The organism is Microbacterium sp. 69-10 (assembly GCF_001897945.1).
Classification (GTDB): Bacteria; Actinomycetota; Actinomycetes; order Actinomycetales; family Microbacteriaceae; genus Microbacterium.
This window is the reverse complement of the sequence record NZ_MKRT01000021.1, coordinates 403-44817: the sequence shown is the minus strand read 5'-3', so window position 1 is coordinate 44817 and position 44415 is coordinate 403. Positions and strand designations below refer to the sequence as shown.

The 44415-nt window shown below is 70.3% G+C and carries 41 protein-coding genes and 2 pseudogenes; 14 read left to right on the top strand and 29 right to left on the bottom strand.

Annotated elements, in window-relative coordinates; translation table 11 throughout:
- A pseudogene (locus tag BGN97_RS08685) lies at window positions 1–535 on the bottom strand (site-specific DNA-methyltransferase); the annotation flags it as partial.
- A 134-nt stretch (window positions 536–669) separates the two neighbouring features.
- Here BGN97_RS08685 and BGN97_RS08680 point away from each other — a divergent pair.
- From BGN97_RS08680 to BGN97_RS08665, 4 genes are all read left to right on the top strand, one after another.
- Window positions 670–942: a helix-turn-helix transcriptional regulator gene (locus BGN97_RS08680; RefSeq protein ID WP_292700135.1), complete on the top strand. Its 273-nt coding sequence runs from the start codon at window positions 670–672 to the stop codon at window positions 940–942.
- Between the two features lie 36 nt (window positions 943–978).
- Window positions 979–1143 carry an AbrB/MazE/SpoVT family DNA-binding domain-containing protein gene (locus BGN97_RS08675; RefSeq protein ID WP_292700132.1) on the top strand — a complete coding sequence of 55 codons (165 nt, stop codon included), beginning with the start codon at window positions 979–981 and terminating at the stop codon, window positions 1141–1143.
- A 168-nt stretch (window positions 1144–1311) separates the two neighbouring features.
- Entirely contained in the window at window positions 1312–1653 is a 342-nt protein-coding gene (locus BGN97_RS08670) for a hypothetical protein (protein WP_292700129.1), read from the top strand.
- Window positions 1654–1949: 296 nt separating this feature from the next.
- A complete protein-coding gene (locus BGN97_RS08665) occupies window positions 1950–3317 on the top strand; it encodes a dicarboxylate/amino acid:cation symporter (RefSeq protein ID WP_292700332.1) in 1368 nt (455 codons plus the stop codon).
- A 65-nt stretch (window positions 3318–3382) separates the two neighbouring features.
- Here the strand turns inward: BGN97_RS08665 and BGN97_RS08660 are convergent, their stop codons facing one another.
- Window positions 3383–5098, bottom strand: coding sequence for a cation:proton antiporter (locus BGN97_RS08660; RefSeq protein ID WP_292700126.1), 1716 nt, complete (start codon window positions 5096–5098; stop codon window positions 3383–3385).
- Between the two features lie 90 nt (window positions 5099–5188).
- Window positions 5189–5857 carry a phosphoribosyltransferase family protein gene (locus BGN97_RS08655; protein ID WP_292700123.1) on the bottom strand — a complete coding sequence of 223 codons (669 nt, stop codon included), beginning with the start codon at window positions 5855–5857 and terminating at the stop codon, window positions 5189–5191.
- A 192-nt stretch (window positions 5858–6049) separates the two neighbouring features.
- On the opposite strand from BGN97_RS08655, the gene BGN97_RS08650 reads away from it, so the two are divergent.
- Window positions 6050–7102, top strand: coding sequence for an LLM class flavin-dependent oxidoreductase (locus BGN97_RS08650; protein ID WP_292700329.1), 1053 nt, complete (start codon window positions 6050–6052; stop codon window positions 7100–7102).
- Window positions 7103–7132: 30 nt separating this feature from the next.
- Here the strand turns inward: BGN97_RS08650 and BGN97_RS08645 are convergent, their stop codons facing one another.
- From BGN97_RS08645 to pheA, 6 genes are all read right to left on the bottom strand, one after another.
- Window positions 7133–8068, bottom strand: a complete 936-nt coding sequence (locus BGN97_RS08645; RefSeq protein WP_292700120.1) for a carbohydrate ABC transporter permease — start codon at window positions 8066–8068, stop codon at window positions 7133–7135.
- Window positions 8065–9039: a sugar ABC transporter permease gene (locus BGN97_RS08640; RefSeq protein WP_292700118.1), complete on the bottom strand. Its 975-nt coding sequence runs from the start codon at window positions 9037–9039 to the stop codon at window positions 8065–8067. Before BGN97_RS08640 ends, BGN97_RS08645 begins: the two co-directional genes overlap by 4 nt.
- Before the next feature lie 66 nt (window positions 9040–9105).
- The gene (locus BGN97_RS08635) at window positions 9106–10476 is read right to left on the bottom strand and encodes an extracellular solute-binding protein (RefSeq protein ID WP_292700115.1); all 1371 of its coding nucleotides are present in this window, start codon (window positions 10474–10476) and stop codon (window positions 9106–9108) included.
- A gap of 50 nt (window positions 10477–10526) precedes the next feature.
- Window positions 10527–12197: a glycoside hydrolase family 13 protein gene (locus tag BGN97_RS08630; protein WP_292700112.1), complete on the bottom strand. Its 1671-nt coding sequence runs from the start codon at window positions 12195–12197 to the stop codon at window positions 10527–10529.
- 134 nt (window positions 12198–12331) lie between these two features.
- Window positions 12332–13339 (bottom strand): LacI family DNA-binding transcriptional regulator, encoded by a 1008-nt coding sequence (locus BGN97_RS08625; protein ID WP_292700109.1) that lies wholly within the window; start codon window positions 13337–13339, stop codon window positions 12332–12334.
- A 62-nt stretch (window positions 13340–13401) separates the two neighbouring features.
- Window positions 13402–14346: a prephenate dehydratase gene (pheA, locus tag BGN97_RS08620; RefSeq protein WP_292700108.1), complete on the bottom strand. Its 945-nt coding sequence runs from the start codon at window positions 14344–14346 to the stop codon at window positions 13402–13404.
- 232 nt (window positions 14347–14578) lie between these two features.
- Between pheA and pgm the strand changes: the two genes are divergently transcribed.
- Window positions 14579–16222: a phosphoglucomutase (alpha-D-glucose-1,6-bisphosphate-dependent) gene (pgm, locus tag BGN97_RS08615; protein ID WP_292700107.1), complete on the top strand. Its 1644-nt coding sequence runs from the start codon at window positions 14579–14581 to the stop codon at window positions 16220–16222.
- A gap of 121 nt (window positions 16223–16343) precedes the next feature.
- On the opposite strand, the gene BGN97_RS08610 is transcribed toward pgm, so the two are convergent.
- From BGN97_RS08610 to BGN97_RS08550, 13 genes are all read right to left on the bottom strand, one after another.
- Window positions 16344–17132 (bottom strand): ABC transporter ATP-binding protein, encoded by a 789-nt coding sequence (locus tag BGN97_RS08610; RefSeq protein ID WP_292700104.1) that lies wholly within the window; start codon window positions 17130–17132, stop codon window positions 16344–16346.
- A 28-nt stretch (window positions 17133–17160) separates the two neighbouring features.
- Window positions 17161–18201 (bottom strand): ABC transporter substrate-binding protein, encoded by a 1041-nt coding sequence (locus BGN97_RS08605; RefSeq protein WP_292700101.1) that lies wholly within the window; start codon window positions 18199–18201, stop codon window positions 17161–17163.
- A gap of 46 nt (window positions 18202–18247) precedes the next feature.
- The gene (locus tag BGN97_RS08600; protein WP_292700098.1) at window positions 18248–19099 is read right to left on the bottom strand and encodes an ABC transporter permease; all 852 of its coding nucleotides are present in this window, start codon (window positions 19097–19099) and stop codon (window positions 18248–18250) included.
- A gap of 313 nt (window positions 19100–19412) precedes the next feature.
- Window positions 19413–20516 carry a glycerate kinase gene (locus BGN97_RS08595; RefSeq protein WP_292700095.1) on the bottom strand — a complete coding sequence of 368 codons (1104 nt, stop codon included), beginning with the start codon at window positions 20514–20516 and terminating at the stop codon, window positions 19413–19415.
- Window positions 20513–21550: a LacI family DNA-binding transcriptional regulator gene (locus tag BGN97_RS08590; protein WP_292700094.1), complete on the bottom strand. Its 1038-nt coding sequence runs from the start codon at window positions 21548–21550 to the stop codon at window positions 20513–20515. Before BGN97_RS08590 ends, BGN97_RS08595 begins: the two co-directional genes overlap by 4 nt.
- 64 nt (window positions 21551–21614) lie before the next feature.
- Window positions 21615–22043: a choice-of-anchor Q domain-containing protein gene (locus BGN97_RS08585; RefSeq protein WP_292700092.1), complete on the bottom strand. Its 429-nt coding sequence runs from the start codon at window positions 22041–22043 to the stop codon at window positions 21615–21617.
- A gap of 246 nt (window positions 22044–22289) precedes the next feature.
- Window positions 22290–23042 (bottom strand): TIM barrel protein, encoded by a 753-nt coding sequence (locus BGN97_RS08580; RefSeq protein ID WP_292700090.1) that lies wholly within the window; start codon window positions 23040–23042, stop codon window positions 22290–22292.
- Window positions 23043–23135: 93 nt separating this feature from the next.
- Complete coding sequence (locus BGN97_RS08575; RefSeq protein ID WP_292700088.1) at window positions 23136–24002, bottom strand: sugar phosphate isomerase/epimerase family protein; 867 nt, start codon at window positions 24000–24002, stop codon at window positions 23136–23138.
- On the bottom strand, window positions 23999–25168 hold the full coding sequence (locus tag BGN97_RS08570; protein WP_292700086.1) for a dihydrodipicolinate synthase family protein: 1170 nt from the start codon (window positions 25166–25168) through the stop codon (window positions 23999–24001). The genes BGN97_RS08575 and BGN97_RS08570 overlap by 4 nt, the downstream gene beginning before the upstream one ends.
- Window positions 25165–26319, bottom strand: coding sequence for a Gfo/Idh/MocA family oxidoreductase (locus BGN97_RS08565; RefSeq protein WP_292700085.1), 1155 nt, complete (start codon window positions 26317–26319; stop codon window positions 25165–25167). The genes BGN97_RS08570 and BGN97_RS08565 overlap by 4 nt, the downstream gene beginning before the upstream one ends.
- 110 nt (window positions 26320–26429) lie before the next feature.
- Window positions 26430–26891, bottom strand: a complete 462-nt coding sequence (locus BGN97_RS08560; RefSeq protein ID WP_292700082.1) for a MarR family transcriptional regulator — start codon at window positions 26889–26891, stop codon at window positions 26430–26432.
- 75 nt (window positions 26892–26966) lie between these two features.
- Entirely contained in the window at window positions 26967–27404 is a 438-nt protein-coding gene (locus tag BGN97_RS08555; protein ID WP_292700079.1) for a MarR family transcriptional regulator, read from the bottom strand.
- Between the two features lies 1 nt (window position 27405).
- A complete protein-coding gene (locus BGN97_RS08550) occupies window positions 27406–29166 on the bottom strand; it encodes an MDR family MFS transporter (RefSeq protein ID WP_363331422.1) in 1761 nt (586 codons plus the stop codon).
- An 89-nt stretch (window positions 29167–29255) separates the two neighbouring features.
- On the opposite strand from BGN97_RS08550, the gene BGN97_RS08545 reads away from it, so the two are divergent.
- Complete coding sequence (locus tag BGN97_RS08545; protein ID WP_292700077.1) at window positions 29256–29519, top strand: type II toxin-antitoxin system prevent-host-death family antitoxin; 264 nt, start codon at window positions 29256–29258, stop codon at window positions 29517–29519.
- Between the two features lie 2 nt (window positions 29520–29521).
- Window positions 29522–29914 (top strand): type II toxin-antitoxin system VapC family toxin, encoded by a 393-nt coding sequence (locus BGN97_RS08540; protein WP_292700074.1) that lies wholly within the window; start codon window positions 29522–29524, stop codon window positions 29912–29914.
- Window positions 29915–29921: 7 nt separating this feature from the next.
- On the opposite strand, the gene BGN97_RS08535 is transcribed toward BGN97_RS08540, so the two are convergent.
- The gene (locus BGN97_RS08535) at window positions 29922–31022 is read right to left on the bottom strand and encodes a substrate-binding domain-containing protein (protein ID WP_292700071.1); all 1101 of its coding nucleotides are present in this window, start codon (window positions 31020–31022) and stop codon (window positions 29922–29924) included.
- Window positions 31019–32866: a heparinase II/III family protein gene (locus BGN97_RS08530; protein ID WP_292700067.1), complete on the bottom strand. Its 1848-nt coding sequence runs from the start codon at window positions 32864–32866 to the stop codon at window positions 31019–31021. The genes BGN97_RS08535 and BGN97_RS08530 overlap by 4 nt, the downstream gene beginning before the upstream one ends.
- A gap of 144 nt (window positions 32867–33010) precedes the next feature.
- Between BGN97_RS08530 and BGN97_RS08525 the strand changes: the two genes are divergently transcribed.
- Window positions 33011–34027, top strand: coding sequence for a hydroxyacid dehydrogenase (locus tag BGN97_RS08525; RefSeq protein WP_292700064.1), 1017 nt, complete (start codon window positions 33011–33013; stop codon window positions 34025–34027).
- Window positions 34028–34055: 28 nt separating this feature from the next.
- Here the strand turns inward: BGN97_RS08525 and BGN97_RS08520 are convergent, their stop codons facing one another.
- The 3 genes from BGN97_RS08520 to BGN97_RS08510 are packed head-to-tail and all read right to left on the bottom strand — an operon-like array spanning window position 34056 to window position 37259.
- Entirely contained in the window at window positions 34056–34736 is a 681-nt protein-coding gene (locus BGN97_RS08520) for a YesL family protein (RefSeq protein WP_292700061.1), read from the bottom strand.
- Between the two features lie 3 nt (window positions 34737–34739).
- Window positions 34740–35276 (bottom strand): carbohydrate ABC transporter permease, encoded by a 537-nt coding sequence (locus BGN97_RS08515; RefSeq protein ID WP_363331421.1) that lies wholly within the window; start codon window positions 35274–35276, stop codon window positions 34740–34742.
- A gap of 48 nt (window positions 35277–35324) precedes the next feature.
- The gene (locus BGN97_RS08510; RefSeq protein WP_292700058.1) at window positions 35325–37259 is read right to left on the bottom strand and encodes a DUF2264 domain-containing protein; all 1935 of its coding nucleotides are present in this window, start codon (window positions 37257–37259) and stop codon (window positions 35325–35327) included.
- A 173-nt stretch (window positions 37260–37432) separates the two neighbouring features.
- Between BGN97_RS08510 and BGN97_RS08505 the strand changes: the two genes are divergently transcribed.
- Window positions 37433–38455 carry a zinc-dependent alcohol dehydrogenase family protein gene (locus tag BGN97_RS08505; RefSeq protein ID WP_292700054.1) on the top strand — a complete coding sequence of 341 codons (1023 nt, stop codon included), beginning with the start codon at window positions 37433–37435 and terminating at the stop codon, window positions 38453–38455.
- 8 nt (window positions 38456–38463) lie between these two features.
- Here the strand turns inward: BGN97_RS08505 and BGN97_RS08500 are convergent, their stop codons facing one another.
- Window positions 38464–39429, bottom strand: coding sequence for a LacI family DNA-binding transcriptional regulator (locus BGN97_RS08500; RefSeq protein WP_292700051.1), 966 nt, complete (start codon window positions 39427–39429; stop codon window positions 38464–38466).
- Between the two features lie 79 nt (window positions 39430–39508).
- Here BGN97_RS08500 and galT point away from each other — a divergent pair, with 79 nt between their 5' ends.
- From galT to BGN97_RS08480, 4 genes are all read left to right on the top strand, one after another.
- Entirely contained in the window at window positions 39509–40687 is a 1179-nt protein-coding gene (gene galT, locus BGN97_RS08495) for a galactose-1-phosphate uridylyltransferase (protein ID WP_292700048.1), read from the top strand.
- Window positions 40688–40800: 113 nt separating this feature from the next.
- Window positions 40801–41982: a galactokinase gene (gene galK / locus BGN97_RS08490; RefSeq protein WP_292700044.1), complete on the top strand. Its 1182-nt coding sequence runs from the start codon at window positions 40801–40803 to the stop codon at window positions 41980–41982.
- Window positions 41983–42046: 64 nt separating this feature from the next.
- The gene (galE, locus tag BGN97_RS08485; RefSeq protein ID WP_292700041.1) at window positions 42047–43024 is read left to right on the top strand and encodes a UDP-glucose 4-epimerase GalE; all 978 of its coding nucleotides are present in this window, start codon (window positions 42047–42049) and stop codon (window positions 43022–43024) included.
- Between the two features lie 6 nt (window positions 43025–43030).
- Complete coding sequence (locus tag BGN97_RS08480; RefSeq protein WP_292700038.1) at window positions 43031–43564, top strand: GNAT family N-acetyltransferase; 534 nt, start codon at window positions 43031–43033, stop codon at window positions 43562–43564.
- Between the two features lie 138 nt (window positions 43565–43702).
- Here BGN97_RS08480 and BGN97_RS08475 read toward each other — a convergent pair.
- Window positions 43703–44415 (bottom strand): annotated as a pseudogene (locus BGN97_RS08475) (hypothetical protein); the annotation flags it as partial.

The window sequence follows — 44415 nt, the reverse complement described above, 5'->3', positions numbered from 1 at the left end:
TGTATTTCCAGTCGCGTGCACCGGTGTTGTACGGCGGGTCGATGTAGATCGCGTCGACTTTCCCGCGGTGCGTGTAGAGCAGCGCCTGCAGTGCGTGGTAGTTCTCGGCGTTGATGACGGAGTGAAACGGCTTGTCACCTCCACGCTCGACCTTGCCGGTGGGCACGAGGCCCGGATAGATCGGGTCGCGGAACTCGGCGACCACCACGAGATCGTCCAGCGCGACCTTGGAGTACTCGACGCTCGGCTGATCGATGACGAGACGTGCCTCAGTCCTGTCCCGCGACAGCTCGTCCACTCGCCAGACGCGCGAGTCCGTGTCAGCCTTCAGATCGCCGCGCGGCGGCAGGATCCGCACCTTGTCACCACGGCGGACGCGTCGCCCGGGGAGTTCGACAGCCTCAGGTGTGTGGCGCTCGAAGTTCAGCCCGAATGCACGCCGCTGTGACAGCACCTCGACCTCGCGCGCGATCTCGTCACCCAGTGCCGGGTTAGAGACGCGCAGCTGCTTGATCAGGTCGTGAATGTGCGCCACGACGGCTCCTCTCCGCAGGGCGCGCCACGCGAGCGCCACCTCGACGCCTCGGACGTTCCCCTCACCGGTGAGTGTACAAGTCCCCGGGGACATGCACTCTGGCACCAGTCCCCGGACGTGACGACGCTGGACAGGTGCCCCGAGTCCCGTCAGACGCAGCCGCCCACATCGGGCAGCGCATCGTCGCCGAACGCAAGCGTCTCGGGCTGACACAGGAGAACCTCGGGCACCTGAGTGGGATCGACTCCGCAGGCATCCGCAGTTACGAGACGGGGCGCGCAATGCTCAGCATCCGATCGCTCCTGCGCATCTCGACCGCACTGAAGAAGCAGCCGGACTACTTCCTCGACGGGCTCACGGACGACATGTTCGACAGCGTCTCCAGCCGGACCCGGCGAGCAGGCTGATCGCGCCTGTCACAACCTCGGCGTATCCTCCCACCCATGAAGATCGATGGCAGCGGCCGGCTCACGATCCCGGTCGAGTTGCGGCGCAGATACGGACTGCAGATGGGCGACGAGGTCGAGTTCCGCGCCGACCGAGGCGAACTGGTGATCGTGCCGCCCGGAGTGGACGAAGGCGCACTGCAACAGGGCCAGCGTCCCTGATCGGACAGGGTGGCACCGTCGTTTTGACTCGCTGCGCTCGCTCAACGCATTTCGTCTCGCTGACGCTCGCTCAATGACCGGCGACTTTCGACGCCCGCTCAATGACCAGCATCCGATGGGCACCGCTCCCCATCGAGCGATTCACCGGAAACCCATAGCCTTGACTTCATGAACACCGACCGGAGTCCCCGCATCGCCACTCGCCTGCTGGCGGTCCTGCCCATCGCAGCCGTCGCCTTCTCGCTCGCCGCGTGCTCGGCTCCCGAGCGCCCCTCCGCCAAGGAGGTCGCCGCCGGCTACCACAAGATCGTCGAGGAGGCGGGTCAGACCGAGATGTACCCCGGCGACATGATCGAGTGCCTCGCCGAGGCCATGGTCAAGTCCGAGATCTCCGACCAGGACCTGGCGAACATCGCGGACGGCAAGGACCTGCAGACCAGCAAGGAGTCGCAGGCGCTGCTGGTGAAGGTGGTCAAGGATGCTGCACCGGGCTGCCAGCCGCAGCAGTGATCTGAAGTCTCAGGAGGGCGCACAGCGCACAGGGTCGGAACCGGGGGAATGGTTCCGGCCCTTCTCCGTGTCGGCTGCGTTTCGTCTCGCTGCGCTCGCTCAACGACCGGGGCCCGGAAATGTGACGTCACGCAGTGTCACAAGAACCCCGGAATTCCGCGGCGCACCCTAACGTTGGGCGACATGGCGCGCATGGTGCGCGCATCACCCTCCCCGCTCGACCACATGGAGTCCCCGTGACCACCACCGCCCGCGCGCCGAAGGCGCCCGACACCCGAGGCCCGGTCCGCAAGCTGCTGACCTCCTTCGGGTTCCAGATCCTCGCAGCCCTCGTCCTCGGCATCGCCGCCGGCCTGATCGGCGTCTCCCTCGGCGCCAGCGAGCAGAACCACACCATCCTGTCCGACACGCTCGACCGCATCGGCGGCTCGTACGTCACGCTGCTGAAGGCGGCCGTCGTCCCGCTGATCTTCACCGCGATCGTCGCGAGCATCTCCAACCTGCGCCGCGTGCAGAACGCTGCGCGTCTCGCCGGCCAGACGATCCTGTGGTTCGCCATCACCGCATTCATCGCGGTGTCGATCGGCATCGTCCTCGGCCTGGTCATCCAGCCCGGAAGCAAGGCAGGAGAAGGTCTCAAGACCGGCGAGCCGTACGCTGTCGGCACCTGGTGGAACTTCCTGCTCGGCCTGATCCCGCAGAACTTCCTCGGGCTGACCGTGTCCACCGGGCCCGGCGAGACCGACGGCACCTACACCTCCAGCGTCGGCTTCAACATCCTGCAGGTCATCGTGGTCGCCGCCGCCGTCGGCATCGCCGCGCTGAAGGCGGGCAAGAAGGCCGAGCCGTTCCTGGCGTTCACCGAGTCGCTGCTCAAGGTCATCCAGCGCGTGCTGTGGTGGATCATCCGCATCGCCCCGCTCGGCACCTTCGGCCTGATCGGCTCCGCCGTCATCAAGTACGGCTGGGACAAGCTCACCGCCCTGGCCTGGTTCGCCGGCGCGATCTACATCGGCCTGGCCATCGTGCTCTTCGTCGTCTACCCGATCCTCGTGAAGGCCCACGGCCTGTCGATCAAGCAGTACTTCTCGGGCGTGTGGCCAGCGGTGCAGCTGGCGTTCGTCAGCCGCTCCTCCATCGGCACTCTTCCGCTCACCGAGCGCGTCACCGAGCGCAACCTCGGCGTCCCCTCCGGCTACGCCTCGTTCGCCGTGCCGCTCGGCGCGACCACCAAGATGGATGGCTGCGCCGCGATCTACCCGGCCATCGCCGCGATCTTCGTCGCTCAGTTCTTCGACGTCACCCTCAGCCCCATCCAGTACCTGCTGATCGTGATCGTCTCGGTCGTCGGCTCCGCCGCGACCGCGGGCACCACCGGCGCGATCGTCATGCTCACCCTGACGCTCTCGACCCTCGGCCTGCCGCTGGAGGGCGTCGGCCTGCTGCTCGCGATCGACCCGATCCTCGACATGGGCCGCACCGCGGTGAACGTCGCCGGTCAGGCGCTGGTCCCGACGATCGTCGCCAAGCGCGAGGGCATCCTCGACCTCGACCTGTACAACGCTCCGCGCAACGGTCTCCCCTTCGCCGAGGACATCGACGAGGCGGATGCTGCGGATGCGGCCGAGCCGGAGTCCGGCAAGGAGCCCGTCGCCGCGAAGTGACGACGAGCGGATGCCCGAGCGCCTCGCCCCCCCCACAAGGGGCGGGGCGCTCTTGCATTCCGGGTTCAGGCGCGCGACTGCGGGCGGGTCGCGGCGCGCGTGTCGAGCGCCAGCTCCTCGGCATCCATCGCCGTGATCAGCTCGTGCATGACCTCTTCGCTCAGGTTCCCGGCATCGCGCTCGTCCAGCAGCAGGCGGCGTCGCACCGCCAGCCATCCCTTCGCCATGGCCATGAACTGCTCCTGGGTCGGGCGCGGCCTCAGGTCGATCTGCGAGGTCTCGGCATCCGACTCCACCCGGATCAGCCGCTTCGCGAACGCGTCGAACACGGCCAGCTGATCCTCGCCGTGCTTCTGCCCCCACTCGCGCCGCATGTCGCGCAGGTACGCCTTGCCGGCTTCGCGGCTGCGTTCGCGCACGGCCGCCATCTGCCGGGCATCCTCCTGCTCCTCACGGTCATCGACCACGCGCAGCACGCGGATCAGCCACGGCAGCGTCAGCCCCTGCAGCAGCAGGGTGCCCACGGTCACGACGAACGCGACCACGACGATCGCGTGCGCGGCCTGCGCATCCATCTGGGCGATGTCGGCTGCGGCGAGCGCGGTCGCCAGCGTCACCACCCCGCGCATCCCCGCCCAGGAGATCACCGCGTTGTCGCGCCACGACAGCTTGGTCTCGGTGAGCCGCTGCCGCAGCTGCTCCTCGGTGAGCGCGCGCCGGCCGCGCCGCTCCACGGTCACCGGCACGCCCGAGCCGCCGTTCTTCATGCGCTCCCACTTGCGCAGGCGCATGCGCGTCCACCACTGGCCCCACGCGCTGGCCGGGTACACGAACAGCGGCCGCACGACCAGCACCACCAGCAGCACCACGACCGACAGCCCGATCACGGGCCAGACCTCGCCGTCGTTGAGATCCGCGACCACCCGAGGGAGCTGCAGGCCGATGTAGGCGAACACGAACGACTCCAACAGGAAGTCGGCGCTCAGCCACAGCGGCGCCTCCTGCTGCCGAGTCGTGTAGCTCGTCCGAGGAGCGTTGAAGCCCACGTAGAGTCCCATCGCCACCACGGCGATCACGCCGGAGCCGCCGAGCTGCTCGGCGATCGCATAGGCGCCGAACGGAGCGAGCAGTCCGACCGTGCCGTTGATGACGGCGTCGTCGCTGCGCATGCGCAGCTGGTGCATGAACAGCCCGAACACCAGCCCGATCAGCACGCCGACGATCACCGCCAGCAGGAACTGCCAGATCGTCGACCAGAAGTTGAAGGCCGCCGGGCCCGCGACGACTGCGGCGGCGAACACGCGATACAGCGTCAGCGACGTGGCGTCGTTGATCAGGCTCTCACCCGAGAGCACCGTCATCACCCGGCGGGGCAGCCCGAGCTTCCGGCCGATGGCGGCGGCGGACACGGCATCCGGCGGGGCGACGATCGCACCGAGCAGCAGCGCACCGAACAGGCCCAGCTCGGGCAGCAGCCACCACGCGACCAGCCCCACGACGACGGTCGTGACGACCACCAGGCCGATCCCGAGTCTGCGGATCTGCGGCATGGCACGAGCGAAGCTGATGAACGACACGTCGAGCGCCGCCGAGTACAGCAGCGGCGGCAGCACGAGGTTCAGCAGCACATGGCCGTCGATCGAGGGGTTCGGCACGAAGGGCAGGAACGCCGCGGCGAGCGCGACCACCGTGACGAGCAGCGGCGCGGGCCAGCCCCGCCAGCGTGCGATGGCCGCCACCGCGACCGCACCGACGATGACGAAGAAGATGCTCGCGTCCATGGGGGCAAGGCTAACGCGGCCACTCCCGCTCATCCCGGCGCCGGACCGCGCTTCGCCGAGAGCGCCGGATCTCGTCGACGGATGCCATGCTCACCTCGCGGCGGCGAGCAGCCGGACCACCTCGTCCTCCGAGGTCTGCCGGAAGTCGGTGTAGTACATCCCGACCGCCATGAAGTCGCGCGGCGCGCAGAGGCAGACCACCTCATCGGCATCGGTGAGCTGGCCGAGAGCATCCGGCGCCGCCACCGGAACGGCGACCACGACATGCGACGCACCGCGGGCGCGGGCGATCGCGCACGCCGTCCGCATGGTCGCCCCGGTCGCGATCCCGTCGTCCACGATGATCGCGACGCGGCCCTCGATCGGCTCGGCGGCGCGCCCCTCGCGCAGCATCCGCGATCTGCGCTCCACCTCCGCGCGCTCGCGCTGCTCGGCTGCGGCGAGCGTCGCCTCGTCGGCGCCGGTGATGCTGATGACGCCGGCGTTGCGCACGACCGCGTCATCCTCGCCGACGGCGCCCATCGCGACCTCCGGATGCCCGGGCGCCCCGACCTTGCGCACGATCAGTACGTCCAGCGGAGCGGCGAGCGCGCGAGCCACCTCCGCGGCCACCGGCACTCCGCCGCGCGGCAGGCCGAGCACGACGCAGTCCTCGTGGGCGCGATGGGTCAGCTCGCGGGCGAGTTCCCGGCCCGCGTCGGCTCTGTCCTCGAAGTTCCACATGGCATCCCCTGATCCCGGAGTACGCCGGGCGGTCACGTGAGTCAACCCTCTGGTGGCTCGGGTGCTTTCGGTTTCTGCGTCGAGAGCACGGCATCTCGTCGAGTGAACGGATGCTTTGCGCGGAGGAGCCGTGCGTTCGGCGACATCCCGTGCAGTCGACAGGCATCCGCGGCCGCCGACCATCGACGACGTGGAATGCCACGGCATCCGCCTCGGTTGCCTCTGATGATGACTTCTGCAGCGCTCTCCGTCCTCGACCTCGTTCCCGTCCGCTCCGGTGCCGACGGCTCCACCCAGACCAGCGCGCAGGCGGTGGCCGCGTCGATGGCGCTCGCCCAGCGCGCCGATGAGCTCGGCTACCGGCGCTACTGGTTCGCGGAGCACCACAACATGCCGTCCGTGGCATCCACCACTCCCCCGGTGCTGATCGCGGCCGCGGCGTCTCGCACATCCCGGATCAGGGTCGGCTCCGGCGGCGTCATGCTGCCCAACCACGCGCCGCTGGTCGTCGCCGAGCAGTTCGCCGCGCTCGAGGCCATCGCGCCCGGACGCATCGACCTGGGCATCGGGCGCGCCCCGGGGAGCGACCCCGTGATCACGCAGCTGCTGCGCCAGTCCGGCACCTCGGGCGACGTGGAGCGCTTCCCCTCGCACGTGCAGGACATCGCCCTCATGCTGCGTCACGAAGGCGCGACCGTGCGGTTCACCAGCGGCGGCGAGTACACCGTGCGGTCGACGCCGATGGCATCCGATGCCCCCGAGATCTGGCTGCTCGGGTCGAGCGACTACTCGGCCCAGCTCGCCGCATCCCTCGGCCTGCCGTACGTGTTCGCGAACCACTTCTCCGGGCAGGGGCTGCAGCGCGCGCTCGACCTGTACCGCTCGGCGTTCCAGCCGTCTTCGACGCTCGAGACGCCGCGAACCTTCCTGACCGCGAACGTCGTCGCCGCCCCGTCCGCCGACGAGGCTGCGGCTCGCGCCCTGCCGCAGCTGCGCATGATGACGCGGCTGCGCCGCAACCAGCCGCTCACCCCGCTGGAGACGGTCGAGCAGGCGCAGCGCGGCCTGGCAGAGGCGGATGCCGGCGAGCAGACGCTCATCGACGGCATCCGCGCCAACTGGTTCATCGGCGCGGGTCCCGAGGTGCGGGAGGCGCTGGACGCCTTCGCCGCGCAGTACGGGGTCGACGAGATCATGATCTCCCCCGTGGCCGGATCGTTCGAGGCCGAGCCGCTCGACGCGACGCCCGGCCGCGTGCAGACCCTGGAGCTGCTCTCCTGACGCCCCAGAGCGCTTGGACATCCGGCGCGCTCAGCCCTTGACCGCGCCCCCCAGCCCGGCTGAGCGCAGGAACACCGACTGAAACGCCAGGAACATCGCGATCGGTATCAGCGTCGCGATCGCGAGAGCCGCCAGGAACACGTCCAGCTCGGTCTGTGACTGCACCGCCGGCAGACGCACCGACAGCGGCTGCACCGCCGGGTCGGGCAGCACCAGCATCGGCCACAGGTAGTCCTTCCACGCGGCGATGATCGCGAACACGGAGACCACGCCGAGGATCGGCTTCGACATCGGCAGCACGATCGACCAGAACAGCCGAACGGGTCCGGCGCCGTCTGTGCGGGCCGCCTCGAAGACCTCGCGCGGCAGTGCATCGAAGAAGCGCTTGACCAGCAGGATGTTGAATGCGTTCGCCGCCATCGGCAGCCACACCGCGAGGTAGTTGTTCAGCAGCGAATGGCCGACCAGCGGCGGATGCACGATCGTCAGGTACAGCGGCACCAGCAGCACGATCCCGGGAATGAACAGCGTCGCCAGCACCAGCCCGTCCAGGATCGGCGCGTACCGCGGCCGCAGCACCGAGAGCCCGTACCCGGCCGTGGTGGCGATGAACAGCTGGAAGAACCAGGCCCCGGCCGCGATCACGATGGTGTTCCAGAAGTACTGCGAGATGCCGATGTCGTTCCACGCCGTGGACAGATTCGCCCAGTCGATGCCGCTCGGCCAGAGCGCGAACGGCTGCTGCAGCGTGTCCTGCGTGGGGGTGACGGCCGCTTTCATCAGCCACAGGATCGGGCCGAGGCCGGCGATCACCAGCGTGACGAACAGGAAGACGTGCGTGACGCGCATCCCGAACCGCACGCCGGGGCGGCGCCGGTCGTAGTCCGAGATCAGAGTGCGGTCCCCCTGCGCCTCGGCCTGACGCGCGACCCTGCGCGCGGCTCGCCTGTCGGCTGCGATGCTCATGAGCTGCTCCAGCGATTGGTCAGCCGGAAGTACAGCCAGCTGAGAAGGGCGAGCGCGATGGCCAGCAGCACCGAGACGGCGGTCGCCTCGCCGTATGCGCCGCCGAGACTGTTTCGGAACGCCTTGTCGTAGATGTACAGCAGGACTGTGCGGGTCGCCCCGGCAGGTCCGCCACCGGTGAACAGGAAGGGTTCCAGGAAGACCTGCGCCGTGGCGATCACCTGCAGGATCAGCATGATGAAGAGGATGCCGCGCAGCTGCGGCAGAGTGATATGCCACACCTTGCGCCAGATCGAGGCGCCGTCAACCTCGGCGGCGTCGTACAGCTCGGACGGCACCCCGAGCAGCGCCGCCAGGTAGATGATGATCGAGCCGCCCGCCCCGGCCCAGGTGGCCTCCAGCACGAGTGACGGCATCGCCTGCAGGGCGTCCTGGATCCAGGGCTGCGGCGGGATGCCCACCGCGCCGAGCACGGTGTTGAACACGCCGTTCGCGTCAGCCGAGTAGAAGAATTTCCACAGCAGCACCGCGACGACCGGAGGAATGACCACCGGCAGGTAGGCCAGCGCCGAGTACAGGCCCTTCGCTCTGCGCACCTCACTCATCAGCACGGCCATGAACAGCGGCACCGGGAAGCCGAAGACCAGTGCGAGCAGCGCGAACCACAGCGTGTTGAGCACGGCTTCGCCCAGCAGCGGATCGGAGAGCACCTTGACGTAGTTGTCGAAGCCGACCCACTGCGAGGTGATGAGGTTGGTCTTCTGCAGGCTCATCATCACCGACTGCACGATGGGCGACCAGCTGAAGACCGCGAAGACCACGATCATCGGCAGCAGGAACAGCAGGTTCCACAGTCCTCCACCGCGCAGCCAGGTCATCGGCGTACGTCGGGTGGACCGCACGGTGCGGGGCGCCGCCGGACGACGGGCATCCGGCTCCGGCGGTGCGCCGGTGTCACTCAGGGTCGTCATCTTTCTCCGTCTCGGGTGCGAGGATGCCGGTCCGGGGCCGCCCGAGCAGGCGGCCCCGGGCGCCGCTCACCGATCCAGCAGCGCCTGCGCGTCTGTCTGAGCCTTCTTCAGCAGGCCGTCGATGTCGGCGTTCTGCTGGGTGAGCACCGATTGCACGACGGTGTCGAGCAGAGCGTAGACCTCCTGGGTCTTCTTCTTCGGCTCACCGACTGGAGTCTGCTCCCAGATCTCGTCGATAAACGACGACATCTGGTCGCGCGGCACGTTGATGTACGGCTCGATCCACTTCAGCGACTCCTCGTACTGGTCACGGCTGAGCACCGGGAGCAGAGGCGTGCCGACGGCCTGTCCGGAATCGGCCAGCGTCTTGGCGTCGGTGATTGCGGCATCCTTGTCCATCAGCTTCTGCATGTAGTACCAGTCGATCCAGGTGGTCGCGGCGTCCTTCGCCTTCGCGTCGATCGTGGGGCTGATCACCGCAACGTCACCGCCGCCCAGAGTGCCGGGGTCCTTGCCCTCGACGGGCACGACGCCCAGTCCGTACATCTCCGGCTTCATGCCGAAGTCGCGCACCAGGGCGGTGTACACGTCGGAGCCCGAGGTGTACATGCCGAGGTTGCCGGCCGCGAACTCCTGGTTGATGGTGCCCCAGTCCAGATCGAACTTCGAGCCGAACGACTTGTCCTCCCAGCGCACATCGTGCAGGAACTGCAGCGCGGCTCTGGTCGCGTCATTGTCGATGCTCGAGGTCGCACTGCCGTCGGCGTCGTCGGTCTGGGTGCGGCCGCCCCGTGCCACGGTCGCGGCCGTCAGCTGCCATCCGCCCGTGTTGCCGGCCGCCATCTGCGCATACCCGGCCTTGCCGGTCTTCTCAGTGATCTGCTTGGCATAGGCGCGCACTTCGTCCCAGGTTGTCGGGGGCTTGTCGGGGTCGAGTCCCGCCGCCTTGAACAGGTCGCGGTTGTAATGCAGGCCCATGGCGTAGGCCTGGCGCGGGAAGCCGTAGATGTGGCCGTCGGCGCCGGTCACCCCGTCGAGGATCACGGGGTTGAACTTGTCGGTGTAGCCGAGCTCCTTCACCGCGTCGGTCACATCGGTGAGCTGACCGTTCTCGAGCAGCGTCTTGGTGTCGGTGAACGGCACGGTGAACACGTCAGGGAGCGATCCGCCCGCCAACTGGACGGCGAAGGTGGGCCCCTTCCACTCGTACTCGACGCCGATGATGTCGATGTCCTTGTGCAGGGCTTCGAACTGCTTCTCCTGTGCGGCGAACGCCTCATAGGCGGCGGCATCTGCGCCGGGCGGGAACGTGGCGACGCGCAACTGGATCTTGCCGCCGGACGAGGAATCGTCAGCGGCCGGGGAGCAACCGGCGAGCATGCCGACGACGGCGACTGTCGCGGCGCCTGCAAGCAGGACCTTGCGTGGTGACCTCATTGTCGTACCTTTCGTGTGCGGGAAGGCGCGTGATGCGCTGGTGCGCCGGTTCATCCCTGGTTCTCGGCATCCACCGGTGCGGATGCCGTCTGCAGCCACACGGCTGTGTCGCGCGGCAGAAGATCGTCGGAGAGCGGACCGCTGGCGATGACGACGTCGCCGGCGGGCAGTGGTACAGGCGTCTCGCCCATGTTCAGGATGCAGACCATGTCGTCGCCGCGGCGGAACGCGAGCACGTCCGCACTGAATCCGGTCAGCCAGGCGAAGTCGCCGTGCCGCAGGGCGTCGCTGCTTCGCCGGGCGGCCAGCGTGCGCCGGTACAGGGCGAGCATCGAGTGCGGATCGGAGGCCTGCGCGGCGACGGTCCGGGATCCCCAGTCGTCCGGCTGCGGCAGCCAGGGCTCTGCGAGCTCCGAGAAGCCGTACGGGGGAAGACCGCCCGACCACGGCAACGGCACCCGGCAGCCGTCGCGCCCGGGATCCACGCCGCCGGAGCGGTAGTGCATCGGATCCTCGATGCGCTCCAGCGGCAGATCCTCCACCTCGGGGAGCCCCAGTTCGTCGCCCTGGTAGATGTACAGGCAGCCGGGCAGCGCAGCGACGACGAGACTCATCGCACGGGCCCGCCGGGTGCCGAGGGCGAGGTCGGTGGGTGTGCCGAAGCGCTTGTCGAGAAAGGCGAACCCGCTCTTCTCACGACCGTACCTGGTGACCGGACGCGTGACGTCATGGTTGGAGAGCACCCAGGTGCTGGGCGCCGAGACCGGTGCATGCGCCCGCAGCGTCCGGTCGATCGATTCACGCAGGGATGCCGCCAGGTAGGGCCGCGTCATGAAGTCGAAGTTGAACGCGGTGTGCAGTTCATCCGGACGCAGGTAAGCGGCGAAGCGGTCGACGTCGTCGAGCCAGATCTCGCCCACCAGCACGCGCGGCTCAGGGTAGCCGTCGGCTACGGAGCGCCAGGAGCGGTAGATGTCGTGAAGCTCGTCGCGGTCCTGGATGGGATGCGAGCCGTCGGCGCTCTCGCCCACCTCGAGCAGCTCGGGATCCTTCACGAGCAGCGCTGCGGAGTCGATCCGCACGCCCGCGACGCCGCGGTCGAACCAGAACCGCAGGATCTCCTCGTGCTCACGACGAACGTCGGGGTGGTTCCAGTTCAGGTCGGGCTGCTCTGGGGTGAACAGGTGCAGATACCACTCCCCCGGCGTTCCCTCCGCCGTCGTGGTGCGGGTCCAGGTGGAGCCCTGGAAGCTGGAGACCCACCGGGTCGGGATGGTGGCACCGTCCTCGCCCTTGCCGGGGTGGAACCAGAACCGCTCCCGCGCGGGGGCGCCGGGTCCTGCCGCGAGCGCCTCCTGGAACCATGGATGCTGATCGCTGATGTGATTGGGGACGACGTCGATGATCGTGCGGATGCTCAGCTCGCGCGCCTCCGCGATCAGGGCTTCGGCATCCTCGAGCGATCCGAACCAGGGGTGGATGCTGCGGTAGTCGACGATGTCGTAGCCGCCGTCAGCGAACGGCGAGGGATACCACGGGTTGAACCACAGGGCGTCGACGCCCAGCTCGGCGAGGTACGGCAGCCGCTCTCGCACACCGCGCAGGTCGCCGATTCCGTCGTCATCGCCGTCAGCGAAGCTGCGGACGTACACCTGATAGATCACGGCGGAGCGCCACCATTCAGCGTCCTGCGTGAACCGTACGGGGACTGCCTCGTCCATCGTTCTCCGTCTGTCGAGCTCGGCCCGGGACGCCGATGCGACAAACGTAGCTTTCTCGATCGCAAACTGCAAGAGTTGAATCTAATGACGCAATTTTGATACGTCCATGCGACAGGGCAGTTGGGGGGCGACGGTCAGGAGGAGATCGGCCCCGTCGACATCCGAAGCACGAGCTCGGGCTCGAACAGCAGCTCCTCCCCGGCATCCGCGGTTCCGCCGATCTGCGCGAGCAGCAGCTCCACCGCGGCCTTGCCCATCGCCTCGATCGGCTGCCGCACCGTGGTCAGCGGGGGCTCGGTGCAGCTCATCAGCGCGGAGTCGTCGAACCCCACCACCGAGAGATCGCCGGGCACGCTCAGGCCCGCCCGCCGCGCCGCACGGATCGCGCCCAGCGCGAGCGGGTCGCTCGCGCAGACGATCGCCGTCACGCCGCGTCCGATCAGTTTGCGCGCACCGGCCTGACCGGACTCGAGCGCGTACAGGCCGTGCACCACCAGGTCCTCGTCGAGCGGGTCGCCCAAGTGGTCGAGCATCCGACGCACCCCGGCGAGCTTGCGCTGCGAGGGAATGTGATCGGCGGGCCCGAGAAGCAGGCCGATCCTGCGGTGGCCCAGCTGGCGCAGGTGCGAGATCGCCTGTTCGCCGGCTGCCCCATCATCGGTGGCCACGGTCTGGAACGCCAGCGTGTCGACGCGGGCGTTGACGAGCACGGTCGGCAGGTTCACCTGCCGCAACCGACCGTAGTGCTCGTGGGTGGCATCGGCCTGCGTGTACAGTCCGCCGAGGAAGATCACGCCCGACACATGCTGCGAGAGCAGCAGATCGACGTAGTCGGCCTCGGTGATGCCAACCGCGTTCTGCGTGCACAGCACCGGCGTGTAACCGTTCTGAGCCAGGCCGCCGCCGACGATCTCGGCGAGCGCGGGGAAGATCGGATTGGTCAGCTCCGGCGCCACCAGCCCGACCAGTCGCGCCCGTTCTCCGCGCAGTTTGGTGGGCCGCTCGTAGCCGAGCACGTCCAGCGCTGTGAGCACCGCCCTGCGTGTGGCTTCCGACACCCCGGGTTTGCCGTTGAGTACTCTCGAGACGGTCGCTTCACTCACGCCCACTTTGCGGGCCACTTCGGCAAGACGCTTCGTCATGCACTCATCTTACGCAAACTGATTTCAGTTCAACGCAAGAAAATGACGCCTGCGTCGGCCGCCTACGCCTCGTCGGGCTCGCCCGCGATCAGGCCGCGAAGCCAGTCGCGCGCCTCGACGAAGATCTCGTCGGCGTAGCGGTCGGGGTACTGCACGATGCGGCGATCGGCCCGCGGGTAGGAGCCGAGGAACACCACGCGCGGGCTGAACCGGCGGATGCCGAGCAGCGCGTCGGCCATGCGCTCGTCGTGGATGTGCCCGTCGGCGTCGAGCACGAAACGGTACCGGCCCAGCTCGTCGCCGATCGGCCGGGACTCGATCAGCGACAGGTTGATGCCGCGGGTGGAGAACTGCTCCAGCATCTCCAGCAGGGCGCCCGGGCGGTCGTCCGGCAGCTCGACGATCAGCGAGGTCTTGTCGGCACCTGTCGGCGCACCCGCGGCGGTGGTGCGCGAGACCAGCACGAAGCGGGTCACGGCGTTGGCGTTGTCGCCGATCTGCTCGGCCAGCACCTCGACGTCCTGGTGCTGCACGATCCCGGGCGCGGCGATCGCGGCCTGCGCCGGCAGCGTCCCGTCGAGGATGCCCAGGGCGGATGCCACATTGCTCGCCGCCGGAACATGGGCGTGCCTGGGGAGGTGCGCTCCGAGCCATCCGTGGCACTGCGCGTAGGCGACGGGGTGCGCCGCGATGACCTGCACGTCCTCGAGCTTCGTCCCGGGTGCACCCACCAGCACGAAGTTCACCTTGACGAGGTACTCGCCGATGATGCGCAGGCCCGGGTTCGTCGCCAGCGCGTCCAGCGTCGTCGAGACGCCGCCCTCGATCGAGTTCTCGATCGCGATCATCGCAGCATCCGACACCCCCGACAGCACGTCGGCGAGTGCCTCGCCGACGTTGTGCACGGGCTTCCACTCGTGACCCCGCGCCTCGGGCACCTGATCCAGCGCCGCTTCGGTGAAGGTTCCAGCAGGGCCCAGGTAGCTGTACGTGCGGCGTTCGGTCACCCGGCAAGCCTAGTCCCGGGCATCCGCTGGGTTACGGTGGGCGATCCTCACGGGCTGCGCGTGCGCTTCGCGCGGAGATGTACACCTGCCGCGGACGGAATCCGGCATCCGATCCGCGCGAAGCGCACATTCCCGCGCGAACTGTACGGCACAGGCGGCCCTGATGTCCGCCCGGCCGCATCCGGCCGACTCGGAAGATGCGCGACGGCCACCCGCGGGGCAGACTATGCACATGACGAGCCGTGCAGGCCTCCCCGCGGAGGAAAAGGACCTCATCGATGTCGACGAGCTGATCGCCGCGTACTACGACCGGCATCCGGACCCGAAGGTCGCGACGCAGCGCGTCGTCTTCGGAACCAGCGGCCATCGCGGCTCGGCGCTGTCGTCCAGTTTCAACGAGGACCACATCCTCGCGACCACGCAGGCGATCGTCGACTACCGCAACGGGCAGGGCATCACCGGCCCGCTGTTCCTCGGCCGCGACACCCACGCGCTGTCGCTGCCCGCCGAGCGCAGCGCCATCGAGGTGCTGATCGCGAACGGCGTGGACGTGCGGGTCGACTCGCGGGATGCCTGGGTGCCGACGCCCGCGCTCAGCCACGCGATCCTGACCTACAACCGCGGCCGTGCGGCGGACGACGCCGGACGCGCGGACGGCATCGTCGTCACCCCGTCGCACAACCCTCCCCGCGACGGCGGCTTCAAGTACAACCCGCCGCACGGCGGCCCGGCCGACACGGATGCCACGGGCTGGATCGCCCAGCGCGCCAACGAGCTGATCGAGGCGAAGCTCGAGGGCGTCAAGCGGGAGAGCTTCGCCGACATCGACTGGGATGCCATCACCGGATACGACTTCCGCGACGCGTACGTGCGCGATCTGACGAACATCATCGACATCGAGGCGATCAAGCGCGCGGGCGTGCGCATCGGCGCCGACCCGCTGGGCGGCGCGTCGGTGGAGTACTGGCAGCTCATCAAGGACATGCACGGGCTCGACCTGACGGTCGTGAACCCCGAGGTCGACCCGACCTGGCGCTTCATGACGCTGGACTGGGACGAGAAGATCCGGATGGATCCGTCGTCGCCGTCGGCCATGGCATCCCTGGTCGCCAAGAAGGGCGACTTCGACGTGCTCACCGGCAACGACGCCGACGCCGACCGGCACGGCATCGTCACGCCGGATGCCGGGCTGATGAACCCCAATCACTACCTCGCCGTCGCGATCGACTACCTGTTCTCGCACCGCGCCTCGTGGCCGCGCGACGCCGCGATCGGCAAGACCCTGGTGTCGTCGATGATCATCGACCGGGTCGCCGAGTCGCTGGGCCGCCGTCTGCTGGAGGTGCCGGTCGGCTTCAAGTGGTTCGTGCCGGGCCTGCTCGACGGATCCGTCGCGTTCGGCGGCGAGGAGTCCGCCGGGGCGTCGTTCCTGCGGCACGACGGAAGCGTGTGGTCGACCGACAAGGACGGCATCCTGCTGTGCCTGCTGGCTGCGGAGATCATCGCGGTCACCGGCAAGTCGCCCTCCGAGCGGTATGCAGAGCTCGAGGCCGCCTTCGGGGCATCCGCCTACCAGCGCGTGGACGCGCCGGCGACGCCCGAGCAGAAGGCGACGCTCGGCAAGCTGGCTCCGGATGCCGTGACCGCCACCGACCTCGCCGGTGAGGAGATCACCGCGAAGCTCTCGCACGCCCCAGGCAACGGCGCCGCGATCGGCGGCCTGAAGGTGCAGACCGAGCACGCCTGGTTCGCCGCGCGCCCGTCGGGCACGGAGGACGTCTACAAGCTGTATGCCGAGAGCCTGCTCGGGCCCGAGCACCTCGCGAAGGTGCAGGAGGAGGCCCGCGCGGTGGTCAGCGCCGCGCTCGGGGGCTGAGCGCGACGCGAGTGCCGCCCGCGTCGCGCACACGGGAACACCTGCACGACCTGGGAACGGATGCACGGCCAGATCGCGGCTTCGATCGTGCAGCCGTTCCCGGGTCGTGCATCCGTGCCTGTCAGTCCCCGCCCGGCGAGCCCAGCAGCTCGCGCACGCGGCTGGAGATGCGGGTGAACTCGGGCGTCTCGAGCGTCTGCGCGTACCCGCGCTCGGCGGGCAGGTCCACGCGATGCTCCTCGAGGATGCGGCCTGGGCGAGGGCTCATCACGACCACCCGGCTGGCGAGGTAGACCGCCTCGGCCACCGAATGGGTGACCAGCAGCACGGTGGTGCCGGTCTGCGCCCAGATGCGGTTGAGCTCGACGTTCATCTTCTCGCGCGTCAGCGCGTCCAGCGCGCCGAAGGGCTCGTCCATCAGCAGCACCCGCGGCTCGTGCAGCAGGGCACGGCACAGCGACACGCGCTGCTGCATGCCGCCGGAGAGCTCGTGCGGGAGCGCCTTCTCGAACCCGGTCAGAGCGGTCATCTCGATCAGCTCGTCGGCGCGGGCCTGCGCCTTCTTCGAGTCCATGCCTCGCATCTCGGCCTGCAGCAGGATGTTGCCGCGCACGCTGCGCCACTCGAGCAGAGCCGCGCGCTGGAACACGTAGCCGATGTCCTGCCGAGGGCCCGTCACGTCCTCGCCGTTGAGCCTGACCCTGCCGGAGCTCGGCAGGGTCAGGCCGGCGACGGCCTTCAGCAGCGTCGACTTGCCGCAGCCCGAGGGCCCGGCGATGGTGATGAACTCCCCCGCCTGCACGTCCAGGTCGACGCCCTCCAGCGCCGACACCCGTCCGCGCTTGGAGGCGAAGGTGATCGAGACGTCGGTGATCTCCAGCGCCGCGCTCGTCTGCGTCATGTCGGTCATCTCCTGATCCGGGTACGGGGTGCCGCGGTCACTTGCCGGGCGCGAAGGACGCGTCGAAGTAGGTCTTCACGTCACCGTCGCCCGAGATCAGGCCGGCCTTCGACAGCACGTCGAGCGTGGCCTGCCAGTCCTCGGTGGCGTTGGTTCCGGGCGCCTTACCCTCGGTCGCCTTGGTGCTGAGCAGCTTGATGGTCTCGTTCCACTGGTCCAGCAGCACGTCCTTCGCGGGCATCTGCGGGTCCTTGCCTGCCATCGACGCGACGGCCGCCTCAGGGTCCTTCTGCGCGGCGGCGAATGCCTCGGAGGTGGCCGCCACCATCTCCTCGACCAGCTCGGGCTTGTCCTTGATGGTGTCGTCGGGCGCGATCAGGCCGTTGCTGTAGAAGTTCAGGCCGGCGTCCGAGTAGCGCAGGTAGGTCATCTTCTTGCCGCTCTTCGCCGCGATCGTGGGTCCCTGATCGTGCGCGAAGCCGATCAGCCCGTCGACCTGGCCGGAGAGCACGGCCGCGATCTTGCCTGCGGGGTCGAGGTTCTGCTGCTTGACGTCGGACTCCTTCAGCCCGACCGCCTCGAGGTACAGCGGGAACGTCGTGGTCGGGGCGTCGCCCGCCGAGACCGCGATCGTCTTGCCCTCGAGGTCCTCGGGCTTGTCGATGCCGGAGTCGGCGAAGACCTGCACGGCCGACGGCGTGGTCTGCAGGAAGACACCGACGCTCTTGATCGCCACGCCCTTGTCGATGTTGGCGAGCACGGCGGGCGTGTCGGCCCAGCCGAAGTCGGTCTGCTTCTGGCCGACGGCCTGCGCGGTCTTGGTGGATCCCTGACCGGCCTTGATGGTCAGGTTGATCCCGTGCTCCTTGAAGATGCCCTTCTCGACGCCGTAGTAGAACGGTGCGTGCTCACCGTACGGGTACCAGTTGAGCATGAGGGTGACGTCGGTGAGCTGTTTGTCGCCCTTCGCCGGAGCGCCGCCGTCTCCCGACGGCGCGGAGGCGCCGCAGCCGACCAGGGCGAGCGCGGATGCCGTGATGACGGCGAGGGTGCTGAGGATGGATGCTGACTTCTTCATCAGTGCTCCTTGTGTGTGATGGTGCAGGGTGCGGATGCTGGGGGGCTCAGAGGCGGACGGTCGCGGCGCCGACGTCGCGCTTGGACGCGTGCCACGGGATGAGGAACTTCTCGGCGATCTGGATGATCGCGAACAGCACCACGCCCATCAGCGACATGATGATGAGCGCGGCGAACAGCATCGCCGTGTCGAGGTTGCCGTTGGCCTGCAGGATGACGTAGCCGAGGCCCTCGTTCGCCCCGACGAACTCGCCGACCACGGCGCCGGTCACGGCCAGGGTGGCAGCCACCTTCAGACCCGAGAGCAGCTCCGGCAGTGCCGCGGGCAGCCGCACCTTGGTGAAGGTGCGCCAGCGACCGGCGCCCATCGTGGACGTCAGCTGCAGGATCTCGGGATCGACGGAGCGCAGGCCGGCGAGGCCCGAGATCACCACGGGGAAGAACGCCATCAGCACGGCGACCAGGATCTTCGGCTCCATGCCGAATCCGAGCCAGACGATGAACAGCGGCGCGATGGCGATCTTGGGGATGACCTGCGCGAACAGGATGACGGGGTAGAGCGTCTGCTCGAGGCCCCGCGAGTAGACCATGATCACGGCGACGAACAGGCCGACGATCACCGCGATGACGAATCCGACCAGCGTCTCGTAGGTGGTCACCCACGTGTGCTGCGCGAGGTACGCCGCGTTGTTCGAGAAGGCCGCCCAGGTGTCGCCGGGCGACGGGATGATGAACGGCTTGACCCACTTCATGGCGGTGACGAGCCACCAGACGAGCAGCACGGCGACGACGAACACGACCGGATGCCAGCTGCGCTGCCACCAGCGGACGAAGGCGTTCGGCTCGCCCGGCGCCTGAGCGAGCGCGAGCGACATGGTGGCGTTCTGCGTTGAAGTCATGGGGTCCTCGACGTCGTCGTCAATGATCAGATCGATTTCGGGAAAGCGTATTCCGAACCGTTGCTGCGAGTCTATGTCGCGTATCGGGGAGTGTCAATCCGGCCGGATGCGGGCCCGCCCGCCTTACGCGCCGGCGGGCGCGGACCTGCACACAGACACGACAGGGCACAGGTGCACGACTCGGGAACGATTGCACGCCCGGTTCGCCGAATCGGTCGTGCAGGCGTTCCCCGGTCGTGCATCCGCACCCGCTCGCAGCCGGTCCGCGGGCGGCGACCGGACGGGCGCGCCGCGGCGGGTCAGTCGCGGCCGGTCAGGCCAGACGGCGGGCCAGTTCCGCGCCGGCCTCGCGCAACCAGCGGGCGGGCTCACCCAGAGCGGACGCCGATGATCCGGCGAGCTCGGTGAGCGAGATCGAGCCGGCGAACAGGCCGGTGTCGGCGTCATCCGTGATGCGCCCCGCCACCACTGCGGCGCGGGCGCCGGCATCCGAGGCGACCGAGGCCACGAACGACGGCACCTTGCCGTCGCCGGACTGCCCGTCGTACGAGCCCTCCCCCGTGACGACCAGATCGGCGCCCGCGAGAGCGTCCGCGAGCCCGATCAGCCGGGCGACCTCCCCGGCACCGGGCAGCAGCCGCGCGCCCCAGGCGACGAGCGCGCCGCCCACGCCGCCGGCGGCACCGGCCCCTGGCGTCGACGGATCGAGGTCGAGCAGCTGCGCGAGCGCGGCGAGGCCGGCATCCGCGACGGCGCGATCCGCCGCATCCGTGAGCCCCTTCTGCGGGCCGAACACCTCGGCGGCGCCGCGCGGCCCGGTGAGCGGATTGGTCACGTCGCTGAGCACGAGCGTCTCGGGTGCGGAACGCAGGGCGGTCAGATCCGCCCGAACGATCGAGGCGAGACCGCGGGCGCCGCGAGCAGCATCGGCGCCGTCAGCAGTGAGGAACCGCGCGCCCAGAGCGCGCAGCATGCCCGTGCCGCCGTCGGTGGATGCACTAGAGCCGATCCCGAGGACCAGGCGCGAGACACCGTGGTCGAGAGCCGCGGCGATCGCCTGCCCGAACCCGGTCGAGTCCGCATCCCACGGGCGCAGCTCGCCGAGCAGCTCGATCCCCGAGGTGGATGCGAGGTCGACCACGGCCGTGCCGCCCGGGGCATCCGCGGATGCCGGGAGCAGCAGCCACGACGCCTCCACCGGTGCACCGGCCGGGCCGTCGACAGTGAGGGGCATCCGCTCCGCGCCGGGCACTGCGGCCGCGAAGGCCGCGACCGTGCCCTCTCCCCCGTCGGCCATGGGCCGCAGCACGAGCTCCGCATCCGGAGCGACCTGCACCCAGCCCTCGGCGAGCGCCCGCGCGGCATCTGCCGCCGTGATGGTCCCCTTGAAGCTGTCCGGCGCGAAGACGACCCTCATCGAGCGATCCCGGGCGTGCTGTCGCGCACGAGCACCTCGATCTCCATCGGCGGCTGCTCCCACTCGTCGGCCACCGTCGCGCGGAACGCCTGATAGCCGAGCTCGCTGAGCGGAACGCGCACGGTGGTGAGCTGCGGGGTCACATCGCGGCTGACCGGCACGTCGTCGAATCCGCATACCGCGATGTCGTCGCCGACCGTGCGACCCGCGTCCCGGATCGCGGTCATCGCCCCGATCGCCACCACATCGCTGAGCGCGAAGATCAGCGTGCCCGGCTCCACGCCGGCGGCAAGCGCCTCGGTCATCGAGGCCGTGCCCGACTCCCGCTCGAAGGTGCCGCGGTGCACGCGGACGACCTCGCCGCCTCCGGCCGTGAAGCCGGCCGTGAAGCCCGCCAGTCTGTCGTCCGAGGTGCTCACGCCCTCGGAGGCTCCGATCCCGATCGCGCGCCGGTATCCGAGCGCCGCCATCGAGCGGCCGAGCTCCTCGGAGCCCTCCCGGTTCGGGATGCGGATGCTGCGATCGCCGCCCGCACCGAAGGTGACGGTGCGGCCGCCGAGCGAGGCGAACTCCGCCAGCTCGTCCACGGCGGCGGCGTCCCGCTCGCCGGATCGGGATGCCGCGAGGATCACGCCACGGGGACGCTGGCCGCGGAGCGCGTGCAGGATGCGCGCCTCGCGCTGCGGCTCGCGCTCGGTGATCGCGATCGTCACGATCAGCCCCTGCTCGTCGGCACCACGGGCGACGCCGGAGGCGATCAGTCCGAAGTACGGGTCGGCGATGTCGGCCACCAGCAGCGCGATCACGGGAGAGGTGCCGCGCGCGATCGTCTGGGCGGAGACGTTCGCGGTGTAGCCGAGTTCGGCGGCGGCCTGCTCGACGCGTTCGCGGAACGATTCGGCGACCTTTCGCTCGGAGCCGTTCAGCACCCGGGAGGCCGTCGCGAGGGAGACGCCGGCCGCCGCGGCGACGTCGTGCAGCGTCGGCGCGGAGCGCGCCGTCCTGCTCCGGGAAGTGTTTTCCTGGATGGTCATGCCCTGAGCCTACTGCGCTCCGGGGCGCGCGCCCGGTCCGAAGACGGGCCGGGCGCGCTGCCCGTCACGGGGCCTTCGGCCCCACGTGGGCCGTGGTGAGCGGTGCACGGGTCGCCGGTGCGGTGGTGACCTCGTGCGCTCCCACGTCGTACGCCCCGGTGCGGGCGCGTCCGTCGATGTCGTCGGTCACCCAGTTCGCGTGGTTCGTCTGGGTGGCGGCGTCGACGGCGGGGCTGGACGCCCCGATCCGCCAGGTGCCCGCGGCATCCTTCGTGAGCTGCGGGTTCACCCGGACGAAGCCGACCTTCGGGATGTTGCCGTTGGCCGCCGCACAGCGCGACGTCGTCACATCCGCGTCGACCGCCTTCGCACCCTCGAAGCCCGCCCCCTCCGTCGACGACGTCGCCGTCGGCCGACCCTGCGAGATCAACACCGCAGCGGCTTCCGACTCCCCGTTGGTGGTCACCGCGTGCGCCACTCCGGACTGCATCACGAGCCCCAGGGGATGACGAGCACGGCCGCCGTCAGCGCGGTCAGCGCCCTGCGGCGGAGGGAGAGGTGGGCATAGGACATCGTCGTCTCCTGCACGTTCGAAGCGGTTCACGACCAGTCCGACCGGCTGTTCGTAAAACTTCTTACCGATGGGAGATCGGCGCAGCACCAGACTTTTTGGCAAACGCTTGCCGGATTCGTTCACGCAGCCGTCCGCCGACGCCCCGGTGGGGCGATGGCGCGCCTGTCAGGCGCGGGCCAGCCAGCCCCGCAGGGTCTCGGCCTCGGGCGCGAGCAGCGCCGGATCGTCACCGGGCACGAACTCGAGCAGGGCGTCGCGAGGCGGGACCGGCAGAGCGGATGCCGCAGCGCACAGCGACTGCCACATCCCCTGCCGCTCGTGCAGGCGCAGGCGCTCGTTGAACGGCCACCACGAGAAGACGTGCACGGCGCTCGTGTGCGCGGCGATCGCGTCGAACTCGGCGAGGGCCGTCGCGTCCGGGGCGTCGACCGAGGGCTGCCAGTACGTGGACAGGGCCGGCACGTCGGCGAGCAGGCGCAGCACGGCATCCGGGTTGTCGGCGATCGTGCCGCGGTGATACTCCAGCGCGAGGCCGACCCGCCGCTCGGACGCCTCGGCCGCAGCATCCCTCAGCCGCGCGACGATCTGCGCGTACTGCGCGGGAGAAGCATCCGCGGAGTCCACGTGCCCCGCCCAGATCCGCACGCGATCAGCGCCGAGCGCCTCGGCGCTGTCGAGGATCGGGGTGAGCGCCTCGTCGGCGCCGGCACGGAAGTACGAGCCGTACGAGCAGACCGCGAGACCGCCGTCCGTCGTCGCCCGGGCGACCTGCGCTGCGCGTTCGACGTCGCCGGGCGGCACGTGCACATCGCCGCCCCACTCGATCACCTCGAGCTGCGCCTCCGCGGCGAGCGCAACGATCTCCTCCGGCGCGAGCTGCCGGAACGTCACCGAGCAGAGCCCTGGTCGCATGGTCATCCCTTCATCTTCGCCCAGTCGTCCCTCGTCACGCTGCGCTCGCTCGGGAACCGGCTCCAGGGCGAGGAGCGGAGCGACGAGACGAACGGCGGGTCAGCCCAGATGCGGGCTGACGGCGTCCGCGAACGACGCCACCGTGCGGGCGACGACGGCGTCCGGGGCATCCGCCCAGATCTCGGCGTTGAACAGCTCCACCTCGACGTCGCCGGTGTAGCCGGCGTCCGCCACGGCCCGCGTCAGCGAGGCGAAGTCGATCACGCCGTCGCCCGGATAGTGCCGCGAGAGCAGCACGTCCTCGGCGAGCGGCGTCTTCCAGTCACACACCTGATAGCTGGCGATGCGGCCCTCGCGCCCGGCGCGGGCGATCTGCTCGAGCACCTGCGGGTCCCACCAGATGTGGAAGGTGTCGACGACGGCGCCGACGACGGCCGGGTCGAAGTCGGAGGCGATGTCCAGCGCCTGACCGAGCGTGGAGAGCACGGCACGGTCGGAGGCGTACATCGGATGCAGCGGCTCCACGGCCAGGGTCACGCCGTGCTCCTGTGCGAAAGGCACCAGCGCACCGAGCGCGTCGCGCACGCGCTCCCGTGCGCCGATGAGGTCGCGTGACCCTTCCGGCAGGCCACCGGCGACGAGCACGAGCACGGCCGCGGAGCCGGGCGCTCCGGCCGCCGCGAGTGTCGCGGTCTCCTCGATGGCACGGCGGTTCTCGTCCAGGGCAGCGACGCGCTCGGGGCCCTCGGGAAGCGTGAAGAACCCGCCACGGCAGTGGCTGGAGAAGCGCAGACCGGAATCGGCCAGCATCCGAGCCGCCGTGTCGAGACCGACCTCGTTGACCGGCTCGCGCCACAGGCCGATGGACTGCACGCCGGCGTCGGCGGTCGCCTTCAGCGCGGTCGCGAGATCGGCGTACTTGATGGTCGCCTGGTTGATCGACAGGCGGGGATCCGCGGCGCTCACAGGCTGACTCCGTTCAGGCGCAGCATCCCGTGCCAGCGCTCGCGCGCGAGCTCCGGGTCCTCGAGGGCGAGCGAGGCGTTGGCCAGCTCGACGATCCGCGACAGGTGCGGCAGGCTGCGCGCGGAGTGCAGCCCGCCGACCATCTGGAACGCGGGCTGGTGGCCGTTCAGCCAGGCCAGGAACGCGACGCCGGTCTTGTAGTAGAACGTGGGCGCGGCGAACACCTGACGGCTGAGCTCCTCGGTCGGTCCGAGGATGCGCTGGTACGCCGCGGGGTCGCCTGCATCGAGCGCCTGGATGGCGGCCGAGGCGACGGGCGTGATCGCCGCGAAGGCGCCGAGCAGCGCGTCGGAGTACGGCCGCGCTCCGGTGCCGCAGTCGCCGATCAGCGAGACGTAGTTGAAGTCGTCGCCGGTGAACATCCGCACGCCCTCGGGAAGGCGCTCGCGCACCGAGATCTCGCTCTCGGCGTTGAGCAGGCTCATCTTCACGCCCGCGACCTTGCCCGGGTTCTCGGCGATGATGTCCAGCAGCACACCGGATGCCGTCTGCCAGTCATCGGCACCGAAGTACCCGGACAGCTCGGGATCAAACGCGGTGCCGAGCCAGTGCAGTACGACGGGAGTGGTGGCCGAGGACAGCACCTCGCGGTACACCCGGCGGTAGTCGTCGGCGCCGGCCGCCACCCGGGCGAGGTGGCGGGATGCCATCAGCACCGGCCCCGCACCCTGCTCCTCGGTGAAGTGCAGCTGCGACTTGTACGCGTCGATCACCTGGTCGAGGGAGATGTGCGCCTCCTCCACGTGGTCGGTGTTGACGCCGACCACGACGGAGCCGCCCTCCTCGCGCGCAACCTGGGCGCTGCGGGAGATGAGCTCGCGCGTCGCTGCCGCGTCGAGGCCCATGTTGCGCTGCGCGGTGTCCATGGCATCCGCGACACCCAGACCCCACGAGTAGACGTTCCGGCGGAACGCGAGCGTCGAGTCCCAGTCGATGTCGGCGGGCTGACCCGGGGTGTTGTCACCCCAGACGACCGGCACGACGTGCGCGGCGGCATAGGCGACGCGCGAGCGCAGCGGCGCGGTGGGCCGCGCATAGCCACCGGACGAGTTCAGCTCGGCATCCGTCAGTGCCCCGGAAGCCGACAGCAGGCGCAGCGCGGTCACAGGGACAGCCGCTCGATCGCGAGCTTGCGGCCCTCGGCGCTGGAGGCGAGGCCGGCCTCGGCGAACTGCACGCCGCGGGCGCCGGCCAGCAGGTCGAAGCCGTAGTCGGTGCCGAGCACGTACGACTCCAGGTACTCCTCCCACTGCTGGCGGAAGCCGTTCAGGAAGACGTCATTGGTGGGGACGGTCTGCCAGTCGGCGTCGTAGTCGTGGGTGTCCTCGAGGTCGGGGTTCCACACGGGCTTCGGGGTGGCGTTGCGCGGCTGGATCTTGCAGCCGAACAGGCCCACCACGGCCGAGCCGTGCGTGCCGTCGACCTGGAACTCGACCAGCTCGTCGCGGTTCACGCGCACGGTCCACGAGGAGTTGATCTCGGCGATGATGCCGCCCTCCAGCTCGAAGATGCCGTACGCGGCGTCCTCGGCGGTGGCGTCGTAGTGCTCGCCCTTCTCGTCCCAGCGGTCGGCGATGTGCACGGCGGCCTGCGCGTAGACGCTCTTGACCTCGCCGAACAGGTTCTCGAGCACGTAGTTCCAATGCGGGAACATGTCGGTGATGATGCCGCCGCCGTCCTCGGTGCGGTAGTTCCAGCTGGGGCGCTGCGCGGGCTGCCAGTCGCCCTCGAACACCCAGTAGCCGAACTCGCCGCGCACGGAGAGGATGCGACCGAAGAAGCCGGAGTCGATCAGGCGCTTGAGCTTCTGCAGGCCGGGGAGGTACAGCTTGTCGTGCACGACGCCGGTCTTCACGCCGGCGGTCTTCGCAAGCTGCGCGAGCTCGATCGCCTCCTCCAGCGACTCGGCGGTGGGCTTCTCGGTGTAGATCGCCTTGCCCGCGGCGATGGCCTTGCGGATGGCGGTGGCGCGCGCCTTGGTCACCAGGAAGTCGGCGTAGATCTCCCACTGCGGGTCGGCGAGGGCGGCGTCGAGGTCGGTGGTGTAGTCGGCGATGCCGTGCTTGGCGGCGAGCTCGGCGAGCTTCTCCTCGCTGCGGCCGACGAGGATCGGCTTGACGGTCACCTTCGACCCGTCGGAGAGCTCGATGCCGCCCTGGTCGCGGATCGCGAGGATCGAGCGCACCAGGTGCTGCCGGTAGCCCATGCGTCCGGAGACGCCGTTCATGATGATGCCGATCTCGCGCACGTTCGCCATTGGTGTTTCCGTTCTGTTCGGGAAGTCGATCGCGCCGCCGGATGACTCGGTAAGCGCTTTCCCATATCAAAGCAGGTTGTTCCGTGGAGCGCAAGGCCCGCTTGCGCGCGTCAGCGCCCGAGCGCGTCCAGCAGCTCGGCGAAGTGATTGAGGTCGCCGGCCGACCAGGCCCGCAGGCGAGCGCCGATCCGCTGCTCGTAGGCCGCCCGGGCCGCGGCCACGCGCTCCCTCGCCAGCTCCGTGGGCGCCAGGCTGCGCGCGCGGCGGTCGTCCGGGTCGCGGACGCTGTCGACCAGACCGAGTTCGGTGAGATGACGCACCTGCCTGCTGACCGCCGACTTGTCCGCCTGCACGCGCTCGATGATCTGCCCGGCCGTGGTCGCCTCGCCGCTCACGATGCCCACCAGCACCTGGTAGCCCAGCGGCTGCAGGTCGGGATGCACGGTGGCCGCCGCCTCGCGCCAGCCGATCCGGATGCGCGCGAACAGCCGGCCGAGCTCCCGCTCCACGCGCTCGACGGCAGCGTCCAGCTCCGCCCCGTCGAGCGTGGGTTCGGACGCGTGCTCACTCATCCCCGCCAGCTTACGGCGAAGCCCGCCTCCCGGATCGGGAGGCGGGCTTCAGCACGGTGGAGCGGATGCCGCGGATCAGACCTCGGCGAGCAGCCGGAACACCTTGGAGGCGGCCTGCACCTCTTCCGGCGTCAGCTCGGCGAGCACCGAGCGCATCCGCTCGGCGTTCTCGGCCCGCAGCTGAGCCAGCACCGCCGAGGCCTCGGGCGTGGCCGTCAGCACCCGGAGGCGCCCGTCGCGCTCGTCCGGACGCGACTGCAGCAGGCCGAACTCCTCGAGCATCCGGATCTGCCGGCTCACGACCGACTTGTCCATCTCGAACAGGTCGGCGAGCCGGTGCGCGCTCGTGTCCCCGTTGCGGGCGATGTACGCCAGCAGTTTGTAGCCGGAGGGCTGCAGGTCGGGGTGCATCCGGGAGGCCGACTCCTTCCACAGCGCCTTCGCACGCGCGAAGATCAGGTTCATATGAGCCTGGAAGTCCGCGAGCGTGTCGTCGGCGGTCTGCGAAGCCATCTCAGCGCACCTGGTCCTCGTCATCCGCACCGTCGTCGTCGCGCTCCAGCACCAGGACGCGGCCGGAGCCGGCCTCCGCGCCGTCCGCATCGATGACGCGGATGCTGCCGGTGGCGGCACCCACCTCTGCCTCGGCGACCTCGATCGCCGACTCCTCGGCGTTGGCGCGCAGCTGCTCGGCGGAGTTCTTCGTCGAGAGCGGCTTGTTGCGGATGAACGCGATGGCGATGACGCCGATCACGGCCAGCGGGATGGCGATGATGAAGGCATCCGCGATGCCGTGGCCGTACGCCGACTCGACGATGCTGCGGATCGACTCCGGCAGGTCGGACATCTTCGGGACGTTGCCCGAGTCCAGCGCCTTCAGCGCCTGGAGGTCGGACGGCGAGCTGGGCTTGAAGCCCTTGAAGCCGTCGACGATGTAGTCCTTGACGTTGGTGGCCAGGATCGAGCCCATGATCGTCACGCCGATGGTGCCGGCGATCGTGCGGAAGAAGTTCACGCCGGACGACGCCGCACCGAGCTGCTGCGGCGGAGTGTCGTTCTGCACGATCAGCGTGAGGTTCTGCATCACCATGCCGAGGCCGGCGCCGAGCACGAACATGTAAACCGCGACGAGGATGAACGGGGTGTCGTAGCGCAGCGTAGCCATCAGGCTGACGCCGGCGAGCGCGAGCACCGAGCCCAGCAGCATCCAGCTCTTCCACTTGCCGAAGCGGCTGACCAGCTGACCGATCACGATCGACGCACCCATCTGGCCGACGATCATGGGGATCGTCATCAGACCCGACTCGGTCGGTGTGGCGCCACGGGCGAGCTGGAAGTACTGCGCCAGGAACACCGAGGTCGCGAACATCGAGACGCCGATGGCGATCGAGGCGATGACCGAGAGCGTGAAGGTGCGGTTGCGGAACAGCGACATCGGGATGAGGGGCTCCTTGACGAACACCTCGACCAGCACGAACGCGAGCAGCACCACGCCGGAGCCGATGGCGAGCACGTAGCTGGTGACCGAGTCCCACTCGAACTGGTCGCCGCCCATCGACACCCAGATCAGCAGCGCCGAGACGCCGACCGCCAGGAGCACGATGCCGAAGTAGTCGATGGAGACCTTCGCGGTCTGCGGCTTGGGCAGGTGCAGGGTGATCTGCAGCAGGATCAGCGCGACGATCGCGAAGGGCACGCCGACGAAGAAGTTGGCGCGCCAGCCGAACACGTCGGTGATGAAGCCGCCCAGCAGCGGGCCGCCGATCGTGGCGAGAGCCATGATGCCGCCGACGACGCCCATGTACTTGCCGCGCTCGCGCGGCGAGATGATCAGCGCGACGGCGATCATGACCAGCGACATCAGGCCGCCGACGCCGAGGCCCTGCAGCACGCGCATGGCGATGAGCATGTTGATGTCGTGCGAGAAGCCGGCGGCGACCGTTCCGGCGGTGAACAGAACGAGCGACAGCTGCACGAGGATCTTGCGGTCGACGAGGTCGGCCAGCTTGCCCCAGATCGGGGTGGTGACGGCGGTCGCCAGCAGGCTCGCGGTGATGACCCACGTGTACTGGGCCTGGGTGCCGCCGAGGTCGGCGACGATGACGGGAAGGGAGGTCGACACCACCGTGCCGGACAGCACGGCGACGAACATGCCGACGATGAGGCCGGAGATCGCGGTGAAGACCTCGCGGGCCGAGCGCGTGGCTTCGGTGGAGGGGTGTGTGGTGGAGTTCAAAAGAAGGCTCTCCTGCAGAGAATGGTTGATCTTCGTCAACGATACATCATTGGTTGATCTTTCTCAACCATTGCCTCGAGTCAACTATTCCGGCCCGCCCGCCGGATCAATGTTCTACAATGAAGAACATGAGCACCATCGGCATCCGCGCACTCAAGCAGAACGCCTCAGCGGTGGTCGCCGAGGCGGCCGCCGGCGAGACGATCACGGTCACCGATCGCGGTCGCGCGGTGGCTCGGATAACCCCGATCGGCAGTTCGGGGCTGGAACAGCTGCTCGCCGCAGGACTCGCCAGGCCACCTCGGCGCAGCATCACGACGCTGGATGCTCCCCTTCCCGGCCCGTCGATCTCCCAAGACCTCCAGGTGCTGCGCGAGCAGGAGCGATATTGAGCATGGCCGTCTACGCCGACACGTCCGCGCTGGCGAAGCTCGTCGTCGCCGAGAGGGAGACAGCCGCTCTGCGCGCTTGGATCGCGAGCGAGGAGCCCGTGCTCGTGGCATCCGACCTGGTGCGCACCGAGCTCATGCGCGCAGCCAGGAGGACAGCTCCCGACCGCGCCGTCGTCGTGCGGTCGGTGCTCGACGCGATCACGCTGCTGAAAGCGACCTCCGCGACCTTTGAGACCGCGGGGCGGCTGGAGCCCGCCGGCATGCGCTCACTCGATGCACTGCACCTGGCCTCCGCCCTCGAACTGGGCGACGATCTGGATGGCTTCCTCACTTACGACGAACGACGGGCCGAGGCCGCCCGCGCTCAGGGGATGACCGTCGTCGCTCCGAGCTGACCGGCGATCACACGGCGACGGTCGACTCCCGCGCGTACAGCGTCGGCACCACCTGCACCCGCTCGACGGGGCGCGCCGATCCCTCGGTCAGCCGCGCGAGCATGACCTCGACGGCACGCCGTCCGACGTGCTGCTTGGGAGGGCGCAGCGCCGTGATCGGAGGCGCTCCGCTCTCGGCGACCTCGTCGTCGTAGGCGATGATCGACAGGTCGTCGGGCAGCTCCCAGCCCCGGTCGAGGGCGTTCTGCTGCACCAGCAGCGCCTGCGGGTCTGAGTGGATGAGCATCGCCGACGTGCCGGTCTCGCGCACGCGGTCGAGCAGCGCCTCCACGAACACGGCCCGCTCCGGGCCCTCCATGTAGTCCAGGGATGCGTTCAGATCGATGGTCTCCTGCAGTCCGAGCTCCTCGACAGCCTGCGCCCAGCCGCGGCGCAGCTGCCACGAGGTCGGCGACTGGGCCGAGGTGAGGATGCCGACGCGGCGGTGCCCGAGCGACGCCAGGTGCGACGCGGCGAGGTGGCCGCCGAACACGTGGTCGGTGGTCACCCATTCCAGCCGCGTGAGGGCGAGGGATGCCGGGGCGCGGCGCTCGACGAGCACGACCGGCACCGGCAGCTGCTCCAGCCAGCTCAGCAGGGCGTGCCCGTCGGGGCCCTGGTTCTCGGGCGCCACGATCAGGCCGTGGAATCCGCCGGACTCGACCAGCGAGCTGATCTGCCGCCGCTGATCCTCCGGCTCGTAACTGGCGCCGCGCAGCACCAGCTGCACGCCGAGCTCGGTCGCCGCGGCCCGTGCGCCGATGACGACCTGCGGCCAGTAGTAGCTCAGCGAGGGCACCACCATGCCCACCCGGTAGCGCGGGCCGCCGGCGGATGCCCGGGGCGCGACGGTCGTGTCGAGCCGGCTGCGCAGGGTGGCCCCGCCGTGCACCCGGGTGACCAGCCCGCGATCGGCGAGTTCGCCGATGTCACGCCGGATGGTCAGCTCGGACACCGCGAACTCGCGCGCCAGGTCCGCCACGCGCACGGCTCCGGCCGTGCGCAGCTGGTCCATGATCCGCTCGCGCCGGGCGATCCCGAACACCGGCGGCATCTCCGAATCGGTCATCGCGCCTCTCCCCTCAGTTCCCAACTCCCACCGGATGCCGGCCGGAACAGCATCCGCGTGACCCGCTCGCCCCACGACCTGCGCAGGTGCCTGTCATCGATGTCCACGGTCTCGACGTCCACCTCGGCCGGATCGAAGGTCAGCCGGAGTCCGCGCGAGCCGTCCCGGCCGGGCACGACGATCCCGTCGCCGTCCCGCTCCGGCACGCCCGTGCACACGACGACGATCCGGGTGGAGGGGTCGCCGAGGGCGTCGCCCTCGTCGCGCACGCTGAGGCCGGCTTCCGTGACCCGCACGGTGCGGATCCAGCGCTCCCCCGCGGGGTGCGCCGCGCTCAGATCGAGCGTCCAGCCACCGTCGACGGGGTCCATCGCGGCACGCCACTGCGCACCGGGAAGCTGCACCTCTCCGCGCGGCATCGGCGCGGAGTGCCAGTCACTGCGCATGTTCCACAGCTCGTAGCGGCGCTCCGAGAACGTCTCGGCGCGGTACTCGGCACGACCGAGATCGGGCAGCAGCGGCACCCCGTCGACGGCCACCGCGATCGAGCCGAGGTCGTTGTGGTTGTGGTTCTCGCCGTTGTGGCCGCCCTTGGCGACGACGGTGAGCCCGCCGCGCTCCCGGATGCCGAGGCCGATCGACGCCAGGAAGACGTCGGGCCGCACCGGGCCGGATGCCGGATGCTGCGCCGCGTCCGGCGTCACGGCGGCGTCGAGCGTACCGGAGCGCACATCGGCCAGTTCCGCCAGCATCCGGCCGAGTCCGGCGTGGACGCCCTCGTCGAGCCCGCACAGCGGCTGCTCGCCCCGCTCCGCCCGCGCGAAGGCAGCGACATCGGCGAGGCCGCATAGCATCGCCGCACGGAGGAGCACATGCCAGGGAGTGCCGGCGTCGGCTCTCGCCTCGGCATCCGCGAAGCTCGCGAACCAGCCCGGGCCCACCTGCACCCGCTGCGGGAAGCGGGCGAGCTCGGCGAGCCCGCTCAGCTCGCCCTCGCGCGCGGCGGTCGCGATGCTGCCGCCGCTCAGCGCATCGAGCAGGCTCAGGGCGTCGAACGAGCGCCCGCCGCCCTGCCACCAGTAGGCGAATCCCTCGTCGATTGCGCCGTCCGCGGGCAGTTGCGCGAGATAGCGGTCGAGTCCGTCGACGCAGCGCTCGACCACCCGGTCGCGCAGCGGAGGCTCGGCGAAGGCGAGGGCGGCCGGGATGAGGTTGGAGTGGATCCACGGCGCCCAGTTGTGCACGTGGTCCTCGGTGCCCTCCCAGTGCCATTCGCGGGCGAGGAAGGGCTCCAGCACCCGCTTGCGGGCCTCGGCGCCCAGCCGGTCGCGGAGGCCGGGTGCGTGCTCGTCCAGCTGCCGGCCGAGCAGCAGCGCCGCCCAGGCGACGAGCGCGACGTCCTCCCCCGCGCCGAGGTCGACGAAAGGGTGCTCGGGGTCGGGCACCCGCAGGCCTCGCGAGAACGCGTCGTCGTGTGCGGGCCAGCACCAGGTGCTCTGCTCGACCTTGAGCCACAGGCCGTCCGCGGCCTCGCGCAACCGCTGCTCGGTCGGGTCGAGGGCCGCGGCGAGCACGGCGACGCGCGTGCGCCGGTTGCGCAGGAAGAGGGCGCTCTCGTACGCCGAGCGGTCGCCCGTGCGCGCATAGGCCGCCCAGTCCGAGAGCAGCGGCTGCGGCCAGGCGGTCTCGCGCAGGCGATCGGCCTCGACGAGGATCGTCTCCTTCGTGCGGGGGTCGAGCCCGTCCCAGAACGCCCGGTCGGATGCCGTGGGCACCGGCAGCCCGCGCTCAGGATCCCCGTGCTCGCTCCAGATCGCGCGCAGCGCTCCTCGCTGGATCAGCATCTCGCATCCTCTCCCCGGTGAATCTTTATGTTCGAGTGAGTGTTTTCAGCTTCGAATCGGTTGCGTTTGATTGGGTGTTCAGTCTTCACTGGGTAAGCCGCGTCACGCAAGCGGTCTGGCACGCGAACCTCGTTGGAGAAATACATGCCCTCTTCCCGCCCCCGGGCACACGCGGTCATGTCGGCCGAGGCATACGAACTGCTGTTCGACGAGGCCCGCCGCCGCCGCTTCGCGGAGCTCGCCGACGTGCGCACGCCGATGCACATCGCCGACCTCACGGCCCCCGGGCTGGACGAGCTGCTGGCCGAGGCCGAGGTGCTGATCACGTCGTGGGGCGCCCCGCGCTTCGAGGCACCGCTGCTGGACCGGATGCCGCGCCTGCGCGCCGTGTTCCATGCCGCCGGCAGCATCCGCCAGCACGTCTCCGAGGACTTCTGGGAGCGCGGCATCCGCATCACGACCGCAGCCGACGCCAACGCCGTGCCCGTCGCCGAGTTCACGCTCGCGACGATCCTGCTCGCGGGCAAGCGGGTCTTCCCGCACGTGCGCACGCCCGCGCTGGCAGCGGCGGACTGGGGCGGGAACCTGCGCGACTTCTCGATCGGCAACCTCGACCGCACCGTGGGACTGGTCGGGTTCTCGCGCATCGGGCGGCGCGTCGCCGAGCTGCTGCGCCCGTTCGCCGGCCTGAAGGTGCTCGTCGCCGACCCGTTCGCCGACGCGGCCGAAGTGGCAGCCACCGGCGCCGAGCTCGTGGCGCTGGAGGAGATGCTCCCCCGTGTGAGCGTGCTCTCGCTGCACGCCCCGGCGCTGCCCTCGACGCACCACATGATCTCGGTGCGCGAGCTCGCCGCGCTGCCCGACGGCGCCACGGTCATCAACACCGCACGAGGCGCGCTGCTCGACCACGACGCGCTGATCGCGGAGTGCCGCACGGGCCGGCTGGACGCCGTCCTCGACGTCACCGCCCCGGAGCCCCTGCCGCTGGACTCGCCGCTGTTGGATCTGCCGAACGTGGTGCTCACCCCGCACCTCGCCGGATCGCTCGGCACCGAGACGCGACGGCTGACGGACTCCGCCCTGGACGAGCTCGAGGCGTACGCCGCAGGCTCCCCGCTGCTGCACCCGATGGACGCGGTCTCGCTGGCGCGCAGCGCCTGAGGCGCGGCGCCCGGAGGCGGAGCGGCGCTCACGCGGCGGCTTCGTCCCGGGCGGGCACCTCGCCGAGCACGGGCCGCAGCACGTAGCGCGCGTTCGCCCAGGCGACGTAGAGCGCCGGCGCCGCGGTCAGGCCGATCGCGATCGCCGGCATGGTGGTGAACACCGCGATCTGCACGCCGAGCACCGCGAACGTCAGCAGCTGGAAGTACCAGCGCCGCACACCCAGATACAGACTCGAGCGCAGCACGTCCCGCAGCCGGGCCGCCGGCACCTCGGAGAGCGCCGCAGCGCCCAGCAGGGCGGTCGAGGCCGTCAGCACCGCCAGGAGCAGCAGCACGGGCACGATCACCACCGAAGCGGCCGAATCCGCCAGCATCCGCACATCGACCAGCAGCACCACGGCGAGTCCGACAGCCAGCGCACCCAGCAGCATCGCCTTCCGCCAGGTCGCGCGCCAGGAGCGCAGATACGCCCGCACCACCTGCGTCTCGCCCTCGTCGTGCGCCCGGTACGCCCCGAACGCGGCGGTCAGGGCGGGCACGGCGGGCACCGCCGCGGCGGCCAGCAGCGGCCAAGAGCGCATCGGGTCGGTGGTGATCAGCAGCACCACCAGCGGGGAGGCTGCCACCAGCACGAGCAGGTTCACCATCAATCCCAGGTACAGCACGCCCAGGATCGACGCCCAGGTGTCGTGCGCGACGCGCTTCACGGCTCAGCCCTTCATGCCGCTGGTCGCGATGCCCTCGACGAAGTACTTCTGCCCGAGCATGAAGATGATCGCGATCGGCACGACCGAGATGCACAGGCCCGCGAAGAGCAGGGCGTAGTTCGTGTCGAACAGGTTGGAGACGAAGCTCTTCAGACCCAGCTGGATCGTCCACAGGTCGGGGTTGCGCAGGTGGATCAGCGGTCCCAGGTAGTCGTTCCACGTGTTCACGAAGGTCAGCAGCGTCAGGCTCGCGATCGCGGGCACCGACAGCGGGATCATGATGCGCCGCCAGATGCCGTACTCGCTCAGGCCGTCCAGCCGCGCGGCCTCGCTGAGCTCCTCCGGGATGGTCTCGTAGTACTGCTTCATCAGGAACACGCCGAAGGCGCCGAACGCCTGGAGCAGGATGATCGCCCAGAGCGTGTTGGACACCTTGAGGTTGGACAGCAGGATGAACTGCGGGATCATGTACGACTGCCACGGCACGGCGATCGTGCCGATGTACGCCAGGAACAGCACATCCCGTCCCGGGAACCGCATGCTGTTCGTGCTCCTTCGTGATTGCGGCCTGGCCGCGATTCGGGTGTCTCAGTCTTCGTTCGAGGGGAGTCGGCTGGTGGTGCGCCGGCCGTCCGGCCAGACGACGGTCGCCATGCCGGCTTCGAGGGCGAGGGCGGGTGCGGATGCCGCGCCGTCCGCTGAGTCGGCGCTCAGCCGCACCGCCGCGGCGATCCAGCGACCCGTCTCCGGCGCGGTCGTGAGGACGGGCACGACGGCGTCGGGGCCGAGAGGGCTGGCATCCCGCCGCCGCTCGATGCCGGGCTCGAGTCTGGGGGTGAGCGCCACGAGAGCGCTGGTCAGGTCGCCGAGGCGGGCGGATGCGGCATCCTCGGATGCCTCGGCGACGACCTCGCCCTGCTCTCCGGCCAGGGCCCAGCCGCCGATCCGCAGCCGGGCGCCGTCGCTCTCGAGGGCGTCGATGCGTATCAGCCGCACCTCCCACACGCCCCGCACGATCGAGCAGGTCGTGATCCGCCCGGCGAACGCGACCTCGCCGCCGATGCCGGCGCCGTGCCGCGTCTGGACGGCGGCCGGGTCGATCCAGTGCACGTGCGCCGACGACGAGGCCACGGCGATCTCGCCGTCGCTCTCGATGCCGAGCAGGGTCAGTCCGGTCCGATGCGTGGCCCGGCCGGCCGCGTCGATGAGCACGACCGACTGCTCCAGCGGCTCGGCCCATGCATCGCCGTTCAGCAGCGGGGACACGGCGGTGGAGTAGCCCAGTCGCGCATACAGCGGGGAGTCGCCGGCGACCGCCCCCGGCTGGGCGTGGTCGGTGCCGTGGTTGATCACGCGGACGATGCCGTCGGATGCTGTGCCGGACACGATCCAGCCGGCGGGCGCCACCACGCGCAGGTCGTCGGGGAACGGCGCGGGTTCCGGGGCCGCCCAGACCGGGTGGTCGGCGGGAAGCGCGATGCCCAGCATCCCCTTCGACGCCCAGTAGGGCGACCCGGGGCCGGAGTAGCTCTGCGCGAGGCGCCGCCACTCGCCGTGCCAGCCCATCGTGAGCAGGTCGTCATCGTCCGGAGCGCCGTGCTCGTCGAAGTGCGCGATGACGCCCATCGCGGTGCGGCGCAGGGTGCCGAGGTCGGTGGACGGGACCTGCGCGAACGCGCCGACCCAGAACGGGGCGGCGGCGGCGAACCGGTAGATCAGGCTGCGCCCCTCGATCAGCGGGCCGCCGTCGGCGCCGACCAGGTGCACGGCATCCTGCAGGTAGCCGTCCAGCGCCTCGACGTCGCCGGCGAAGCGCTCGGGCGCGATCTCGTCGGCGCCCTGCATGCGCGACCAGAGCACCGGGTACAGGTGCAGCGCCCAGCCGACGTAGTGGTCGTAGTTGCGGTCGTCGCCGTCGGAGAACCAGCCGTCGCCGCGGGCGAAGGAGTCATGCCTGGCGAGGTCGGCGGCGATGTCGGACGCCGACCAGGGCCCGCCAACCGAGCGCAGGAAGGTCTGCACCACGATGCGGAACCACACCCAGTTGTTCTGCGGGTAGGTGGTGTCGCCCACGACGGGCGAGAAGTACTCGATCACGCGCTGCTGGGTCGTGGCGTCGAGCCGGTCCCAGATCCAGGGCCGGGTCATGTCGAGGATGAGCGCGATCGAGGCGGCCTCGACCTTGGCCTGGGGATGCTCGTCGAGCCGCACCCAGCGCTCTTCGGACGCCGGGTCGACGCCGGCCGCGATCCCGCGGCTGTAGTCGTGGATCAGCCGGTCCACGCCCTCGCCGCGCGCGCCCGCGATGCGGAAGCCGGCCAGCAGGAAGGTGCGGGCGAACCCCTCCAGGCCGTCCACGGCCGTGCCGTAGCCGCCGGGAGCACCGGGAGGCGTGATGCGCGCGAAGCCGGGAGACGCCCATGCCGCCGCGCCGCTCAGCATCCGATCGGCGAAGGCGACCAGTGCCTCCCTCGATCCGCTCCGCAGCGGGCTGCGATGAGGAGTCGTCGGCGTGGGGGTCACAGGGTCTCCTTCGAACAGCGATCCGCACCCGGAAAGGGTGACTGTTTCAGGAGATTAGCAATCCGTTTTGATCGCCTCAAGAAGGTTTACGTTCCACCATGAACGTTTATGATCGTTTAACGAAACGTGTCCTGCACGGGCGGGGAAGCGCTTGCCAGGCGCATAGTGGAAGCATGCGCGCAGTCATCATGCACGGGCCCGGCGACGTCCGGGTCGAAGAGGTCCCTCTGCCCTCCCTCGTCGAGCCGACGGATGCGATCATCCGACTCGACGCGACCTGCATCTGCGGATCGGATCTCTGGCCCTACCGCGGCATCCAGCCGATCAAGCGCCCCATCCGGATGGGCCACGAGTACATCGGCACGGTCGAGCAGGTCGGCGCGGAGGTGCGCGACCTCGCGGTCGGCGACTTCGTGGTCGGCTCGTTCATGGCATCCGACGGCACCTGTGAGATCTGCCGGGCCGGCTACCAGTCCCGATGCATCCACGTGGTGGGGATGGGCTCGGTGGGCACGCAGGCCGAGTACGCGCGCGTCCCCTGGGCCGACGGCACGCTGGTGAAGGTGACCGGCGACCTGACCCCCGGGCGCCGGCGCAGCCTGCTCGCGGCATCCGATGTGCTCGGCACCGGCTGGTTCGCGGCGGTCGCCGCCGAGGCGGGGCCGGGAAAGACCGTCGCCGTGGTGGGCGACGGCGCGGTCGGGCTGTGCGGCATCCTCGCCGCCCGGCAGCTGGGCGCGGAGCGGATCATCGCGATGTCCCGGCACGCCGACCGGCAGCAGCTCGCGCGCAGGTTCGGCGCGACCGACATCGTCGAGGAGCGCGGAGATGCCGGGGTGGAGCGCATCAAGGAGCTCACCGGCGGCTACGGCGCGCACTCCACGATCGAAGCCGTCGGAACGCAGGAGTCCATGCAGCAGGCGCTGCGCGCCACCCGTGCCGGCGGGCATGTGGGCTTCGTGGGCGTCTCGCACGACGTGACGATCGACGGCCGCGAGCTGTTCTACTCGGGCGTCCACCTGCACGGCGGACCGGCGCCTGTGCGACGCTGGCTGCCCGACCTGGTCGAGGCGATCATGTCGGATGCCATCGCTCCGGGCGTCGTGTTCGATCTCACGCTCCCCCTCGACGAGGCCGCCGAGGGCTACCGCGCCATGGACGAGCGCCGCGCCACGAAGGTGCTGCTCGAGTTCTGACCCGCGCCTCAGGCGCTCGCGCGCACGACGAGCGCGGGCGCCAGGAGCGAGGTCGCCGCGCGGCCGCCCTCGATGTCGGCGATCAGCACCTGCACGGCCTGCTCGCCCAGCGCGTCGAAGTCCTGCCGCACCGTGGTCAGCGGGGGCTGGAACTCCGCGGCATCCGCGATGTCGTCGAAGCCGATCACCGCGACGTCGTCTGGCACGCGGCGTCCGGCGTCGGCGAGCGCGCGCAGCGCGCCGAGCGCCATCTGATCGTTGGCGGCGAAGATCGCGGTGGCCTCGGACAGATGCGCTGCCTGTGCGTGGCCGGATGCCGCGGTCCAGTCGCCGCGCACGATCCCGGGCGCCGCGATGCCGGCGGCGGCGAGCGCCTGCCGCCAGCCGCGCTCGCGCTCGGCCGCCGCGAAGGAGGCCTCGGGACCGGCGAGATGGTGCACGGTGGCGTGGCCTGCGGCGAGCAGGTGCTCGGTCGCCGCGCGGGCGCCCGCGGCGTGGTCGGTGCCGATCACCGTGAAGCGCTCGTCGGGCGCGGAGTCGACCACCACCAGGCGGAGGCCGGCGGATGCTGCGTCGCGGGCCAGCGTGGTGGCCTCGTTGAGCACGATCGCGCCGTCCACGCCCTGATCGCGCAGACGGTCGAAGGCCTCGTCGATGTCGCCGCCGGCACCGAGCGTCACGACGGTCACCGCGTAGCCGTGGGATGCCGCGGACTCGGCCACGGCCTGCAGCATCCGCGAGTTTCCGACCGTGGCGAGCGTCTGCGCGACCAGGCCGAGGGTGTGCGTGCGTCCGGTGCGCAGGGCGCGTGCGGCGCGGTTCGGGCGGTAGCCGAGGTCGGCCATCGCCTGCTCGACGCGCGCGCGGGTGTCGGGATCGACCTTGGGGCTGTCGTTGGCGACGCGGGAGACGGTCTGCCCGGACACGCCGGCCCGCTGGGCGACCATCGCCATGGACACACGCTGCTGCGGCATCCGCTCTCCCTCTCCCGGATCCGGCTTTCACAACTCCGGATTGTTGACGTTACCACGGCCTTCGCGATACCGTGTTGACGTGAACATCGAAGAATCTCCGGAGTTGCGGATCACCGAGCTGGGCGCGGGTGTCGTCAAGCGCGCCACCCGGCTGGCCGACGGGCGCGAGCTGTTCTACTTCGACGATCCGGGCACCTCCCTCGGCCCTGCCCGAGCGGTCGACGCCCGCACGCTCGACGAGCGGCCCGAGACCGCCACGATGCGCCAGGACATCCTCACCGGCGACTGGATCACCTTCGCGACCAAGCGGCAGAACCGGGTGATGATGCCGAGCGCCGACGCCGACCCGCTTGCCCCGCAGACGCCCACGAACCCCTCCGAGGTGCCGTCGCTGTACGACGTGGCGGTGTTCGAGAACCGCTCCCCCTCCTTCGGCCCCGCGCTCAACGCGGCGACCGGCGGCGTGCCTGCGGCGGTCAACCCGACCCATGGGCTCGACGACCTCGCCGAACTCGGCATCGGGCGCACCCGCACCAGCGTCGGCCGGTGCGAGGTCGTCTGCTTCAGCCCCGACACCGAGGGCTCCTTCGGCACGCAGTCCGTCACCCGCGCGCGCACCGTGATCGAGGCCTGGGCCGATCGCACCGCCGCCCTCTCGGCACTGCCCGGCATCGAGCAGGTCTTCCCGTTCGAGAACCGCGGCGAGGCCATCGGCGTCACGCTGCCGCATCCGCACGGCCAGATCTACGCCTACCCGTACGTGACCCCGCGCACGCAGCGTCTGCTCGACAGCATCCACCGCACCGCACCCGATCTGATGACGCGCGTGCTGGACTCCGAGCGCTCCTCGGAGCGGGTCGTGCTGCAGGGCGAGCACTGGACGGCGTTCGTGCCGTTCGCGGCGCGCTGGCCCCTCGAGGTGCAGCTCATGCCGCACCGCCACGTGCCCGACTTCGCCGCGCTGTCGGATGCCGAGCGCGAGGAGCTCGCGCCGCTCTACCTGCGCCTGCTGCGCGGGGTGGATGCCCTCTACGAGACGCCGACGCCGTACATCGCCGCCTGGCACCAGGCACCCGTGCACGCCGGCCGCGACACGGTGCGGATGCGCCTGGAGCTGACCAGCCCGCGCCGCGCGGCCGACAAGCTGAAGTTCCTCGCCGGCTCCGAGGCCGCGATGGCGGCGTGGACGGCGGAGATCCTCCCCGAGGACGCCGCCGCCCGCCTCCGCGACGCGATCACGACCGTCCCGGCCCTCTGACCCGCGCTGCAGAACGGCGGAGATCTGCACGATCTCGGAGGGGTTTCCGGCCCTGGCATCCGAAGCTCTGCAGAACTGCGAAGTTCTGCCACGAGCACCACTGGAGAAATCTCATGACCGCACTCACCGCCGCCCGCGACCTGTTCACCACGTCCTTCGGGCGCGAGCCCGAGGGCGTCTGGTCCGCGCCCGGCCGCGTGAACCTGATCGGCGAGCACACCGACTACAACGAGGGCTTCGTGCTGCCGTTCGCCATTCAGCACCGCACGTACGCCGCGGTCGCGTTCAACGGCACGGGCGACATCCGGGTCGAGTCGACGTTCGCCGACAGCCAGGTCGTCGCGCACCTGGACGAGCTCGACGGGATCTTCCCCACCGCGCCCGGCGAGGCTCCGGGAGTGCCGGAATGGTCGGCATACGTGCTCGGCGTCGCCTGGGCGCTGCGGGCGCTGCGCCCCGATGCACCCCTCACCGGAGTCGACATCGCGATCGCCTCCGACGTGCCGATCGGCGCGGGCCTGTCCTCCTCGGCCGCGATCGAGGGAGCCGTGGCATCCGCCCTGAACGACCTCTGGGAGCTGGGCCTGGATCCGGTCACCCTCGCGCAGGTCGGCCGGAAGGCCGAGAACGAGGCCGTCGGCGCGCCGACCGGGATCATGGACCAGATGTCGTCCATGCTCGGCCGGCCGGATGCCGCGACCTTCATCGACTGCCGCAGCCTGGAGGCGAAGTCCGTCCCGACCGGCTTCCGTGACGCCGGTCTCGAGGTGCTCGTGATCGACACGCAGGTCACCCACGCGCACTCCACCGGCGGTTACCGGGAGCGCCGGGAGTCATGCGAGCGGGGCGCGCAGCTGCTCGGCATCCGCTCCCTGCGCGACGCGAGCGTCTCCGATCTGCCGCGCGCCGCCGAGATCATGGACGACGTCACGTTCCGCCGGGTGCGGCACATCGTCACCGAGAACCAGCGCGTGCTCGCCACGGTCGCCGCCCTCACCGAGCAGGGTCCGCGGGCGATCGGCGACCTCCTGGTCGCCTCGCACGCGTCCATGCGCGATGACTTCGAGATCTCGGTCGCCGAGCTCGACACGGCGGTGGACGCCGCGCTCGAGAACGGGGCGATCGGTGCGCGGATGACCGGCGGCGGCTTCGGTGGCGCGGCGATCGCGCTGGTCGCGCACGCCGATCTGCCGCGGGTGTCGGATGCCGTCGAGCAGGCCTTCGCGGATGCCGGCTTCACCGCGCCGCACATCTTCACGGTCTCGCCCTCCGAGGGGCCGCGCCGCGACGCCTGACCCCGCCCGGCGCACCGCGCCTGACACAATGGAACCCGCGCGTCTGCGCGACGGAAGGAGACCCATGTCCTGGCTTGTCACCGGCGGTGCCGGCTACATCGGAGCGCACGTGGTGCGCGCACTGGCATCCGCGGGTCTCACCCCGGTCGTGCTGGACGACCTGTCCAGCGGGCGTCCGTCGTTCGTCCCCGAGGGCGTGACCCTCGTCGAGGGCAGCATCCTCGACCGCGAGCTCGTCGAGCGCACCCTTCGCGAGCACGGCGCGGAGGGCGTGATCCACGTCGCCGGGTTCAAGTACGCCGGGGTCTCCGTGCAGCGCCCGCTGCACACGTACGCGCAGAACGTCGAGGGCACCAGGGTGGTCCTCGAGGCCATGGAGGCCGCGGGCGTCGCGAACATCGTGTTCTCCTCCAGCGCCGCCGTCTTCGGCACCCCTGACGTCGAGCTCGTCACCGAGGACACCGCCAAGCGGCCGGCCAGCCCGTACGGCGAGTCGAAGCTCATCGGCGAGTGGCTGCTGCGCGACCAGGGCGTGGCGACGGCAGCATCCGAGAAGCCCCTGCGGCACACCTCGCTGCGCTACTTCAACGTGGTCGGCTCCGCCGACCCGACGGTCTACGACGTCAGCCCGCACAACCTTTTCCCGATCGTGTTCGAGGCGCTGCTCGAGGGCCGCACCCCGCAGATCAACGGCGACGACTACAACACGCCCGACGGCACCAACGTGCGCGACTACGTGCACGTCGGCGACATCGCCGCCGCACACGTGGTGGCCGCGCAGCGCCTCGCCTCCGGCGAGTCGATCGAGCCCGCTTACAACCTCGGCTCCGGCGACGGGCTGAGCGTGAAGCAGATCATGGATGCCATGGTGCGCGTCACCGGCATCGACTTCGTCCCCGCGATCGGGCCGCGCCGCCCCGGTGACCCCGACCGCATCGTCGCCGCCGGCGACCTCGCTGCCCGCGACCTGGACTGGACGATGCGGCACACGGTCGACGAGATGGTGCGCTCGGGCTGGGAGGCCCGGCGCAACGCGGGCTGAGCTCCGATGGTCCTCGAGCTGCGCCCCGCGGCCGTGGCGGATGCCGACGGCATCGCCGAGGTGCACGTGCGCTCCTGGCAGGAGGCCTATCGCGGGCTGATGCCGCAGGAGGTCCTCGACGGCTTATCCGTCTCCGAGCGGGCCGCGAACTGGGCGCGCATTCTGGGCGAGACCGGGCGCGGGTCGCAGACGCTCGTGGTGCTCGACGGTTCCCGGGTCGTGGGGTGGGCGAGCTTCGGCGACGCCAGGGATGCGGATGCCGAGGGTGCCGGCTCAGCGGTCGGGACGGGCGAGCTGTGGGGCATCTACGCCCACCCCGACGCCTGGTCCACCGGCGTCGGGCACCTGCTGATCTCCGCCGTCGAGGAGGCGCTGCGGGAGGCCGGTCATGAGACCGCGTACCTGTGGGTGCTGGCGGGCAACGACCGGGCATCCGGTTTCTACGAGCGCCATGGCTGGCACGCCGACGGTGCGAGCAAGGTCGACGAGCGTCCCGGCCTCGTGCTCAACGAGCTCCGGCACGTGAAGCGCCTGGCCTGAGCATCCGGCGCCGAGCACGCCCCGTCGCCGATCGGCGCGGATCAGAATCGCACCTCCCCACGTCGGGTTGGATCAAAAACGCCCCGCAAACGCGGCTCGGAGGGGCACTTCTGATCCAGCCTGCTCTCGTGGGCCGCGTCAGTCCAGCGCCGTCATCACGTGCTTGATGCGCGTGTAGTCGTCGAAGCCGTACTGCGACAGGTCCTTGCCGTAGGCGGAAGCGGCGGCCGTGCGGTTGCCGGGATGCGAGACGACCGCGCGCAGCACCCGCACCAGGTCGCCGTCGTGCTGCTCGTCGAAGCGGATCAGCGGGGCCAGCATGCGCTCGCTGTGCTCCTGCAGGCGGTGGTCGCCGCCGAGCTCGGTGACCAGCCGGGTCAGCGGACGGTCGCCGACCCGGCGCACCTCCCCTGCGCGCAGCCGAGCCGCGAGCAGGCGGGTCGGGCGCACGGATGCCAGCAGCTCGGCGACCGTCGCGACGTCCGGTCCCACGGCGAGCCCGACGCCGGATGCCTCGGATGCCCGGCGCAGCAGCGCGGCCGCCAGGGAGGCGGAAGCCGAGACCAGCACGACGCCGTCGCCACCGTGCACCGCGCCCAGCGCGCGGACGTCGAGATCGCGACCGGCAGTCGACGCGATCGCACCGCTCGCCACGTCGACGCCTGCGCTGATCTCGGCGATCAGCGCGCCGGTGGCCGCAGCATCCGCTCCCTCCGCGATCAGCGCGCTGAGCACGCGCCCACGCACCGGCAGCCCCGCCGCCTGCAGCCGGGCCGCCACGTCGTCCTCGCCGGTGTGCCGCCGGGGGCGGATGCTGCGCCGATGGCCGCCTTCGCCGCCGCCGCGAAGAA

Excerpts from the sequence above, each read along its gene's own strand:
- BGN97_RS08670 (WP_292700129.1), top strand. The coding sequence starts at position 1,312 with ATGAACACCGACCGGAGTCCCCGCATCGCCACTCGCCTGCTGGCGGTC.
- BGN97_RS08555 (WP_292700079.1), bottom strand. The coding sequence starts at position 27,404 with ATGGCTTCGCAGACCGCCGACGACACGCTCGCGGACTTCCAGGCTCAT.
- BGN97_RS08675 (WP_292700132.1), top strand. The coding sequence starts at position 979 with ATGAAGATCGATGGCAGCGGCCGGCTCACGATCCCGGTCGAGTTGCGG.
- BGN97_RS08540 (WP_292700074.1), top strand. The coding sequence starts at position 29,522 with ATGGCCGTCTACGCCGACACGTCCGCGCTGGCGAAGCTCGTCGTCGCC.
- BGN97_RS08610 (WP_292700104.1), bottom strand. The coding sequence starts at position 17,132 with ATGACCGACATGACGCAGACGAGCGCGGCGCTGGAGATCACCGACGTC.
- BGN97_RS08505 (WP_292700054.1), top strand. The coding sequence starts at position 37,433 with ATGCGCGCAGTCATCATGCACGGGCCCGGCGACGTCCGGGTCGAAGAG.
- BGN97_RS08530 (WP_292700067.1), bottom strand. The coding sequence starts at position 32,866 with ATGCTGATCCAGCGAGGAGCGCTGCGCGCGATCTGGAGCGAGCACGGG.
- BGN97_RS08525 (WP_292700064.1), top strand. The coding sequence starts at position 33,011 with ATGCCCTCTTCCCGCCCCCGGGCACACGCGGTCATGTCGGCCGAGGCA.
- BGN97_RS08630 (WP_292700112.1), bottom strand. The coding sequence starts at position 12,197 with ATGGACGAGGCAGTCCCCGTACGGTTCACGCAGGACGCTGAATGGTGG.
- BGN97_RS08565 (WP_292700085.1), bottom strand. The coding sequence starts at position 26,319 with ATGGCGAACGTGCGCGAGATCGGCATCATCATGAACGGCGTCTCCGGA.
- BGN97_RS08645 (WP_292700120.1), bottom strand. The coding sequence starts at position 8,068 with ATGAGCATCGCAGCCGACAGGCGAGCCGCGCGCAGGGTCGCGCGTCAG.
- pgm (WP_292700107.1), top strand. The coding sequence starts at position 14,579 with ATGACGAGCCGTGCAGGCCTCCCCGCGGAGGAAAAGGACCTCATCGAT.
- BGN97_RS08590 (WP_292700094.1), bottom strand. The coding sequence starts at position 21,550 with ATGACCATCCAGGAAAACACTTCCCGGAGCAGGACGGCGCGCTCCGCG.
- BGN97_RS08660 (WP_292700126.1), bottom strand. The coding sequence starts at position 5,098 with ATGGACGCGAGCATCTTCTTCGTCATCGTCGGTGCGGTCGCGGTGGCG.
- galE (WP_292700041.1), top strand. The coding sequence starts at position 42,047 with ATGTCCTGGCTTGTCACCGGCGGTGCCGGCTACATCGGAGCGCACGTG.
- galK (WP_292700044.1), top strand. The coding sequence starts at position 40,801 with ATGACCGCACTCACCGCCGCCCGCGACCTGTTCACCACGTCCTTCGGG.
- BGN97_RS08595 (WP_292700095.1), bottom strand. The coding sequence starts at position 20,516 with ATGAGGGTCGTCTTCGCGCCGGACAGCTTCAAGGGGACCATCACGGCG.
- BGN97_RS08560 (WP_292700082.1), bottom strand. The coding sequence starts at position 26,891 with ATGAGTGAGCACGCGTCCGAACCCACGCTCGACGGGGCGGAGCTGGAC.
- BGN97_RS08640 (WP_292700118.1), bottom strand. The coding sequence starts at position 9,039 with ATGACGACCCTGAGTGACACCGGCGCACCGCCGGAGCCGGATGCCCGT.
- BGN97_RS08500 (WP_292700051.1), bottom strand. The coding sequence starts at position 39,429 with ATGCCGCAGCAGCGTGTGTCCATGGCGATGGTCGCCCAGCGGGCCGGC.
- BGN97_RS08545 (WP_292700077.1), top strand. The coding sequence starts at position 29,256 with ATGAGCACCATCGGCATCCGCGCACTCAAGCAGAACGCCTCAGCGGTG.
- BGN97_RS08480 (WP_292700038.1), top strand. The coding sequence starts at position 43,031 with ATGGTCCTCGAGCTGCGCCCCGCGGCCGTGGCGGATGCCGACGGCATC.
- BGN97_RS08625 (WP_292700109.1), bottom strand. The coding sequence starts at position 13,339 with ATGACGAAGCGTCTTGCCGAAGTGGCCCGCAAAGTGGGCGTGAGTGAA.
- BGN97_RS08650 (WP_292700329.1), top strand. The coding sequence starts at position 6,050 with ATGACTTCTGCAGCGCTCTCCGTCCTCGACCTCGTTCCCGTCCGCTCC.
- BGN97_RS08535 (WP_292700071.1), bottom strand. The coding sequence starts at position 31,022 with ATGACCGATTCGGAGATGCCGCCGGTGTTCGGGATCGCCCGGCGCGAG.
- BGN97_RS08515 (WP_363331421.1), bottom strand. The coding sequence starts at position 35,276 with ATGCGGTTCCCGGGACGGGATGTGCTGTTCCTGGCGTACATCGGCACG.
- BGN97_RS08580 (WP_292700090.1), bottom strand. The coding sequence starts at position 23,042 with ATGACCATGCGACCAGGGCTCTGCTCGGTGACGTTCCGGCAGCTCGCG.
- BGN97_RS08635 (WP_292700115.1), bottom strand. The coding sequence starts at position 10,476 with ATGAGGTCACCACGCAAGGTCCTGCTTGCAGGCGCCGCGACAGTCGCC.
- BGN97_RS08605 (WP_292700101.1), bottom strand. The coding sequence starts at position 18,201 with ATGAAGAAGTCAGCATCCATCCTCAGCACCCTCGCCGTCATCACGGCA.
- BGN97_RS08600 (WP_292700098.1), bottom strand. The coding sequence starts at position 19,099 with ATGACTTCAACGCAGAACGCCACCATGTCGCTCGCGCTCGCTCAGGCG.